This window comes from Mucilaginibacter sp. SMC90 (assembly GCF_022811725.1).
Classification (GTDB): domain Bacteria; phylum Bacteroidota; class Bacteroidia; order Sphingobacteriales; family Sphingobacteriaceae; genus Mucilaginibacter.
On the sequence record NZ_CP094527.1, the window covers coordinates 5,013,444 to 5,071,114 of the forward strand.

The 57,671-nt window shown below is 42.4% G+C and carries 46 protein-coding genes (2 of these 46 cut by a window edge); 24 read left to right on the top strand and 22 right to left on the bottom strand.

Annotated features, from left to right (window positions below; translation table 11 throughout):
- From MTO98_RS20975 to MTO98_RS20990, 4 genes are all read left to right on the top strand, one after another.
- On the top strand, positions 1 to 2,240 hold the 3' portion of the coding sequence (locus MTO98_RS20975; RefSeq protein ID WP_243480942.1) for a TonB-dependent receptor. It extends 823 nt beyond the left edge of the window; the window shows 2,240 of its 3,063 coding nt (coding positions 824-3,063); its start codon lies beyond the left edge, outside the window; its stop codon occupies positions 2,238 to 2,240.
- 16 nt (positions 2,241 to 2,256) lie between these two features.
- Positions 2,257 to 3,945 (top strand): RagB/SusD family nutrient uptake outer membrane protein, encoded by a 1,689-nt coding sequence (locus MTO98_RS20980; RefSeq protein ID WP_243480943.1) that lies wholly within the window; start codon positions 2,257 to 2,259, stop codon positions 3,943 to 3,945.
- Positions 3,946 to 4,093: 148 nt separating this feature from the next.
- Complete coding sequence (locus MTO98_RS20985; protein ID WP_243480944.1) at positions 4,094 to 5,707, top strand: VCBS repeat-containing protein; 1,614 nt, start codon at positions 4,094 to 4,096, stop codon at positions 5,705 to 5,707.
- Positions 5,708 to 5,790: 83 nt separating this feature from the next.
- Entirely contained in the window at positions 5,791 to 6,840 is a 1,050-nt protein-coding gene (locus tag MTO98_RS20990) for a cyanophycinase (RefSeq protein WP_243480945.1), read from the top strand.
- Between the two features lie 205 nt (positions 6,841 to 7,045).
- Here MTO98_RS20990 and MTO98_RS20995 read toward each other — a convergent pair whose 3' ends face one another.
- The 4 genes from MTO98_RS20995 to MTO98_RS21010 all read right to left on the bottom strand — a co-directional run bounded on the left by MTO98_RS20995 (position 7,046) and on the right by MTO98_RS21010 (position 10,982).
- Positions 7,046 to 8,695, bottom strand: coding sequence for a serine hydrolase (locus MTO98_RS20995; RefSeq protein ID WP_243480946.1), 1,650 nt, complete (start codon positions 8,693 to 8,695; stop codon positions 7,046 to 7,048).
- A 237-nt stretch (positions 8,696 to 8,932) separates the two neighbouring features.
- A complete protein-coding gene (locus MTO98_RS21000) occupies positions 8,933 to 9,673 on the bottom strand; it encodes an ABC transporter ATP-binding protein (protein WP_091211328.1) in 741 nt (246 codons plus the stop codon).
- Positions 9,674 to 9,801: 128 nt separating this feature from the next.
- On the bottom strand, positions 9,802 to 10,092 hold the full coding sequence (gene gatC / locus MTO98_RS21005; RefSeq protein WP_243480947.1) for an Asp-tRNA(Asn)/Glu-tRNA(Gln) amidotransferase subunit GatC: 291 nt from the start codon (positions 10,090 to 10,092) through the stop codon (positions 9,802 to 9,804).
- 137 nt (positions 10,093 to 10,229) lie between these two features.
- Complete coding sequence (locus MTO98_RS21010; RefSeq protein ID WP_243480948.1) at positions 10,230 to 10,982, bottom strand: 1-acyl-sn-glycerol-3-phosphate acyltransferase; 753 nt, start codon at positions 10,980 to 10,982, stop codon at positions 10,230 to 10,232.
- Positions 10,983 to 11,022: 40 nt separating this feature from the next.
- On the opposite strand from MTO98_RS21010, the gene trpS reads away from it, so the two are divergent.
- From trpS to MTO98_RS21060, 10 genes are all read left to right on the top strand, one after another.
- Positions 11,023 to 12,018 carry a tryptophan--tRNA ligase gene (gene trpS, locus MTO98_RS21015; protein WP_243480949.1) on the top strand — a complete coding sequence of 332 codons (996 nt, stop codon included), beginning with the start codon at positions 11,023 to 11,025 and terminating at the stop codon, positions 12,016 to 12,018.
- Positions 12,019 to 12,221: 203 nt separating this feature from the next.
- Positions 12,222 to 12,836, top strand: a complete 615-nt coding sequence (locus MTO98_RS21020) for a deoxynucleoside kinase (RefSeq protein ID WP_090524476.1) — start codon at positions 12,222 to 12,224, stop codon at positions 12,834 to 12,836.
- 11 nt (positions 12,837 to 12,847) lie between these two features.
- Positions 12,848 to 13,420, top strand: coding sequence for a hypothetical protein (locus MTO98_RS21025; RefSeq protein WP_243480950.1), 573 nt, complete (start codon positions 12,848 to 12,850; stop codon positions 13,418 to 13,420).
- Between the two features lie 93 nt (positions 13,421 to 13,513).
- Positions 13,514 to 14,248, top strand: coding sequence for a 3-deoxy-manno-octulosonate cytidylyltransferase (gene kdsB / locus MTO98_RS21030; RefSeq protein ID WP_243480951.1), 735 nt, complete (start codon positions 13,514 to 13,516; stop codon positions 14,246 to 14,248).
- A 245-nt stretch (positions 14,249 to 14,493) separates the two neighbouring features.
- The gene (locus MTO98_RS21035) at positions 14,494 to 15,630 is read left to right on the top strand and encodes an FIST signal transduction protein (protein ID WP_243480952.1); all 1,137 of its coding nucleotides are present in this window, start codon (positions 14,494 to 14,496) and stop codon (positions 15,628 to 15,630) included.
- A gap of 3 nt (positions 15,631 to 15,633) precedes the next feature.
- Positions 15,634 to 17,166, top strand: a complete 1,533-nt coding sequence (locus MTO98_RS21040; RefSeq protein ID WP_243480953.1) for an ATP-binding protein — start codon at positions 15,634 to 15,636, stop codon at positions 17,164 to 17,166.
- A 233-nt stretch (positions 17,167 to 17,399) separates the two neighbouring features.
- Complete coding sequence (locus tag MTO98_RS21045; RefSeq protein ID WP_243480954.1) at positions 17,400 to 19,010, top strand: CTP synthase; 1,611 nt, start codon at positions 17,400 to 17,402, stop codon at positions 19,008 to 19,010.
- Between the two features lie 22 nt (positions 19,011 to 19,032).
- Positions 19,033 to 20,871, top strand: coding sequence for a membrane protein insertase YidC (gene yidC / locus MTO98_RS21050; protein ID WP_243480955.1), 1,839 nt, complete (start codon positions 19,033 to 19,035; stop codon positions 20,869 to 20,871).
- 210 nt (positions 20,872 to 21,081) lie between these two features.
- Complete coding sequence (locus MTO98_RS21055; protein WP_243480956.1) at positions 21,082 to 22,446, top strand: exonuclease domain-containing protein; 1,365 nt, start codon at positions 21,082 to 21,084, stop codon at positions 22,444 to 22,446.
- Between the two features lie 160 nt (positions 22,447 to 22,606).
- Complete coding sequence (locus MTO98_RS21060; protein WP_243480957.1) at positions 22,607 to 23,143, top strand: pyridoxamine 5'-phosphate oxidase family protein; 537 nt, start codon at positions 22,607 to 22,609, stop codon at positions 23,141 to 23,143.
- Between the two features lie 86 nt (positions 23,144 to 23,229).
- Here the strand turns inward: MTO98_RS21060 and MTO98_RS21065 are convergent, their stop codons facing one another.
- Positions 23,230 to 25,230 carry a S9 family peptidase gene (locus MTO98_RS21065; RefSeq protein WP_243480958.1) on the bottom strand — a complete coding sequence of 667 codons (2,001 nt, stop codon included), beginning with the start codon at positions 25,228 to 25,230 and terminating at the stop codon, positions 23,230 to 23,232.
- Between the two features lie 33 nt (positions 25,231 to 25,263).
- Positions 25,264 to 27,237 (bottom strand): S9 family peptidase, encoded by a 1,974-nt coding sequence (locus tag MTO98_RS21070; RefSeq protein WP_243480959.1) that lies wholly within the window; start codon positions 27,235 to 27,237, stop codon positions 25,264 to 25,266.
- A 246-nt stretch (positions 27,238 to 27,483) separates the two neighbouring features.
- Here MTO98_RS21070 and MTO98_RS21075 point away from each other — a divergent pair, with 246 nt between their 5' ends.
- The 6 genes from MTO98_RS21075 (at position 27,484) to MTO98_RS21100 (ending at position 34,200) form a co-directional block, all read left to right on the top strand.
- Positions 27,484 to 28,914 carry a B12-binding domain-containing radical SAM protein gene (locus MTO98_RS21075; RefSeq protein ID WP_243480960.1) on the top strand — a complete coding sequence of 477 codons (1,431 nt, stop codon included), beginning with the start codon at positions 27,484 to 27,486 and terminating at the stop codon, positions 28,912 to 28,914.
- Positions 28,915 to 28,998: 84 nt separating this feature from the next.
- Positions 28,999 to 30,147, top strand: a complete 1,149-nt coding sequence (locus MTO98_RS21080) for an exo-alpha-sialidase (RefSeq protein ID WP_243480961.1) — start codon at positions 28,999 to 29,001, stop codon at positions 30,145 to 30,147.
- A 134-nt stretch (positions 30,148 to 30,281) separates the two neighbouring features.
- A complete protein-coding gene (locus MTO98_RS21085; protein ID WP_243480962.1) occupies positions 30,282 to 30,941 on the top strand; it encodes a hypothetical protein in 660 nt (219 codons plus the stop codon).
- A 54-nt stretch (positions 30,942 to 30,995) separates the two neighbouring features.
- On the top strand, positions 30,996 to 31,916 hold the full coding sequence (locus tag MTO98_RS21090) for an ABC transporter ATP-binding protein (RefSeq protein WP_243480963.1): 921 nt from the start codon (positions 30,996 to 30,998) through the stop codon (positions 31,914 to 31,916).
- Positions 31,909 to 33,162: an ABC transporter permease gene (locus tag MTO98_RS21095; protein ID WP_243480964.1), complete on the top strand. Its 1,254-nt coding sequence runs from the start codon at positions 31,909 to 31,911 to the stop codon at positions 33,160 to 33,162. Before MTO98_RS21090 ends, MTO98_RS21095 begins: the two co-directional genes overlap by 8 nt.
- A gap of 111 nt (positions 33,163 to 33,273) precedes the next feature.
- Complete coding sequence (locus MTO98_RS21100) at positions 33,274 to 34,200, top strand: Ppx/GppA phosphatase family protein (protein WP_243480965.1); 927 nt, start codon at positions 33,274 to 33,276, stop codon at positions 34,198 to 34,200.
- A gap of 4 nt (positions 34,201 to 34,204) precedes the next feature.
- Here MTO98_RS21100 and MTO98_RS21105 read toward each other — a convergent pair whose 3' ends face one another.
- The 3 genes from MTO98_RS21105 to MTO98_RS21115 are packed head-to-tail and all read right to left on the bottom strand — an operon-like array spanning position 34,205 to position 36,664.
- Entirely contained in the window at positions 34,205 to 34,525 is a 321-nt protein-coding gene (locus MTO98_RS21105) for a hypothetical protein (RefSeq protein WP_243480966.1), read from the bottom strand.
- Entirely contained in the window at positions 34,522 to 35,919 is a 1,398-nt protein-coding gene (locus MTO98_RS21110) for a radical SAM protein (RefSeq protein ID WP_243480967.1), read from the bottom strand. The genes MTO98_RS21105 and MTO98_RS21110 overlap by 4 nt, the downstream gene beginning before the upstream one ends.
- Positions 35,912 to 36,664 carry a prolipoprotein diacylglyceryl transferase gene (locus MTO98_RS21115; protein WP_243480968.1) on the bottom strand — a complete coding sequence of 251 codons (753 nt, stop codon included), beginning with the start codon at positions 36,662 to 36,664 and terminating at the stop codon, positions 35,912 to 35,914. The genes MTO98_RS21110 and MTO98_RS21115 overlap by 8 nt, the downstream gene beginning before the upstream one ends.
- 125 nt (positions 36,665 to 36,789) lie before the next feature.
- On the opposite strand from MTO98_RS21115, the gene MTO98_RS21120 reads away from it, so the two are divergent.
- From MTO98_RS21120 to MTO98_RS21130, 3 genes are all read left to right on the top strand, one after another.
- Entirely contained in the window at positions 36,790 to 38,775 is a 1,986-nt protein-coding gene (locus MTO98_RS21120; protein WP_243480969.1) for a M1 family metallopeptidase, read from the top strand.
- 453 nt (positions 38,776 to 39,228) lie between these two features.
- Entirely contained in the window at positions 39,229 to 45,603 is a 6,375-nt protein-coding gene (locus MTO98_RS21125) for a LamG-like jellyroll fold domain-containing protein (RefSeq protein ID WP_243480970.1), read from the top strand.
- A 17-nt stretch (positions 45,604 to 45,620) separates the two neighbouring features.
- Complete coding sequence (locus MTO98_RS21130) at positions 45,621 to 45,821, top strand: hypothetical protein (protein WP_243480971.1); 201 nt, start codon at positions 45,621 to 45,623, stop codon at positions 45,819 to 45,821.
- Between the two features lie 128 nt (positions 45,822 to 45,949).
- On the opposite strand, the gene MTO98_RS21135 is transcribed toward MTO98_RS21130, so the two are convergent.
- The 6 genes from MTO98_RS21135 to MTO98_RS21160 all read right to left on the bottom strand — a co-directional run bounded on the left by MTO98_RS21135 (position 45,950) and on the right by MTO98_RS21160 (position 49,746).
- A complete protein-coding gene (locus MTO98_RS21135) occupies positions 45,950 to 46,621 on the bottom strand; it encodes a DUF4136 domain-containing protein (RefSeq protein ID WP_243480972.1) in 672 nt (223 codons plus the stop codon).
- 266 nt (positions 46,622 to 46,887) lie between these two features.
- Positions 46,888 to 47,460 (bottom strand): nucleoside triphosphate pyrophosphatase, encoded by a 573-nt coding sequence (locus MTO98_RS21140; RefSeq protein ID WP_243480973.1) that lies wholly within the window; start codon positions 47,458 to 47,460, stop codon positions 46,888 to 46,890.
- A gap of 123 nt (positions 47,461 to 47,583) precedes the next feature.
- Positions 47,584 to 48,105, bottom strand: a complete 522-nt coding sequence (locus MTO98_RS21145) for an HAD family hydrolase (protein WP_091211302.1) — start codon at positions 48,103 to 48,105, stop codon at positions 47,584 to 47,586.
- Between the two features lie 174 nt (positions 48,106 to 48,279).
- On the bottom strand, positions 48,280 to 48,522 hold the full coding sequence (gene iscX, locus MTO98_RS21150; RefSeq protein ID WP_090524422.1) for a Fe-S cluster assembly protein IscX: 243 nt from the start codon (positions 48,520 to 48,522) through the stop codon (positions 48,280 to 48,282).
- Positions 48,523 to 48,611: 89 nt separating this feature from the next.
- Positions 48,612 to 48,944, bottom strand: a complete 333-nt coding sequence (locus tag MTO98_RS21155) for a 2Fe-2S iron-sulfur cluster-binding protein (protein ID WP_091211301.1) — start codon at positions 48,942 to 48,944, stop codon at positions 48,612 to 48,614.
- 19 nt (positions 48,945 to 48,963) lie between these two features.
- Positions 48,964 to 49,746, bottom strand: coding sequence for a Rossmann-like and DUF2520 domain-containing protein (locus MTO98_RS21160; protein ID WP_243480974.1), 783 nt, complete (start codon positions 49,744 to 49,746; stop codon positions 48,964 to 48,966).
- Between the two features lie 81 nt (positions 49,747 to 49,827).
- On the opposite strand from MTO98_RS21160, the gene MTO98_RS21165 reads away from it, so the two are divergent.
- A complete protein-coding gene (locus MTO98_RS21165) occupies positions 49,828 to 50,748 on the top strand; it encodes an alpha/beta fold hydrolase (RefSeq protein ID WP_243480975.1) in 921 nt (306 codons plus the stop codon).
- Positions 50,749 to 50,892: 144 nt separating this feature from the next.
- Here the strand turns inward: MTO98_RS21165 and MTO98_RS21170 are convergent, their stop codons facing one another.
- From MTO98_RS21170 to ccsA (MTO98_RS21200), 7 genes are all read right to left on the bottom strand, one after another.
- Positions 50,893 to 51,609: a phytanoyl-CoA dioxygenase family protein gene (locus MTO98_RS21170; protein ID WP_243480976.1), complete on the bottom strand. Its 717-nt coding sequence runs from the start codon at positions 51,607 to 51,609 to the stop codon at positions 50,893 to 50,895.
- Between the two features lie 10 nt (positions 51,610 to 51,619).
- Positions 51,620 to 54,082 carry a cytochrome c biogenesis protein CcsA gene (ccsA, locus tag MTO98_RS21175; RefSeq protein ID WP_243480977.1) on the bottom strand — a complete coding sequence of 821 codons (2,463 nt, stop codon included), beginning with the start codon at positions 54,080 to 54,082 and terminating at the stop codon, positions 51,620 to 51,622.
- A 9-nt stretch (positions 54,083 to 54,091) separates the two neighbouring features.
- Entirely contained in the window at positions 54,092 to 54,502 is a 411-nt protein-coding gene (locus MTO98_RS21180; protein ID WP_243480978.1) for a cytochrome c maturation protein CcmE, read from the bottom strand.
- A 352-nt stretch (positions 54,503 to 54,854) separates the two neighbouring features.
- Positions 54,855 to 55,472: a hypothetical protein gene (locus tag MTO98_RS21185; RefSeq protein WP_243480979.1), complete on the bottom strand. Its 618-nt coding sequence runs from the start codon at positions 55,470 to 55,472 to the stop codon at positions 54,855 to 54,857.
- A 116-nt stretch (positions 55,473 to 55,588) separates the two neighbouring features.
- The gene (locus MTO98_RS21190; RefSeq protein ID WP_243480980.1) at positions 55,589 to 57,025 is read right to left on the bottom strand and encodes a Glu/Leu/Phe/Val dehydrogenase; all 1,437 of its coding nucleotides are present in this window, start codon (positions 57,023 to 57,025) and stop codon (positions 55,589 to 55,591) included.
- A gap of 152 nt (positions 57,026 to 57,177) precedes the next feature.
- Positions 57,178 to 57,387 carry a CcmD family protein gene (locus MTO98_RS21195; protein WP_243480981.1) on the bottom strand — a complete coding sequence of 70 codons (210 nt, stop codon included), beginning with the start codon at positions 57,385 to 57,387 and terminating at the stop codon, positions 57,178 to 57,180.
- Position 57,388: 1 nt separating this feature from the next.
- Positions 57,389 to 57,671: the end of a cytochrome c biogenesis protein CcsA gene (gene ccsA / locus MTO98_RS21200; protein ID WP_243480982.1), read on the bottom strand. Its footprint extends 392 nt past the window's final position; the window shows 283 of its 675 coding nt (coding positions 393-675); its start codon lies beyond the right edge, outside the window; its stop codon occupies positions 57,389 to 57,391.

A 57,671-nucleotide genomic window follows, 5' to 3' on the forward strand; every position in this document is an offset into this window, starting at 1 on the left:
GACACCCTGATGGCCATCCTCTACAGGAAATCATTCAAAAAAACCGCCCTATTACTTATCATAACGTAACCCTTGCCGGCGGTACCGACGATATCAAATATTTTGCATCATTAGGATACACCCACCAGGCTGGCATGTGGAGTACAACCTATCTTGACAAATACAATGGTTCGTTAAGTTTAACAGCAAATGCAACTAAAACCACTACAGTATCACTGTCTGTTAACAGTTATGTTGAGGATCAGCATTTCCCATCTCAAAGTGCTGCTACTATTATAGGTCAGGCTCAACGTCAGGCTCCAACTACACCAATCTACTACAGCAATGGGTTGTGGTCTGGTTACATCGGGCAGTCACTTATCGGCGAGATTTACCATAGCGGTTACCAGCTCAATGAAAACACAGCTGTTCTTTCGCAATTCACAATTGATCAAAAACTTCCTATTAAAGGATTGAGTTTAAAAGGCGTTATCAGCTACGATAATGGGCCCGATCCCCTGTTTACCGGGAACATGACCTCGGTTCAACGCATTTACACAACGCCTATTCCTTTTTATAATGTTGATGTTACTACAACTCCATACACCTATAAAGAGGGCGTACAAGGCAACTCAAAAGCTACGTTTACCGAAAACTATAGCCAAAACCATTCATTAACCGTTCAGGGATTGTTATCGTACTCAGGCTCGTTTGGCAAAAGCGACATTACTGCTTTAGGAGTATTTGAAAGCCGCCGCGTAAAATATGAGACATTCGGGGCTACAAAGTTCAACTACAATCTTGATATCGACGAACTAAATTATGGTGGCCCTGCTGCTGCAGACGCTACAAACAGCGGTTACTCCAACGGGCAAAAACAAATTGGCTACGTTTACAGGGTAGGCTATACCTACGACAAAAAATACCTGTTTGAAGCAGCCGGCCGTTACGACGGTAGCTATTTATTTGCTCCGGGCCATCGTTATGGCTTCTTCCCGGCGTTTTCTGCAGGCTGGCGTTTATCTGAAGAGAAATTCATCAAGGATAACTTACTTTGGATTGATAACTTGAAGCTGCGGGCTTCATGGGGACAGTCAGGAGCTTATCCAAGATCAGGAAATGCAATCCTAACCTATCAGTATCTGAGCCCTTATAACCCTTATGCCAACTCGGCTGTTATAAATGGCAGTGCAACACAAGGCATAAGCGAAGCATTACAGGGTAATCCAAACATTACATGGGAAAAAGCTAATAAAACTGATATAGGCTTTGAAGCCACTTTATGGAAAGGCTTGTTGAGCATTGAAGCTGACTATTTTTATGAAAAGCGGTCTAACATGCTTGTGAGTATCGGAAATACACTACCGGGCGAGTACGGTATCGGTACAGGGCTTGTCAATGGTGGTATCATGAGCAACCATGGTGTCGACCTTACTTTACAGAGCTCTCATAGCTTCTCAAAAGATTTGAGGTTAGATGTTACAGGTACCTTTACATTTGCCAGGAATAAGCTATTGCAGGTTTACGAAACCAGTGCAACGGCTAACAATCCTAACAGAAGGCAAACAGGCAGACCAATAAATACCATATTTGGGTACCAGGCGTTGGGCTACTTTAAAGCGTCAGATTTTAATGCAGACGGATCACTCAAAGCAGGCTTACCAGTTCCATCTTTCGGACCAGTTAAACCGGGGGATATCGAATACGCAGATTTAAGCGGACCAGACGGAAAGCCAGATGGTAAGATAGATGCTAATGACCAAACTGTTATAGGGCATCCAAATACACCTGAAATCATCTATGGCCTGGAGCCCAGATTAACCTTTAAAAACTTCGATCTCGATGTTTTGTTCCAGGGTTCGGGTAACAGCGATATTGTTATCAGCAACTATTTTGCGTTTCCTTTTAATGCATCCGGTTCGGCCTCTCAATTGGTGTATGATGACCATTGGACTCCTTCTACCCCTAATGCTTTATATCCAAGGGTTACAGGTACGCCTACGTCAAACAATACACAAACCTCTTCCTGGTTCGTCCGAAACGATTCATATATAAGATTAAAAAGTTTTGAAGTTGGCTATACCTTGTCAAACAAGCTGTTGCGAAATAAAATCCAATCGATAAGGGTTTATCTTGCCGGGCAAAATGTGATCAACTATTTACCACATGTAAAAGAGATCATTGACCCCGAAAATAGCGGCAGTAATACCAATTACTATCAGCAGCGTGTATTTTCATTAGGTTTAAATGCCACATTTTAACTAAAATAAGAAAGCGATGAAACAGATTTTAAAAAAATACAGAGAGCTTTTTTTACTTGCTTTGCTTATTGTAAGTATTAGTGGATGTAAAAAAGATGACTCTTTAAATGTAACACCTAAAGGGTTTCTGACCGATGAGGCCACTTTTAATTCACAAAGTAATGCAGATCTTTTTGTGAATGACATCTATAACCAGCTGCCTGATATTAATAACGACTACCAATTAACAGAACAGTATGCTGATAATAGCTTTTGCGGGGCAGCCTGGGAAAATGGGCAAGCTACTGTAAGGGCTGGTTCTATCGGCCCAAGTAACGTGCCAACAGGCCCGGGTGGCATGTGGGATTGGGAGGCTGATTATACCAAAATACGAAAATGTAATGTGTTTTTGCAGCAGGCTGCTGCAAATAAAGCTAAGTATACCGACGATTGGTACAAGCAACGTGTTGCAGAGGTAACCTATATGAGGGCATACTTTTATTCGTTGTTATTCACAGCTTATGGAGGCGTTCCTATTATTACAAACCCGCTTAATAACCTGGACGGAGGTGACATCTTTGTTGGCCGGGCCACTATTGACGAAACTGTAGCCTTTATCGAAGCAGATTGTGACGCAGCAGCTGCAGTTTTGCCTGCTAAAGCAACCGAAACCGGGCGTGCCACTAAAGGAGCTGCTTTAACTTTAAAAGGTTGGGTTGAGCTTTTTGCAGCCAGCCCTCTGGTAAATACCGGCAATGATGTAACCAAATGGAGTAAAGCTGCTGCTACAAATAAATCTGTGATGGATATGGGCACGTACAGTTTGTTTAATACTACGGCCACATCTTATGCAGATCAGTTTCTGTCGGCAAATAACTGGAATGTGGAAACGATATTTGCTCGCGGCTATGCTACCGGACCCGCTAAAGGCAGCCACCGGGAAGGTTATTTAGGCCCTGTTTATGTGAATGGTGTTCAGCAATCATGGGGAAACCTTGCACCTACCCAGGGCCTGGTTGATGATTATTCAATGGACAATGGCTTACCTATTACCGACGCGGCTTCAGGCTATAATCCTCAAGATCCTTATACGCATCGTGAGCAACGTTTTTACCAGTCTATTTTATACGATGGCGCACCATGGCAGGGCGATATCTTTAAATCGCGCATAGGTGGTAGTAACCAGATAGATCTTGGTTCAACAAGTGATATTACCAATACTGGTTATAATGCCCGCAAAACACTTGACGAAAGCATTACCGGGCAAACCAGTATCAACCTGGCACCAAGCTTTGCAAACTATATCATTTTCCGCTATGCGGAGGTATTGTTAAGTTACGCTGAAGCACAAAACGAAGCCGTAGGACCAGACGCTTCGGTTTACGATGCCGTGAACAAAGTGCGGGCGCGCTCGTCCCTGCCAGCTGTTAAAGCCGGATTAACTAAAGATCAAATGCGGGTTTATATCCATCGCGAACGGCGCATCGAGCTTGCGTTTGAGGATAAGCGATGGTTTGATATCCGCAGATGGCTCATCACAACGGGCACAAACGGTGTACTTACTTCGCCGGAATATGGAATGAAGATTGAAGCCGGCGGGGCAGGATTAACTTACACCCCGGTTAAAATATTTACCAATACCTTCTTCGAGCGGCAAAACTGGATGCCGATACCTCAGACAGAAATTGATAAAAACAAAAAATTAGTGCAAAACCCTGGATATTAAGAAACTAATTCCTAAACCTGAAAATAACCCTGGGCCCCGGCCCGGGGTTATATATTTAAAGAGATATCATAATCTTACAGCGCTGTTTACAGTACAATATTTTCTATTACATTGCAATCGCTCTCATCAATCGCATTTTATAATATTCATGAATAACAAACCTGATAATTACCGTAGTGCAAAAAATCGTAAAGTTGTAATTTGGGGTTTAATTATTTTGGTCATAAGCATCCTGGTAGCGTATTCATTATGGCACATATCTGAAAATAAGCAGGACAACACCGCCACTGATTTTCGTAGCGATTTCCCTATGGCCACCCCGCAAAGCGTTGCCGAGGGAAAAATTTTATCACAACAATATTGCCGCACATGCCATATGCTGCCTGATCCTGCTTTGCTTAACAGGTTCAAGTGGAAAAATGTATTTCCACAAATGGGGCTTCGCATGGGTATTAAAGCTCATAGGGGCGAATCATACGAGGGCACAATCAAGGGCGACGATTTGATTATACCGGATAAACCCGTATTAAATGAAGAGCAATGGCAGGACATTATTGACTATTACATGAACACTGCGCCCCTTGCATTGCCCGCTCAAAACAGACCATTGCCTATAAAAAGAGAACTTCCATTCTTTAATATCCAAAAGCCACTCCAATCATTTGATGGCAAACAGGTGCTGGGGTGCTATGTAAAGATTGATAACACCGTTAAACCCGCCCGGATCTTTGTTGCAAACGGACAGGCAAAAAAACTTTACCTTTTATCAGCCCAGTTAAATATCATAGATTCAGTAGCTACAACCGGCCCTGTAGTAGATATCCTTTTTGACCATGGCAACACTATGATTTGCACCATAGGCAACGAGTTGGGCGCAAACAGCGATAAACTGGGCACCATAACGCCTTTAACAATTACCCCCACCGGTAAAATGCAATTAGCTTCAAAACCTGTTTTTGATAAATTGGGCAGGCCTGTTCAAATATTAGCGGTTGATTTGAACAATGATAACAAAACCGATTATGTTATTTGTGAATTCGGAAGTATAACAGGCGAACTCTGCTGGATGGAAAATTTGGGTAACGGTGCTTTTTCAAAACATGTGATAAGTAATTTACCCGGGGCCATAAAAGCGTATATCGATTATCAGGACAATAAGCTGCCCGGCTTATATGTACTTTTTGCCCAGGGGGAAGAAGGTATTTTCCATTTTACAAATAAAGGTAACGGCAAATTTGAATCGAGGGAAATTTTAAGGTTCCCCCCTATTTACGGATCATCTTATTTTGAAATGGTTGATATGAACCATGACGGCTATAAAGACATAGTTTACACATGCGGCGATAACGGGAATGCCACGCTGGTATTAAAGCCCTATCATGGCGTATACATTTTTTTAAACGATGGGAAAGGCAATTATAAACAACAATATTTTTACCCTATAAACGGGTGCTATAAAGCTATAGCCAAAGATTTTAATGGCGATGGCAACATCGATATCGCGACTATCAGCCTCTTTACCGATGCAAGACAACCGGAAGAAGGCTTTGTATACCTTAAAAACACGGGTAACTTAACCTTCAAACCATATGCTTTCCCTCCCGATACAAAGTTTGAACGCGCAGTAACCCTTGATGCAGGCGATATAAACGGAGATAATAAACCCGATCTTCTGATAGGAAATGCTTTCTTTGATTTTGGGCCTTTCAAGTATAATATTACCGAGCCGCTTTTTTATGTTTTAAAAAACACTTCGAAATGAAAAGCCATTAAATATTATCAGCTTAAATCCTGATTTCGATGGCAGACGAATAATTCATATTTTGTTTAAAATTGAATAGCCTCATGAAATCAACAGCAATACTATTATGGCTTATCGCTTTAGGTTTTACATCATCGGCACAAAACAAAACTGATACTGTCAAGATCGATAAACATATCCCGCATCGTCCGGCATCCATCGGGATCATTGGCGATACCGCTGATGTAAACACCCCGGTTAAAGGCGGTATTGCTATGATAGGAGGCGGTAAAGATGTTGATAATGCTTTTAAATGGATGATCACCCGCAGCGGCGGCGGTGACGTGGTGGTGATCCGCGCCTCGGGTACCGATGCTTACAATTCTTATATCTTTGGATTGGGGAAGGTTAACTCAGTTGAAACGCTCAAAATCGATTCGCGCGAACTGGCAAATAATGATACGGTAGCCAACATTATCCGTAATGCCGAAATGTTGTTCATTGCCGGAGGTGATCAGTCTAACTATATGAAATACTGGCGCGGCACCAAAACGCTTGATGCAATTAATTATCTGCTCAATGTTAAACACGCACCGGTTGGCGGTACCAGCGCGGGCTGCGCTATTTTGGGCGGATTTTATTACAGTGGAGAAGATCGCAGTATTACTGCCGATGAAGCACTCAATGATCCTTACACCCCACTCGTAAAAGTTTACAATAACGACTTTTTACAGGCCCCTTATCTTAAAAACGTAATTATTGATCAGCATTACCTTACCCGTAACAGACAAGGCCGGCATGTTACCTTTTTAAGCCGTATCATTAAAAACTGGAACATTTATGCAAACGGCATAGCCGCCGACGAACGCACTGCTGTTTGTATGGATGAAAATGGGCAGGCAATCATAATCGGCACCAGCAAAGCCTATTTCCTGATTACTGATGCAAAAAAATCGCCCGAAACCTGCGAACCCGGCAAACCTTTAACCTGGAACAGGAAAAACCAGGCTATCCGGGTTTATGAGATCCAGGCTACTCCCGAAGGCAGCGGCAGTTTTGATATCGCTCATTTTAAAAAGGGAAAAGCTACAGGAGGCAAATGGTATTGGTGGTGGGTTGATAATGGCAAGTTAAATCAGCAGGAAATAAAATAAATGAAGCCGTTAAATTCCCCTCTCGAGAGGGGGCGCGAAGGAACAAGCGATGGCAGGGGTGTGTTTGTACGATTGGTTTATCAAAGCATAAACACGCCCCTCCCCCCTCTCAAGAGGGGGAATCACACAACCCCATGCTTTTTACTCCTATGTGCATTCAGTAATATATATAAGGGCAAACGCATGTGATGCGTCTCTACAAAAACTACTTCAGCACAGCCGGTAAAATATAATCCTGCATCATTTTATCAACTTGCGGGTGCGCGTAGGGTGTATTGTAAGCCTCGGCAGTTACAATAACTACCAACGGTTGATCGGTAAAAACAAAGATCTTGTTGCCGCCATTTCCCGAGCAATAGTACGTTTCGTAAACTTTATTGTTTACTGTATAGGTTTTATTCCAGAACAGGTAACCGTAAAACCCCTCGCCCACTACATCCTTGGGCAAAGTGAGGTGTTTGGTAAATGATTCCTTCACCCAGCTTTGCGGCAATACCTGCTTACCATTCCATATGCCGCCATTTTTATATAACTGACCGAATTTGGCGTAATCAAGTGAGCGCATTTGCAGGCCTCCTGCTGTGTTAGGTACATTTTGCGGAGTGTATTGCCAGCGATAGTTACTGATGCCTAACGGTTTAAACAGCTTTTCGGCCGAATATTTATCAAGTCCGCCGGGTACTGATTTATTCAGGATATCTCCTAATACCACAACGCCGGCCGTAAAATAGTTCCATTGTTTGCCTGCGCTTTTATTGCTGTCAGTTTTAAGATCAAGCGTAAATTTAACCCAATCATCGGTAGGGTACATATTTTCCTCGTTACCGGGTGAGTCGCTTTTGTTGTCATCAGCATCAAAAACCGAGCTCATAGTGATCAGGCTTTTCAGGGTTACATTATCTTTTTGAGGCGAGTAGTTACTGAACTTTTTAAGGTCATAAAACTCCTTTAGTGTTTGATCCAAGCTTTTAATGTATCCGTCATGAATAGCAATACCCATCATAGCCGAAGCAAATGTTTTGCCCACTGAGCGCGGATTATGCAGCGAATCACGGGCACTTCCGTTAAAATATTCTTCAATAAGCAGCTTGCCATTTTTGATCACCACCACACCCGTGATCTGCTTGAACCTGTTGCCGGCGATAAGCGCGTTCATGTCCATGATCCTCTTTGCATCGAAGCCTTCTTTTGATACCTGCCAGCCGCTGCCCGGCATTATCGGTTGCAGTTGGGCATCCTTCGGGTCAACTGCCGGTACATTAAAACTTATACTGCCTTGTGCTATTAACTCACCAACTTTTAAATCGGGTACAGCAACATAAGGTCTTACTTCAATCTTCAACTGATGTGTACCGGTTGTCAGCGCATCCTCCCCACCGTGGTTCATAAACCTTCCCCACAAAAAACGCCCCCATGAATCCTCGCCGCGGTTACTGATCAACGGGACAAAAATGGTTGTTTTTGTATTTTTTACGATGGGGAGATTAGCACCCTTTTGCAGGTTTTCCTGGTAAACCTGTTTGTCATCTACGTAAAAAGTAAATTGAAAATTACCCTGGTTTAGCTGCTCAATACTTGCCGATGGTTGTAAGCTATGCAGGTAATTGGTTAACGAATTTGCAAGCAGAAGTCGCATATACAAATTATTGGCAGGTCTGGCCTCATAACCGGTTAGCAAATCGGTGGCTTTCAGGCTTCCAAGCGGGATAGTATCTGCTTCAAAAATCACCTTGCCAATATTGTTTTTTTGAAAAGCCGAAGTAATAGGTTCATGTTCAATAATATTACCCGTTTGTGCATATGTTTTACAGGCTGTTGCAATTATGATAGAGAGTACGAGTAAATAACGTTTCATTTTTACTTGTTTAGATTTCACAAATCTGTATCAATCAACACATTTAAAATAGAACAGGATTAACACGTCCTCCATAAAAGCTTACAGTATGCCGATGGATTGCTGTCTCCAAATTGCTTAAACACCGCAAAAAATACCTTTGATCAGCAAAAGCGATATCGGTTAAAGAAAAATCATGATCTGCTAATAAGGCAAACAAATACTAATAAGGGCCAATTTAGGGCTTGGGGGCGAGACTTAAACCTCTTCTACTCTACGATCAACGGTTTGAACGTTGGTATTAACATAGTCGTTCTCTATCAAACCATCGCGCATACGCACTATCCGATGGGCGTGCAGGGCGATATCTTCTTCGTGGGTTACCAGGATAATAGTGTTGCCTTTAGCGTGGATATCTTCGATAAGGCCCATGATCTCGATAGAGGTTTTGGTATCAAGGTTACCTGTTGGCTCATCGGCCAGAATAATAGATGGATCATTAATAAGCGCTCTCGCAACGGCAACACGTTGTCGCTGTCCACCAGAAAGCTCATTGGGTTTGTGATCCATACGGTGACCGAGGCCTACGTTTTTCAGCGCATTACCGGCACGCTCCATGCGTTTTTCTTTATTGATGCCGGCATATATCAGCGGCAATGCCACATTATCTAATGCGGTATTACGGGGCAAAAGGTTAAAAGTCTGGAATACGAACCCGATCTCCGAGTTTCGTACTTCGGCAAGCTGGCTATCGGTCATGTGGCTTACATCTATCCCGTTAAGGATATACTGACCTTTGGTTGGCGTATCCAAACATCCCAAAATATTCATGAGCGTTGATTTGCCTGAACCTGAAGGGCCCATCAAAGCAACAAATTCCCCTTTGTTAATAGATAACGAAACTGATTTAAGCGCGTGGATCACCTCGGCACCTATTACATATTTACGCCCGATATCTTTTATTGTTATTAACGGTTTGGCAGTATTTGTTGGCTCCATGAATTATTTTTTGTTTTGACTGCACATGGGTACCTAATGTTACAGTGTTAAAGTCGAAAGTCTTAAGTTTTTAGTCGAATTCGTTTTTATGCTTTTCAACTTAACACTTCCGACTACAGACTTTGAACTTACTTCTCAATAACCTTTGCTACCAAAAAGTAATCATCATCATGCTTAGGGGCATTTTTCAAGGCTTCATCGTGGGTAATTTGCTGTTTAACCACATCCTCACGCAGCACATTTGCGCCGGTGGTCATATAAACCAGCGGTTCAACACCTGTTGTATCAACCTCGTTCAGCTTGGCCATAAAATCCAGGATCTTGCTCATATCCTTCATGGTGTCCTGTACTTCGGTCTCGGTAAGTTCAAGGCGGGCCAGGTGGGCTACTTTTTCAACGGTTTCTTTGTCAATGGTCATGCCTGTTGTAATTTTTCTTTATAAAATGGTAAGCCATATTGAGTTAAGCACCAGCGCCAACAAAAGTTAACCGGGCCGTTTCAATGGGTTTATGTACAAATATATTACAAATTCCCGGTCTGCTGCCATATAATTGACTATGCGAAAGTAGACACAGGATCTTCGGAGTTCAAATCCCGGTTTATGATCCCAAATACTTCGTCACGCAAAGCATCGGCATCTTCAATTACCCGGTGAGCGGTTTCAACAGGTTTGTGCACTTTAAATTTACAAACTCCCGGTCTGCTTCCATGCCTGGTACCTGTATCCCAAAGAATCTGCCAGGTATTTGCTGATGATACCGGAATAATAGGTATTTTCAATTCAATGGCCAGCCTGAAAGGGCCATTTTTAAACTGGCAAAGCTGAGGCGGATAATTATCTGAGATACCTCCTTCTGGAAAAATAATGAGAGAAATATCTTCCTGTAGTTTTTCAGATGCTTTTTTAAATGCCCGGAATGATGACATTTTACTATCCCGGTTAACCGGAATATCTATCGTGCGGAAAAAAAGACCGGTAACCAGGCCTTCTTCAAGCTCCTGTTTACCCATAAAGCAGCAATTGCCTTTAACCAGGATACACATTGCCGAAATATCAAGGTTTGAGGTGTGGTTTGGGCAAATGATGTAAGGTTTACTCCAATCAATCGGCTGTTCATAGTCAAACTGATAAAAAATACCCACAAACGCAGAACTAACTAATCCCCAGATCTTTCTAAATAAATTGAGCGTGTGATAGCGCTCGGGTTTACGTGAAAAATAATAGAAAAAAGGCCACAATATAAAGAAGCCCACGGCTACACTCACAACGTAAAAATATACGTGTACTTTTCTCAATATCATTTTCATCGTCACCAAAAATAGAAAAATTCCTTACTTTCGCCACACTATGGAGACTGTTGTTAGTGGTATCCGGTCAACCGGAAACTTACACTTAGGAAATTATTACGGAGCGTTGCAAAACTTTATAAAAATGCAGGATGAATATAACTGCTTTTTCTTTATTGCCGACCTCCATTCGTTAACCACACACCCTACACCTGCCGATTTGCACGGCAACGTAAAACAGGTGCTGATAGAGTATTTAGCCGCAGGTATTGACCCTGAAAAAGCTACGATATATGTGCAGTCGGACGTTCCGGAGGTTACCGAATTGTACCTTTACCTGAACATGAACGCGTATATGGGCGAGCTGGAACGTGCTACATCCTTTAAAGACAAGGTACGCGCCAACCCCGAAAACGTTAACGCCGGCTTGCTAACCTACCCGGTATTAATGGCTGCTGACATTATTATACATAAAGCCGTTAAAGTACCTGTTGGTAAAGACCAGGAGCAGCACCTGGAAATGGCACGCACTTTCGGTAACCGTTTCAACAGGCTATATAATCATGATTATTTCCCCGAACCTTATGCCTTTAGTTTTGGCGACAGTTTGGTGAAAATTCCCGGTTTAGATGGTAAGGGAAAAATGGGCAAATCGGAAGGCGAAGGCAATGCCATATTTTTGAGCGATACCCCCGAGGCTATCCGTAAAAAAGTAACGCGTGCAGTAACAGACAGCGGGCCGACAGTTGAAAACCAGCAAAAACCACAGGAGATCCAAAACCTGTTTGATTTGATGAAAGTGGTATCAACTCCTGATACACTTGCCCACTTTGACGAATTATATAACAAAATGGCTATTCGCTATGGTGATTTGAAGAAACAGCTTGCCGAAGATATGGTACTGGCCACTGCCCCTATCCGTGACAGGATCAACGCTATTGCCAATGATGCCGATTATCTGCGCAAAGTAGCTGAAATGGGTGCAGATAAAGCCCGTGAAAGCGCTTCAAGAACGATAAGAGAAGTTAGAGAGATCATTGGCTTCAGGAAATTTTGATCGGGATTTTCAGAATTTAAGAATTGTCAGAATTTAACCGGAGACTTTTTTAATTCTGTAAATTCTGTAAATTTTAAACAGCGGGTAGTTGGTAGTTCATAGTTCATGGTGTATATTAGTCGGAGTTCATTTCAAAACAGCGAGTGTTCTTCGTCAAAAACATCAGCTATGAACCATGAACTATAACCCATGAACTAAAGAATATGCACTTAGCTATCGTAGGAAATATAGGCGCCGGAAAAACTACCCTCACCGAGATGCTGACCAAAAATTACGGGTGGGACCCATTGTATGAAGCTGTAGATAACAATCCTTATTTAGAGGATTTTTACAGCGACATGAAACGCTGGAGTTTTAACCTGCAAATTTACTTCCTGAACAGTCGTTACCGTCAGATCATTGACATCCAGAAGAGTGGGCACAACATTATCCAGGACCGTACCATTTATGAGGATGCTTATATTTTTGCAGAAAACCTGCATGATATGGGTTTGATGACTACCCGCGATTACGAAAACTACGAATCAATTTTTCAGAATATAACCGAGTTTATTAAACCGCCTGATCTGCTGGTTTATCTTAAAGCTTCGGTACCTACGCTGGTAAGCAATATCCAGCGCCGCGGCCGTGAGTATGAAATTGGCATCCGTTTAGATTACCTGTCAAAACTGAATGAAAAGTATGATAAATGGATCAACAACTATAAATTGGGTAAACTCCTGATCCTTGATAAAGACAATCTTGATTTTGCTAACAATACAGAGGACATGGCTACCATTGTGAACCTGATTGAGAGGGAGATTAACGGGTTGTTTTAAAGGAATAAGGCATGAAGAAATTATTTCTCTTTGCTTTATTGCCTATAATTTTACTCGCCTGTAAGCATCGGGCCAAAAGTTCATCTACCGATAACACGTGGCATGAGGTCGATTTAAAAAGCTTTGAACTATCTCTGCCTCCCAATTGGCATTACCAACAGGATCAGGGGATAGATTCATTTGTGGGTTATATTATCGGGCCGAACGACTCATTGTCCTTCGACTTTAGTTCGATGGGATACGCTAACCATTTAATACAATCGGAACAGGAGTATTTAAAAAGTAATTACTGGCAACGAGAATGTTATTTCTGCAAAAATGGAGTTACCTATAGCCGTACTCCTGATATGGATGCCAAAATAAAAATACATACTCCTACGGTTAAACAAAAAAGCAGGTATCCGGATGCCGATTATGTAGCGGATATGACTTATAAAGACAGCACAGTATATATCCCGATAGAAATCCCAACGGAGATAAAGGCCCATAATATCGACCAGAAATCTGAAGGCGCTTATATTATTAAAACAATCTGGCCTAAAAACCACTTCAAAGGGAATGACCGGTGTCTATTATCAAAATAAATCGTCAAATTTAAATTTTAAATTATCTGGCAATAATTTGTCGAAACCCGACCAGGACTTAGCTTTGCAGATGTTTAAAACCATCGTAATCAAATGAAAATCTTAGGCATTATACCAGCCCGCTACGCATCCTCACGTTTTCCCGGTAAACCATTGGTTGATATCGGCGGTAAAACCATGATCCGGCGTGTGTACGAGCAGGCTAAAAAATGCCGAAGCCTGAACGAGGTTATTGTAGCTACCGATGACGACCGGATCTTTAACCATGTAACTGGCTTTGGCGGCGTGGCAGTAATGACTGGTTCCAATCATCAAAGCGGTACCGACCGTTGTGCCGAGGTAGCCCGCCTGCACCCCGGGTATGATGTCATCATCAATATCCAGGGCGATGAGCCCTTTATTGATCCGGAACAGATCACCAAATTAACAGCCTGCTTTAACGATCCTGATACACAGCTGGCTACCCTTATAAAAAGGATTCTGACCGATCAGGAGCTGCATAATACCAACTCACCCAAGGTAGTGATCAATAAACTATCTGAAGCTATTTATTTTTCACGCGCTACCTTACCCCACATCCGCGGGCAAGAGCCCGAAAATTGGCTCGAATTTCATATTTTCTATAAACACATAGGTATTTACGGCTACCGTGCCGATGTATTACAGCAAATAACATTACTGCCGGTATCACCACTTGAAAAAGCCGAAAGCCTGGAGCAACTCCGCTGGATAGACAATGGTTACCGTATTAAAGTTGCCGAAACCGAGCTGGAAACCCACGCTGTTGATGTACCGGAAGATCTGGAAAAATTAAAATTTGATATATAAGTATTTACCCCCCCTATACTATTCCATACAAATCAGGGAGTTATAACCTTAACATTTCTTATCCGTATAACAGTAGAATGTACCTGATTAAAGGTGTTTTTAACTATTAAACGCGGCTCTACTATTAAAAAGTAAATTATTTACATTAACAACAAACCGTTTAATACATTCGTATTATACCAACTATTACTTTTTAACTACCGGCTTCAAGTATAGCATAGCGGTGTTATTAACCTAAAATTGTTATGAGGATAAGGCAGCATCATTTTGTAAACCAAAATTGGGTAAATTATTTTGCCGACCCGGAATTTAGCGCCGAAAAATGTCAGTTGGTATTAGCCTTTGGTGCGCCAAAACTTATAACCGATCCCGGGATCTACGCTTATCTTAAAGCGGACTATCCTAATGCTAATATTGTATTTTCCTCAACAGCCGGCGAGATCATAGGCAGCGATGTATACGATGATAGCATTGTGGTAACTGCAATTGAATTAGAAAAATCATCAATAGCCTGTACAGCAACACATGTAAATGAACAGGCCAACAGCGCTGAAACCGGAGCTTTTTTAATGGCCCGCTTAGATAAGAAGGGGCTAAACTGTGTATTTATCATATCCGATGGTACTTTCATAAACGGAAGCGAACTGGTTGATGGCTTCAACCAGGATAATCCCGGCAAAGTTCCTGTAACGGGTGGTTTGGCTGGCGACGCAGCACGGTTTAACAGTACGTTTACCAGTCTTGATGCCGTGCCCGCACAAGGCAATGTGATAGCCATAGGATTTTATGGCGATAACCTGCATATTAACCATGGCTCCAGCGGAGGCTGGGAGGAGTTTGGCCCTCAGCGCACAATCACCCGCTCGGATAAAAATGTACTTTTTGAGATAGACGATAAAAGTGCCCTCGATCTTTACAAAGAATATTTGGGCGAGTATGCTAAAGAACTCCCCGGCTCGGCGCTGTTGTTCCCTTTATCGTTAAGCATTGAAGGTTCCGACAAAAAGCTGGTACGAACAATATTAAGCGTTAATGAGGATGAAAAATCAATGACCTTTGCCGGCAACTTGCCCGAAGGCAGCAAAGTACGCTTGATGAAAGCCAATTTTGAAAAACTGATAAGTGCTTCATCCTCTGCAGCTACCGATGCCATGACCAGCCCCGAACATGCCGACCTGGCCATATTAATTAGCTGCGTTGGCCGAAAACTGGTACTTAATGAGCGTACCGACGAAGAATTAATGGCAGCTAAGTATGTTTTCGGCAACAAAACTTCTATGGCCGGTTTTTATTCTTATGGAGAATTATCGCCGCTTAATAAAGGATCAAACTGTGAGCTGCATAACCAAACCATGACTATCACCACCTTTACCGAACGCTAATTTATGGAGTATCATCATTTATTAGATAAGCAGATAAAGAAAATACTTCCGGAGCAATACTTGGAAGATGAAGCCATTTTGCGTTTTTTAGGTGCAGTAAATAACAGTTTCAAAAATTTTGAAAAGTCGATAAAACTGGCAGATCATGCTTTTAATGTAAGCGAGCGTGAGTATGTTACCGTTACTGATGATTTAAGACTGCAAAACGAGATCAAACAGCGTTCTATCTCGCAATTAAAAGAAGCTATAAGGGCGCTTAACCCCGATGCGGAATTAAATATTTCCGACTCTGACGATGACCTGATCCATATCATCAGCTTTTTACACGAACGGATTGCCAAAGCTAAAGAACTGGAAATTGCACTGATCCACTCAAAAGATATAGCTGAAAAGGCGGCGATGGCTAAGGCGCAATTTCTGAGTATCATGAGCCACGAAATCCGCACGCCCATGAATGCGGTTATTGGCTTCACGCACCTGCTTATCCACCAGGACCCTAAGCCCGAACAAATGGAGTTTCTGAATTTCCTGAAGTTTTCGGCCGAAAATCTGTTGGTACTTATCAATGACATTTTAGATTTCAGCAAAATAGAGGCTGGAGGAGTTGAATTTGAGCATGTTGACTTTAGCCTCACCGATCTGATCAAAAACATACGCCTTGCGCTGCTGCAAAAAGCAAATGAAAAAAACATCCAGATAAAACTGATGATGGACCAGGACTTACCCAACGCCATCATCGGCGACCCTGTGCGTTTAGGTCAGATCCTTACCAACCTGATGAGCAACGCCGTTAAATTTACCCATAAAGGTAAGGTAACGGTGACGGCCTCGTTAATCAGTAATACAGCTGATTCATCAACAATAGATTTTGAAATAGCCGATACCGGTATAGGCATAACGCCCGATAAGATCGATCATATTTTTGAAAGTTTTAGTCAGGCCAGTTCTGATACAACCCGTAAATACGGCGGTACGGGCCTCGGCCTTACTATTACCAAGCGCCTGCTGCAATTGCTTGGCAGCGACATAACTGTTGAAAGCGAATACGGGAAGGGATCGGTATTTAACTTTAGCCTTACCTTCAAAAACAGCAAGAAACAATTGAGCAGTACGGCCGATGGCGATGAATTTTATCGTTTAAAAAGCCTTAAAGGCACAAGGCTGTTGATTGCCGAAGATAACCAGATCAATGTGATACTGGCCAAACAATTCATGAAGCAATGGGAGGTTGAATGCGATGTGGCCGAAAATGGTGAAATTGCTTTAATGCTGGTACAAACCCACGATTATGATATGATTTTGATGGACCTGCAGATGCCCGAAATGGATGGCTATCAGGCTACCCGGGCTATCCGCAGTTTACCAGGCAACAAGTACAAGAACCTGCCTATCATAGCACTCACCGCATCTGCCATGCTCGATATCCAGGATATGGCATTTACCGTTGGCATGAACGATTATGTGAGTAAGCCATTTAACCCTAATGAGCTGCACCGCAAAATTGATCTGTACAGCAGGCAGAAAGAAAGTGTTTAAAACCCCCATCCCAAAGTTGTTATTTCAGCCACTCAGATAAATATCCTGTACAAGCTACAAGTTGATTAAAGTTTTACAAAAGTCTCTATAAAAACAACTTACCAACAAAACCCTTTTAACAGTTTCCTTTTTTAAAAACAGATGTGCTGAAGCCTGAAAATTTTCGTACTTTTGTATCCCGTACAGAAACAATTGGTCGCGGTATAAAAGCCCGGTCATTTTCAAAAAAAATCATGACTAAATATATTTTTGTTACGGGCGGTGTTACCTCATCGTTAGGAAAAGGTATAATCTCTGCTTCTTTAGCCAAACTCCTTCAATCGCGCGGTTACCGCGTAACCATCCAAAAGTTCGATCCCTATATCAACATCGATCCGGGAACGCTTAACCCTTATGAACACGGCGAATGCTACGTTACCGAAGATGGTGCAGAAACAGATCTTGACCTTGGCCACTACGAGCGTTTTCTGAACACCCCTACTTCAAAAGCTAACAACATCACCACCGGCCGCATCTACCAAAATGTAATAAACAAAGAACGCGAAGGTGCTTTTTTAGGAAAAACTGTACAGGTAGTGCCTCACATTACCGATGAAATAAAAAGAAACTTCCGCATATTGGGCGAAAACGGCGAATTTGACATCGTGATCACTGAGCTTGGCGGTACAGTTGGCGATATAGAATCGTTACCATATATTGAGGCCGTAAGGCAGTTCCGCTGGGAAATCGGCTCCAACAATTCCCTGGTTATCCACCTTACTTTAGTGCCATTCCTTGCAGCAGCAGGCGAGTTGAAAACCAAACCCACACAGCACTCGGTAAAAATGCTGCTTGAATACGGCATACAGCCGGATGTTTTGGTTTGCCGTACCGAGCATCACCTTACCAACGATATCCGTAAAAAAATAGCACAGTTCTGTAATGTAAATATCAATGCAGTTATTGAATCAATTGACGCACCAAGTATTTATGACGTGCCGTTGCTGATGCTTAAAGAACAGCTTGACAAAACGGTGTTGACCAAATTAAAACTTCCGCATAAAAACGAGCCGAGTCTTGAAAACTGGAAAGATTTTCTTGGCCGCCTCAAAAACCCAACTGCCGATGTACGCATTGCATTGGTTGGTAAATATGTTGAGCTACCGGATGCCTACAAATCAATCACCGAAGCTTTTATACATGCCGGTGCTAAACAGGAATGTAAAGTACGCGTTGAATACATCCCGTCAGAACAATTAACACCTGAAAACGCTGTTGAAAAGTTAAAGGGAGTACACGGTGTACTGGTTGCCCCTGGCTTTGGCGAACGTGGCTTTGAAGGTAAAATTCAGGCTATCCGTCATGTACGCGAAAATAATATTCCTTTCTTTGGCATCTGTTTAGGTATGCAATGTGCTGTGGTTGAATTTGGCCGCCACGTTTTAGGCCTTGAAGATGCCAACAGTACCGAAATGAATCCTGAAACACCTCACCCGGTAATCGGCATGATGGAAGATCAGAAAAATATCACCTTAAAAGGTGGCACTATGCGTTTGGGAGCTTATCCCTGCGATATCAAAAAAGGCACCAAAGCAGCTGCCATCTACGGCAAAAACCATATTTCGGAAAGGCACCGCCATCGTTATGAGTTTAATAATGACTACCTTAAACAATATGAAGCAGCCGGCCTTACCCCATCTGGCATAAATCCTGACAATGGCCTGGTGGAGATTGTTGAGTTAAAAAACCACCCGTTTTTTGTTGGTTCGCAATTTCATCCTGAATTAAAATCAACAGTTGCTAATCCGCACCCACTTTTTATTAACTTTGTCGCCGCTTCGCTGGCTTATGCCCGCAAAAAATAAGTAATTGTACGATAATTAGATAATGGATAAAAATACGTTTACAGGATTATTCCTGATCATGGCGATCATTGCCGGCTCGATATACTTTTTAAAGCCATCAGAAGCCGACCTTAAAAAAGAGCGCGAAGTGCAGCACCAGGATTCGCTGAAGAAAGCTGGTGTAGCAGCAGCTGCGGCAGTTAAAACCACCGCAAAGTTTGATACCGCCAAAACAGCCAAAGTTGATTCGGCTTTATTAAAAATGCCTTTTGGTGCCGCATCGGTTGGTAAAGAAGAGTTTGTTACTATCGAGAATAAAGAGTTGCTTATTAAATTAAGCACCCAGGGTGGTAAAGTGGCATCTGTTGAATTAAAGAACTACAAAACTTTTGATAAAAAGCCTTTGATACTTTTCAGCGGCGACAATAACCAGTTCGGTTTAAAATTTGCTGCCGGTGTTGCCAATATCAACACCAACAATTATTATTTTACGCCAAGCGCCAAAGCACTTAACATAGCCGAGAAAGATTCGGGCTCGGTTACCCTGCGTTTAAGCTACAGCCCTACTCAGTACATTGATTATGTGTACAGCTTAAAAGGAGACGGCTTTAAACTTGGCCTTACCATTAAGCCTACTGGCCTTGATGGTGTTATTGCCAATAGCAGTTCATTTAACCTTAACTGGGCTACCACCCTGCACAAACAGGAGAAGGACATTAAAATGGAGCGCCAGTACTCTACAGTATACTATTACAATACCGATGGCGATGTTGACTACCTGAGCGAAGCCAAAGATGACCAGAAAAGCATCAGCGATAAAAAGATGGCCTGGGTTGCGTTCAAACAGCATTTCTTTTCAAACGTACTGATTGCCAAAGGCGGCATTGCTAAAACTGATATAGCCGTTGCTACAGATGTTAATGATACTACCAATGTAAAACAAATGAAAGCCGATCTGTCGCTTACCCGCAGCACGGATGGTTCTTTGCCTTTAGAGTTTTACTTTGGCCCTAACCGTTTTAACACCCTTAAAGATCAGGGACATGATCTTGATAAATTGGTTAACCTTGGCTGGGGACCGTTAAAATACATCAACCGTTTTGCGGTATTGCCGGTATTTAACTTCCTTAACAAGTTTAACTGGAATTACGGCTTGATCATCCTGGTGTTAACTGTATTGCTTAAACTGGTATTATCACCACTTACTTACAAATCATACCTTTCAATGGCTAAGATGCGTGTGCTGAAGCCCGAAATGGATGAGATCAAAGCTAAAGTTGGTGAGGATAACCCTACTTTATTACAACAGGAATACCTTAAACTGTATAAAAAGGCGGGGGTTAACCCATTGGGCGGTTGTTTACCATTAGTGATCCAAATGCCGATAGTAATTGCATTCTTTCGTTTTTTCCCAAGCTTATTTGAGTTAAGGGGCGAAAGTTTCCTGTGGATGCATGACCTTTCAACTTATGATTCGGTTATCAAATTTGCACCTATCGCGTTTCTTGGAGGTATTAACCACATCAGCTTAATGTGTTTACTGATGACCATTTCAACGTTGATCTATACTTATTTCAACAACCAGATCTCGGGTGCTACAGGTCAAATGAAATACATTGGTTACATCACTCCGCTGGTGTTCCTTTTCACATTGAACAGCTACCCCGCAGGTTTGAACTATTATTACTTTTTGGCCAACATGTTCACCTTCTTACAGCAATACCTGATCAAATTCATGGTTGATGATAAGAAGATCCATGCCCAGATCCAGGAAAACAAAAAGAAACCTGAAGATACCAAAAAGAAGAAATCAGGCTTTGGTGCCCGCATGGAAGAAATGATGCGTCAGCAACAGCAGATCCAGGCTAAAAAGAAACCGTAAGGTTTTAGCCGGAAGTTTGATGTCCGGAAGATACTGAAGCCCCTGGGAATTATATTCCCGGGGGCTTTTGCATTAACGCTTAGCTTCAATTCGCCAATCAATACCAATTCCTCCCAAACTAAAAACTTTCGGACCGCCGACTTTCGGACTTTCCGACTTTTTCAAATCAAACTAATATAATTAGCAAAATTATATTACATTTGAAATATCATGTATGCAATTGTCGATATAGAAACTACCGGAGGACATGCCAGCGCAAATGGCATTACCGAAATTGCTATATGCATACATGACGGTAAAAAAGTTGTGAAGCGATTTGAAACACTCGTTAATCCACAGCGTGACATTCCCATTTATATCAGTGCCTTAACTGGTATTACCAACGAGATGGTAAGGGACGCCCCTCCTTTTGAGGATGTGGCTGCAGATATTTATCACCTCATTCACGGAAAGATCTTTGTTGCTCATAATGTAAATTTTGATTTTTCTTTTGTAAGATATCACCTTGCAGCCGCCGGGTACGATCTGCAAACTAACAAGCTATGCACGGTGAGGCTTGGCCGAAAAATACTACCCGGACTGCCTTCATACAGCCTGGGCCGGCTGTGCAAACACCTTGGCATTGATAACCAAAGCCGTCACCGGGCTATGGGCGATGCTGAAGCTACTGCCGAGTTGTTTACGTTATTACTAAACAGCGACACGGATAACCACATTAAGCAGTCGCTTAAGCAAGGTTCAAAAGACCAAGTGCTCCCTCCCAATCTATCTAAAAAGGATATAGACAAGTTGCCTTATACTCCGGGTGTATATTACTTTCATGACCAAAAGGGGAAAGTGATATATGTAGGCAAGGCTAAAAACCTCAAAAAAAGGGTAAGCAGCCATTTTACAGGCAATAACCCCGGTTTTCAGCGGCAGGAGTTTCTGCGCAATATCCACCAGATAAGCCATCAGGTTTGCGGCACCGAACTCATTGCTTTTGTGCTGGAAGCCATTGAAATCAAACGCCTTTGGCCTAAGTACAATCGGTCGTTAAAACGCTTTGAAAATGCTTTCTGTCTTTACGCTTTTGAAGACCAGCGCGGCTACATCAGGCTGGCGGTTGATAAATACCGAAAATACAGCGACCCAATATATACCTGCAATTCTTTGCTTGATGGCTACAATCTGCTTAACAAACTCATAGAAACGTTTGATCTGTGCCCTAAGCTTTGCTTTATTCAAAAAAACAATGAGCTATGCACCAGTGCAGCCGGAAGCGCATGCGCCTGTGAAGGCGTTGAACCTACAGAAAGTTATAATAAAAAGGTAAATAATGCTATTGACCAGCTTAAGCAGGCTTTACCAACTTATGCCATAAGGGATGAAGGTCGTACTGGTGATGAGCACAGCTGTATTTTGGTTGAGAAAGGTCAGTTTTATGGTATGGGCTATATCTCCCATTATTTTGATGCCGATAATGTTCAGCAACTTAAAACCTATCTCACACCCTACCCTGGGAATGATTACATCAAAAATATTGTAGCTACCTACGCTTCCAAATATCCGGACAGGATGGTGGTGTTTGGGTAGTTATTAGTATCAACTTACGAAGTTTTAAAAACTTCGTAAGTTTGGTTCAATCCACAAACACCACTTCTAAATAAATAATTATCTATTAAGTTAAATAACTTCACACAATTAAGATTTTGATTGGTTACTCTTATATCATTTACCAATCAAAAACTTAACAATGGATAGTATCAATCAACAACAGCCTGAGGATAATATGAAGGACCTTAACGGCCCGGAAGCACTGGCTAAGATCAAAGAACTTGCAGAAAGTGCGAAAAGCTGTTTTTTTCTAAGCAACCTCAAAACAGGTGTACCGGCCTCTGTACGACCAATGTCTGCACAGAAAATTGATGATGAGGGCAACTTCTGGTTCCTGAGTGCTAATGACAGTCATAAAAACAACGAGTTAACCAAAGACCCATTTGTTCATCTTCTTTTCCAGGGATCAGGATATTCCGATTTCCTGAACCTTTACGGAATTGCAACTATTACCGAAGACAAAGAAAAGATCAAGGAATTATGGGAGCCAATATTAAAAGTTTGGTTTACCGAAGGCATTGATGACCCGCGCATAAGCGTTATCAAGGTTGAACCTACCGAAGGCTATTATTGGGATAACAAACATGGTAATGCCATAGCTTTTGTTAAGCGACTTGCAGGGGCTGCAATCGGCAAAACCATTGATGATTCTGTTGAAGGAAAGCTAACTGTTTAAGATAAGAATTTTCAGAACCATTAAATTGGAGAATGAAAAAATCGGCTTAGTTGTAATCACCTAAGCCGATTTTACATTTTACTTCGTTAAAAAGTTGCCCCTTTGGGCGGCTGGGTGCCTAAATATTTATCAAACCATTCAATATATCGCTGCAGCCTGTCAACCTGGTAACTGGGTACCGTAATACCATGATACTGGCCGGGATAAAGTACCATTTGCGTTGGTACGCCTTGGGATCTCAGCGCTTCGTACATCTGTTCGCTACCGCCTGTTGGCACATTAAAATCCTTTAAACCCGACATAAATTGAGTTGGTGTTTTTATCTTATCAGCATGAAAAAACGGGTACGACAATTTGATATACTTATCGGCATTTTTCCACGGCGCCCCCAATTCATTATCGTATTGCATTACCCATTGATCTGACCCGTAGATAGATAATTGCAAGGCACTACCCGCTCCGCTGGATGCTGCTTTAAAGCGGGGATCGGTTGCTATGGTATAATCGGTAAGAATGCCCCCATAGCTCCAGCCACCAATGCCTAAGCGGTCCTTATCGGCAACTCCAAGCTTAACCAATTCATCCACAGCGCCAAGTAAATCTTTTACTTCCTTATTACCCCAGTCTGCATAAATAGCTTTGGTGTAGTCAATCCCCCTACCGGTACTTCCACGATAATTTACCGCTGCTACAGCGTAACCCGCACAAGCCAGCGTTTGTCTGATATCATCAAACTCAAACTCATCCTGATCGGTAGGGCCGCCATGAATGTAAAGGATGAACGGCATTTTTTTAGTAACAACGCTATCCGGTGTATATAAAATACCAGAAACCAGCGTACCATCGCTACTAAACGACTGGAAACCTTTCACATAGGCCAACTTAACCTCGCTAAGCCATTTTTCCTGATGGAAAGTCAACCGCCTAATCCTGGCATTTTCAATAGCAACCAATTCATTAGGCATATAGGGTGTTGTCATCCTCCCTACCCATACTCCTAATGAATGACCTGCAATGTCAGAAAAACTACATTCATTACCTTTATATACCAATATAGATTTGCGGGTAAGCAAATTGTACCTGTTTATATAGCGGATCCTGTCACTGCTTACCACGTATTCAACATCTTTACTGTCCTTGCTCCAGGCTATGTTACTTACAGGCCTGTCCAGTTGGTCGGTTAACGGGTGATTGTTTTTGCCGTCGGCATCCATCAGGTACAAAACATCGTGCTGATAAATAAAATAGTCAGCATCGCTTGTAGAGCGTAGGTATGCGATATGTTTACCATCAGGGCTCCATATTGGGTTAATATCATGACCGGTAAAAGTAGTAAGCTGCTTAGGTTCTGCATCCGGCTTAGCCTCTATCGTAAAAATATCCGTATTTTCATTCCGGTCAGGATCAACTGTATGATTACTTACATAAACAATGGTTTTTCCGTCGGGGCTCCATTGCGGCGAGCTGTCATCCATCTCACCGCTGGTTAAGGTATCTATCTTTTTAGTATTAACATCATATACATATAAATGCGAATGCAGGTGTTGCAGGTATCCTTCAATGTCCTGCTTAAAACGATAACGATCTATTCTGATTGGCGGGGTAGTTTTAGGTGCCTCTTTTCCTTTATTTTCAGGATCTTTGATAATTAATGCCAGCTTCTTACTATCCGGCGACCAAACGTACTCTTCAATCTCACCTTTAATATCCGTTAGCTTGTGCCCTTCGCCTCCGCGCCTGTCCATTAACCAAACCTGACCACCATTTTTTGAGTCTTTTTCAGACAGGTAAGAAATAAATTTTCCGTCAGGCGTCCATTTCGGGGTAGATGCGGGCTCATCACCATAGGTAAGCTGTATGGATTGCTTACCGTCAAAACTCTGCATCCATAAATGCGATACACGTTTATCCTTGGCCGTATCCACTTCAGATAATTCATAAACTATCCATTTACCATCCGGTGATAACTGTGGAGCCATCAGCGTTGGCTGTTTATACAGATCGGCAGGCTTAAGCGGTTTTTTTATAGTTTGAGCTAATGCTGGTTTGAAAACCAGTGCGGCCAAAATCAACAGAACATATTTCATAGATACAATGCAAAATCCTTTTGGGGTATAAATTTATTTCTTCAAATACTTATCGTACCAATCCACATAGCGCTGCAACCTGTCAACCTGGTAACTTGGCTTGGTAAGACCATGAAACTGATTAGGGTATAATATCAATTCGGTTGGAATGCCTTGCGTACGTAATGCTTCATACATCTGCTCGCTGCCGATAGTTGGTACGTTAAAATCCCTTAAACCAGACATAAACAGCACCGGAGTCTTTATCTTATCAGCATGAAAAAAAGGATACGAAATCTGGATCCACTTATCGGCATTTTTCCATGGTACTCCTATTTCATTTTCATATTGTAATACATACTGATCGCTGCCGTAAACCGAAAGCTGTAATGCACTCCCCGCGCCGCTGGCTGCTGCTTTAAAACGGGTATCAGATGCTATAGTGTAATCTGTAAGAATACCGCCGTAACTCCAGCCGCCGATGCCCAGCTTATCGGGATTAGCGATGCCTAATTTTTCAAGTTGATCAACAGCACCAAGCAGGTCTTTTACCTCTTTGTTTCCCCAATCGGCATAAATTGCTTTACAATAATCAAGGCCGCGGCCGTTGCTTCCACGGTAGTTTACTGCGGCTACCGCATAACCGGCTGCAGCCAGTGTTTGACGGGTTGCGTCAAAACCAAACTCGTCTTGCCCCACCGGGCCGCCGTGAATAAACAAGATCAATGGATATTTTTTATTAGGAACGCTATCGGGCGTTAAAACTATGCCCGACACCTTTGTACCATCGGCACTTGTTGATTCAAAACCCTGGGCGTAGGCCAATTGTACCGTGTTTAGCCAGGCGTCATGATGAAAGGTTAAACGGCGCAGCTTTTTATCCTCTAAGGCAAATAATTCGGCAGGCGTGTACGGATCAGTCTTTTGTACAACCCAGTTACCCGAAATATTGGTTGCTATATCGTTAAAAACATAGTCGCCCTTATTTATCGTAGTTACTTTTCCGCTATTGATATTGATATTGGCCAGGTAACGAGTACGGTCGTCAGTTACTATAAACACGATATTTTTACTGTCTTTAGTCCAGGTTTGCGCACCCGCCGGGCGATCAAGCTGCAACGTAAGCGGTTTATTATTCTGCCCGACGACGTCCATAACGCAAACCACGTTTTGATCATACATAATATAATCGGCATCGCCTGTTGAACGCAGGTATGAGATATACCTGCCGTCGGGGCTCCACTGCGGGTTAGCATCTTTTCCCTTCCAGGTAGTGAGCTGCAGCATGCTGGCCCCGGCCCGAGCATCAATGGTAAAAATGTCAGTATTTTGATTCCTGTCCGGGTCAGCACTTCGGTTACTTACAAATGCAATAGTTTTACTATCAGGCGACCATACCGGCGAACTTTCATCTTTATCACCCCGGGTAAGCGTGTCAAGCTTTTTTGAAGTTACATCAATTAAATACAGATGGCTATGCAAATGCTGAAGATAACCTACAATATCCTGTTTAAAATGATAACGATCAATAACGATGGGTTTGGGAGTTTTAGGTTCGTCCTTGCCTTTGTTTTCGGGGTCGCCTATCACCATTACCAAACGCTTGCTATCTGGGCTCCATGCATAATCGCTTAAGTCGCCTTTAATGTTAGTTAGCTTTACACCTTCGCCTCCACGACGATCTATCAGCCAAACTTGTGAACCTGTTTTTGAATCACGTGAGGAAAGAAATGACAGATATTTCCCATCCGGGCTCCAACGAGGTGAGGAAGCCGGTTCATCACCGTGCGTTAATTGCATAGACTCTTTACCATCAAAACTCTGCATCCACAAATGAGATACACGGCGGTCTTTAGCGGTATCAACATCTGATACGCTGTAAGCAACCCACTTACCATCGGGCGATAATTGCGGATCGCTCACGGCTGGCATCCGGTACACATCTGCAGGTTTTAGCGACTTTTTTTGTTGGGCAGATACATTAAAAACAACTGAAAGCGTGGTTATTAGAAGTAATGCTCGCTTCATAAATGATGTATTTGATAGAGCTTGTAATTTAGTAAAAGAACCTTGATTTTTAGGGTAAAAGGATTGCCATGGTTTTGTTATAAAATTTTGGCAGGTTTTAGCCTTCTGCAGCAACCCCATAGTTGTAATGTTAATATTACTCTCTAAATAATTCAGCACCTCCTATCCAACTACTAAAATATCCATTTTAAAATATAAAATTTATTTATAACTTTGAAATACAAAGTACTTTTAAAATAAAAAATCATGAAAGTAAAAATGATCTTGCCTGCCTTGACCGAAGCCGAAAGTCCATTTTGGCGCCCGATAAAATACTCACTCTTTCCGCCTCTCGGCCTGGCTACACTTGCTGCTTATCTCTCATCCGACGACGAAATTGACCTGCAGGATCAGCATGTAGAAACACTCAAACTCGATGACCATCCTCATCTCGTCATCATACAAGTTTATATAACCAATGCCTATCGCGCTTATAAGATAGCTGACCACTACCGGGCAAAAGGTTCATATGTGATTTTGGGAGGGCTACATGTAACATCTCTGCCGTTGGAAGCAGCGCCCCACGCCGATAGTATCTTTATCGGCCCGGGTGAAGATACTTTTCCTAAATTTTTGGCAGATTTTAAAAATGGACATCCACAAAAAATATACCGGTCAACAACCCGCACACTTGAACGGGTACCTCCAATTCGCCGTGATCTTATCAAGAGGCATCTGTATCTTGTCCCTAACTCAATAGTAGTAACACGTGGTTGTCCTCACCATTGCAGTTTTTGCTACAAGGACGCCTTTTTTGAAGGAGGCCGCACTTTTTATACGCAGGAAGTAGATGACGCCCTTTCAGAAATTGATCGTTTACCAGGTAAACACCTTTACTTTCTGGACGACCATTTACTTGGTAACACCAAATTTGCTTCAGCACTTTTTAGTGGCATGAAGGGCATGAACCGCGTTTTTCAAGGTGCTGCCACCGTCGACTCGATACTGCGTGGTAACTTGATTGAGCAGGCAGCCGAGGCCGGGCTGCGCAGTTTGTTTGTTGGCTTTGAAACCATTTCCCCGCAAAATCTTAGGCAAAGCAACAAAAAACAAAATCTTGAAAAAGATTATATTAAAGCTGTTGACCGCCTGCATAGCCTCGGGATTATGATTAATGGCAGCTTCGTTTTCGGTTTGGATGATGACGATAAGGACGTGTTTAAGCGCACAGTGGACTGGGGTGTAAAGCACGCCATTACCACTTCAACCTATCATGTGCTTACGCCTTATCCAGGAACTGAACTATTTAAAAACATGGAGCGACAGGGCCGGCTGTTAACTAAAAATTGGGATTTGTATGATACCCGGAAAGTTGTATATCAAACAATAGGTTTAACCTCGCAGGAACTGGAGGACGGTTATTGGTGGGCTTACAAGGAGTTTTATAAATGGAATAATATTTTCAAGGCCAGCATGCACCACGAATCAACCCGACATAAATTGAAACACTTTTTTTATGCCGGCGGATGGAAAAAATTTGAACCGGTATGGAATTTTCTGATAAAAACTAAAAGTCTTAACAATACACTTCCAGCGCTGGAAACCGTGTTAGCTAAAATAAACTTTGGCAAAAACAAGCGAACTCCGGGTGAAACAGTACCTACAGAATTACCGGCATTATCGATAAATCAACAGTAAAAACGTTCTTTTTCATGAACAAGATTTAACAAGCAAACCTTAACTCCATTTTCACTAACCGGATAAATTGTGTTAATTAGGATCATGTCTGCAAAACTCAAGCTACTTTTTGCTATCAGTCTTTTTCTATCTGCTGTTAATAGTAATGCGCAAACTGTTCCCATCAGCAACAACTACCAAACCGAAACTGGCGTACCCAAGCTAAATATTGAGCGATCAATGGTCTACTCGCCCGATAAAGAATGGCTGTATAATCATCATGCGTCCATTATTCATTTTAAAGACCGCTTTGTGGCTATCTGGAGCGATGGGATGACAGATGAGGATTCGCCGGGGCAAAGAGTTGTTTATGCCATTTCTAAAGATTTTAAACACTGGTCGCCACTGAAAGTATTAGCATCTCCCGGCAAAATCAATGATACGCTTACCGTACTTACTGCCGCCGGGTTTTATCAATATAAAGGGACTTTAGTAGCCTATTATGGCGACTACGACAAACACCGTCAAAACACTCACTTATGGGCTAAAACCAGTACCGACGGCGAACATTGGAGCGAACCGCTTGATATGCACTTACCTGTTGTGCCTAACCATGGCCCGGAAATGACAAACAGCGGGAGATTGATCATTAGCGGTAATTTCACATTCCCTTATACAGACGATCCTCGCGGGCTTTCGGGCTGGAAGCTGAGCAGCTTTTATCCGGATTCGCTTTATCAGCAGGATAACCCGGCTATGTTTTATGCCCCGGCGGCAAAATCAGGCTTGCCGCCACTTTGCGAAGGTTCATTTTTTCAGACAGATGATAATGTACTGCACATGCTTTTAAGGGTAACCGGCAAAGGCTGGAAAGGCCACTTATGGTTAACCGAAAGCAAAGATAATGGCGGCAGTTGGTCGCGGCCGGCAGAGGCTCCTTTTTCGGATAACGACAGTAAATTCCACTTTGGCAGGTTACCGGATAAACGTTTTTATTACGTAGGCATCCCGGATACCCTGCACCATTATGACCGTAACCCGTTGGTACTCTCCCTATCAAAAGATGGTAAAAGCTTTGATAAAAACTATATTATAACTAACGAATTGTATCATCTTAAGAAAGAAGGTTTATGGAAAGGCGGACAATATGGTTATCCCCATACCATTATTTATAAGGGCTATATGTACGTGATTATTTCAAGACAAAAAGAGGCCATTGAAACATTGAGGTTTAGCCTGAGGCAACTGAAATAAACTATCACCAGTTTTATAACAAACGGTGTATTTTGTATCAAAACAATCACGCCGTTTTTTTATTACAATAAACAGTGTTGCCTTATTACCTTTAGGCTAATTGTAATATTTAATAATTTAAACCTATCCTGCTTATGAAACCTACGCGTGATACCGCTTACCTCACCATTGCTGCTTGTGCTATTAGTATGTTGGCTCTGATACTCCTATACGCCATGCAAACTATTTCGTTTACAGTGCCAGATGTAGTAAGACCTTTGCTTTCATTTATGCCCGTTGTTTCTTTTGCATGGCTGATGATATTTGTGATAGGTATTTTAAAATATACTACCGAAAAACCTTTTATAGTTAACCTGTTCATTATTTATATGATCTACAGCGTAGTATCAGGTTTAGTAAACACGGCGATTGCCACTTTTCAAATCAATAGAGAATCATTAATAATATTTTACCAGATACATGGAGCTATCAACTTCCTGATAATAATATGCCTTGTGATTATGGCCTCGTTGTTACGCCCTACGGTGTTCAAGTTGCCAATATTGCTTTTTGCGCTGAGCGAACTATTTATCATACTCTTTTACACGGCTGTGCCGATGATACTACCCCTTATCGGAACATCCAGTTATATTCTCTATTTCCGCTACATAGGGCTCATATACCTGATTGTTCCGTCAACCGGAATTTATATTGCAATAACAGCTCTAAATATGCTTAATAGTCAGCAGTGGCAAAAACCATTTTACGAAATGGACAAACCCGACTGGCCGCCATATGATAAACCGGGCCTGTAACTTTTTTTGCTTAACTTTATCTAACAAGCAAAAAATCTACATAAACCTTGATAAATGCTAAGCATCCGCAACATTGTTAAACAGTACGCCGGTCACCGGGCTTTAAGCGATGTAAGTTTAGAAGTTGAAAGCGGGCAGATCTTCGGCCTGCTTGGCCCTAATGGTGCCGGCAAAACTTCGCTTATCCGTATTGTTAACCAAATCACTGCACCAGATTCGGGCGAGATCTATTTCAATGGTCAAAAGCTCAACCAGTCACATATCGACCGCATCGGTTACCTCCCCGAAGAGCGCGGCCTGTACAAAAAAATGGAGATAGGTGAGCAAATGATCTACCTGGCCCGTTTAAAAGGCTTAAGCCGTGCTGAAGCTCAAAAACGCCTTAAGTTCTGGTTCGAAAAATTGGAAATGGAAACCTGGTGGAAAAAGAAGATAGAAGAACTATCAAAGGGTATGCAGCAAAAAGCTCAATTTGTGGCAACTGTTTTACACGAACCCGATCTGATAATTTTAGACGAGCCTTTTAGCGGATTTGACCCAGTGAACGCCGAACAGATCAAAGACGAGATCCTGGAGTTGAATAAAAAGGGCGCAACCATCCTGTTCTCCACCCACCGCATGGAATCTGTCGAGGAACTCTGCGACGCCATAGCGCTTATCAATAAATCGCACAAAATATTGGATGGTAAGGTTAAACACATTCGCAATTCCTACCGTAACGACACTTATTTTATTGAATATGCAGGTGAACAAATTGTACTTGATGGTACCCAGCCGTTTGAACTGGTAAATGAGACTGGTGGTGATGACGGCAGTCATACTATCAAAATAAAACTGACCAACGGATATGACTCTAATGATGTGTTACAATACCTGATCCCCAAAGTACGGGTAAACATGCTGCAGGAAGTTATTCCGAGCATGCATGAGATCTTCATTGAAAAAGTTAACCTAAACTCTACCAACCATGAATAAAGTACTACTCATTATACAGCGCGAGTATCTTACCCGTGTGCGTAAAAAATCGTTCATCATCATGATTTTCGTGGTGCCGCTGCTGATATTTATCATGGGCGTGGTTATAAAAATGGTTGCCGAGAACAGCGATAAATTATCCAGCTTACAAACAGTTAATGTTATTGATAAAAGCGGCGATTTCGTAAATAAGTTTCATGATGTTACTAATGTAAAATTCACATATGCTCTTACCGATCTTAAGTCATCAAAACAACTGCTGAAGGACAGTGAGGGAATCTCTATTTTATATATTCCTGTAAATTATATGCAGAAAGATTCGGTACAGATCTTTTCGAAAAAGAAAGCGTCTATCCCCCTTTCTGAAGAAATTGAGAAACAGATCAGTGATATCGCTTTTTCAAACAACCTTGTTAAGCATCATATCGATACTGCACTTCTGAGTAACATTAAAAGAGCCAATATATCGGTAAATGCTATTGAAATTTCAGATAAAGGAGATAAAAGTGCTAACATTGGCGCTAACATTTTAATTGGAATCGCCTGTGCTATAATTATTTACATATCGTTGTTTATATATGGCGGACAGGTAATGCGCGGTGTTATTGAAGAAAAAACCAGCCGCATTATTGAGGTAGTGATATCATCGGTAAAACCATTTCAACTCATGCTGGGCAAGATCATCGGTGTTGGCCTGGTGGGATTAACTCAGTTCAGCGCCTGGATAATTTTATCCATCATATCTACCAAAATTGCGGGACACTCTTTAAACTCGCCAACAAGCCCTATGGTAAGTGCACTTGCAGTACTGCAAACTATTCCCTTTGGGTATATAATGTGCTGTTTTATATTTTATTTTTTAAGCGGTTACCTTTTATATGCTGCACTTTTTGCGGCTGTAGGCTCGGCAGTTGACAGCGAAACAGAAACCCAGCAGTTTATGTTTCCCATTACTCTTCCATTGCTGTTCACTTATTTTTTATCAGTATCAGTGTTGTTTCGCGCACCGGATAGTCCGTTGGCGGTATGGCTTTCCATCATTCCGTTTACAGCACCGGTAGCCATGATGGTTCGTCTCCCGTTTGATCCGCCTGGTTGGCAGGTTGCGTTGTCGATGTGTATGATGGTGATCGGTTTTCTGTTTACCACCTATGTTGCTGCGCGGATCTATCGTGTGGGTATATTGATGTACGGTAAAAAAGCAAGCTATAAAGAATTGGCGAAGTGGTTTTTTTATAAAGAATAGGTAAGCTAAAAGCAACTCAAGCGTTTTTGCTTTAGATTCTGGGCTTTCCGCTTAACAAAGCTTTTTGCTTTAAGCCTTCAGCTTTAGGCTCAAAAGGTTTATTTTAGCCATATGAGTAAACGCGTTGCTGTAATGGATTTGGGTACCAATACTTTTCATTTACTAATTGTAGAAGGTGATATCCATAATTATCATGAAATTGTGCACATTACTGAAGCCGTTAAGTTAGGCGAAGGGGGCATTAACAAAGGTCATATTTTACCCGAGGCCTTTCAGCGCGGCGTAAATACCATGCAACGCTTTCATGAACTCATTAAAGCCAATAACGCTACCGATGTAAGGGCTATAGCTACCTCGGCCTTGCGAAGTGCTTCAAACGGTAAAGATTTTATTAAAGAGGTTGAAGCCCAAACGGGAATCGCTATCGAGATCATTAACGGAGAGCAGGAAGCGGACTTTATTTATAATGGCGTAAAATTAAGCGGATGCCTGTCGGCCAAAAACTCACTTATTATGGATATTGGCGGCGGCAGTGTGGAATTTATTTTAGGCAATACCGATAACATTATCTGGAAACAAAGCTTTGAAGTGGGTGCAGCCCGGCTAATGGACCGGTTTCACCATACTGACCCCATCCCTCCGGCATCCATCGAAGCCCTTAACTTATACCTGGAAGACAGCCTGAACGACCTGTTTATCGCCACTGCCGATGCCGAAATTGACACCCTCGTTGGTTCATCAGGCTCATTCGAAACCTTTGCAGGGTTGATAGAAACCGAAAAAGCTAAACCCTTTGACTTAAAGAGTATTCAGCACTATGATTTTGATGAGGAAGATTTATTAACTATCACCAATAAGCTCATCTTTTCAAGCCATAAAGAGCGTGCCGGCAATCCGGGCATTATCCCCGTACGGGTAGATATGATCGTAGCTGCCTCCCTTGTTACACGTTTTATTATGCATGCTTTGGATATTCATAAAGTGAGCATGTGTACTAATTCATTAAAAGAAGGGGTTTTAGCGGGAATGTTGGCGTAGACTATTAAAGTCCGCTGAAATTCAGCATACCTACACATGTCGAAAAACCGATAATTAAAACCATAATAGCGCTTAATAGCCACACCCAGCTTCTATTTATAATAGCAAATATTATACAGGCAAAAAACTGGATGCCAATAAAAAACATATCAAAAATAACCCCGCCATCTTTATTCGTAATTGCACAAATAATGGTGTAAACAGCAAGTACTAACAAATTGTATCCCACTATTTTCATTGCAGGAGACTTTTTATTTTCATTGCCAGGGAATTTGTCCTGATTTTCATTGCGCACATTTTGGGGTGTGTTATTGTCGTCCATCATACAAAAATTTCTCCTCTCAATTGCTCCAGGTATTCCCGTTTATCATCCCTGTAAAAAATATTCATGGTTTCAAAAGGGATGATCTGCATGTCTTTATTTACGATATGCACGCATGATTTTTTAATAGCGCGCACATCAAAGTTTTGCGCGTCGATAAATTGCATAATGATCACCCTGAACAGGTTATCATAGCTTAAACCTGGTGCATCAATTTCCGGCAAACAGCACAGCAGCGAATGTAAATGCTCTTTAGCCTTATCAACCGAATTACCGGTACTGAACATATTGAGTAAATGCCCCTTCAAACGTTCGTCGTTTTCATAAACAATGGTATTCTTTGAATTATCCAACAGGTCATCGGGATTGATCATCCGCGTTAGCGGGATCACCTCACCCCCCAATTTAAGGGCATACCCCATCACCAGGGCATCCGGGTTACAAGGCACCGGGATCAGGTCGTTTTTATTAAAAATATTAGTTTGCTCCAGTATAGCGCTGCGCACTTCGGTTAACGTGTACCTATCGGTTTGTTCATTAAAGTTCTCTAAACGCCCGGCTTGTTGCGTAGGCTGGAAAGTTACCCCGCGTACGCAGGGCTGCTTCAGCGCGTATTCTATTATCGTCCCCAACTCATCCGTATTTAAGCCTTTTTGCAAAGTAACCACCAGCGTTGTTGACAGATTGTATTTGTTAAGATTTTCGATGGCTTTTTGCCTTACCTCGCGCAAATCTTCGCCTCGTAGCTGCTCCAATGCTTCTTTCTTAAATGAATCAAATTGCAGGTAGATCTCAAAATCGGGCATGTAAGTTGCCAGGCGCTTTACAAAATTCTCATCCTTGGCTATGCGAATGCCATTGGTATTCACCATCAGGTGTTTAATAGGCTTTGTTTTGGCAATATCCAGGATCTCGAAAAACTGGGGATGTACGGTAGGTTCTCCCCCGCTGATCTGTACTACGTCGGGCTGCCCTTCATTGGCCACTACAACATCCAGCATTTGTTCAATCTCGGCTAATGTGCGGTGCCTGCCATACGTTGGTGATGACATGGCGTAACATGTTGGGCAGCTTAAATTACAACGGTCTGTTACTTCCACAACTGTAAGACACGAGTGCTGTTCATGATCCTGGCAAAGGCCGCAATCATAAGGGCAGCCATAATGCGTTTTGGCGTTGAATTTAAGCGGCATTTCGCTTCGCTTGGCATAATTACGACAGTTTTTATAGTATTCCACGTCAGTGGCGATCAATACCTTTTCAAACCCATGTTGACGGCAGTTTTTAAGCATGTAAACCTTTTCATCCTCAAAAACAATCTTAGCATCAACCCTGCGTAAACAAGTTGAACAAATACTTAGCGTAAAATCATAATAAATATACGGGCGTTCAGGCATGGTTTATAAGCAGTTTTTTAGGAGATAAAAATACTTTATAATAATACAAAATACCCGCGATAGAAACTAACTGAATTACCGACAAGCCAAAACTGAAAAAATAATCGGGCTTAATAAATTCAACCAGGAGCCTGAAAACAAGATAGCTTGACATAAATACTTTAAATTTTGCGCCATCAGCAAAACTGCGCTTACGTTCAATGAGTTTCAGGGCGATCCAGAGCATCAGCCAGAATACTATTTCATAAAGATTAGTAGGATGCCTGCGGATGCCATCACCAAAATTTATGGCCCATGGCAGATTGGAAGCTATACCGTAAGTCCCGTCTTCCAACCCGGCTAAGAAACAACCGGTACGGCCGATGATCATTGCCAAAATAAGCGGATAAACCATCAAATCGCCCGATGAAACCTTTACACCCAGCTGCTTTTTGGTAAGTTCAACCCCTATCAACCCACCAAGCATGCCGCCCACAATTGTTTTATTACCCATAAAATAGAGAATATTGAAATGAGAGAGTAGTAGTGTCGGGTTTTCAAAGATCCCCACCAGATGCGAACCGGTAAATGCACCTGCGGCGGCCCCGATAAAAATAATAAGCCGATGGTCGGTACTGATCTTATCAGCGGTGTGTTTACGTAACCAGGCATAATACTGGTACCCCAAAAAGTACGAGAGTGTCTCGCAAATAAAATGTACGGGAATAGAGGAGTTGCCTAAAGGTATATTTACAGGGAAGTGCAAGTTTAGCTTTTATAGGTACTAAAATAGTTTTTTTATGACGCCTTTAAGTAAATATCTACCTTAAGTTATCCCATAAATCAAATTTTCCGGGCATCCTTTGTATATTGGGCGCTTAATTACACAGCATGAAATTAAGATTTATCGGCATTGGTTTATTGTCGGTTTTAGCATTTAGCGCGTCGGCGCAAAAAAGAAAACTCAACCCTAACGATACCTCATCAAACTATAATCCGGCAGAGGCATTTTCGCCTATGTTCTATACCGAAAAAGGTAACGATTTCCATTCGGCTAACGGTGCTCCCGGAGCGAGGTACTGGCAAAACCGTGCCGATTATAACCTGAAAGTTACCCTTGATACTGTAAGCAAAACCATCAGCGGTACCGAGGAGATCAACTATACCAATAACAGTCCGGATAACTTGCCTTATCTATGGCTGCAGCTTGACCAAAACACCTATAAACAGGATGCCCGCTCCAACTTTTTCACCGACCATTCGCCGGCTGCCAACCAGCATACAAGTGGCTACCAGATAGAATCTGTATCGGTTGATTATGGCGATGTGGTTAAAGCGGTGCCATTTGTAGTTACCGACGCCCGAATGCAGGTGCGCCTTACGCGTCCGCTGCAAAAAGGGAATATAAAGTTACGCATCAAATATCATTATACTATTCCTGGCGATTTTGGGGCCCGTACCGACTATTGCGATACCAAAAATGGCAAGATCTATGAAATTGCCCAATGGTTTCCGCGGATGTGCGTTTATGACGACAGCCATGGCTGGGACACACTTCCGTTTTTAGGCAGTGGTGAGTTTTATTTAGATTATGGTGATATCGATTACCAGGTAACCGTGCCATGGGATATGATCGTTGCCGGATCGGGCGAATTGCTTAACCCAAAAGAAGTGTTGACCGCTACACAAGCAGCCCGCCTGGACCAGGCCCGCAACAGTGATAAAACCATCATGATCCGTGATTTGGCCGAGGTAAATGATCCGGCCAGCCGCCCGGTTAACAAGGGCACACTTACCTGGCACTTTAAAATGCTTAACACCCGCGATGTTGCCTTTGGTGCATCAAAAGCTTACATATGGGATGCTGCAAGGGTTAATCTCCCCGGCGGTAAAAAATCATTGGCGATGAGCGTTTATCCTGCCGAAAGTTATGGCAATGACGCCTGGGGCCGGGCTACCGAATACCTCAAAAAATCAATAGAATATTTTTCGGAAAAATGGTTTGTGTACCCTTATCCTGTTGCTATTAACGAGGCAGGTATTGCAGGGGGAATGGAATACCCCGGCATTGTATTTGACGGCATTACAGATAAAGGCAGTGTACTTTACTGGGTAACGGCACACGAGATAGGCCATAACTGGTTTCCGATGATTGTGGGTTCAAACGAGCGCCGTTATGCATGGATGGATGAAGGCTTGAACACCTTTATCGACATTTATGCGTCTGATGCATTCAATAAAGGTGAATATGCGCCCAAACGCGACAGTGAATATGCGCCCGGCGGTGGCAATCCTGCCGATGAGATCATCCCTTCACTGCTTGACCCGCAATCGCCAAGTATCATGACGGCTCCTGATGCCATCCCTGAAAAATATCGTCATCCCCTTACTTATTATAAGCCGGCATTTGGACTGGTATTGCTGCGCGAACAGATTTTGGGGAAAGACAGGTTTGACTATGCCTTTAAAAACTACATTAACCAATGGGCTTATAAACACCCGCAACCCGATGACTTTTTCCGCTCGATGGAGAACGGCGCGGGCGAAGACCTTTCCTGGTTTTGGAAAGGCTGGTTTTACAATAACTGGCTGGTTGATATAGCCCTAATTGACGCAAAATATGCCGGAAAGGACGCATCAAAAGGCATCACCATCAACGTAGTGAACAAAGAGCAATTGCCGATGCCATTTACTGTTGAAGTAAAATTTAAAGATGGCAGCAAAAAACGCTTTTACCTGCCGGTAGAAACCTGGCTTCAATCCAGTAAAATCACTTACACATTGCCTACAACACAGGAAGCCGAATCAGTAACCGTTGATCCTGATGCCACCCTGCCCGATCTTAACCGCGGCAACAACATCCAAAAAGTTAAATAAAGTAAACTATATCAGGTATTTCCGTTATTCAAGATGGAAATACCTGGTGTAATTTCAAAAACATCTTCATTTTCTTACCGTCAAAAAGTACCATATCTTAATGGTACAATCACTGTTATTCATGATAATGCTTCTGTAGCTTTTAAAAAAAGAAGAAAACTCACTCCAAACAGGAATATTTAAGATTTTTTTTTGATTTCCCCATTATAAGCTATCTGCGCCTATAAGTTAACAACATGCTTATTGATTAAAACGTTGGTGGAAATTATTCCCCACTATGGGCAAATAATAATTATTAATTAACCACAGTTTAATTTTCATTTTTTCAATAAAATCTTAAATCTATGCAGCCATTTACAACGTAAGTGCCTTATTGAGTGAAATATTGTAGTTTCATGCCAATTTTATTGAATTAGCATCATTATTGCAATTTGCTTCCTAAAACCTATTAGTTTGAAAACACAATTACTCCGAGTTTTGTTTGCCGGGTACCTGCTATGCCTGTTTAACACCGTTACGGCCCAGGAGGTACAATTTACTGCTGCAAACCAGTTTTATTATAATCCTTATGACGATGGCAACATCGGTAGCGTTGGGTATGTACAAGGAGCAGCAAATAAAACTATTCAACTCACTTCAACTACAAGTACATCATTCAATAACACCATAGCATTAACTTCTATTAACGGCGTTAATCAAAAAAACAACATATACGGTTCAATTATCGCTCCCACCCTCGACAGGAATCTTAATAATTACGACTACGAATGGACTTTTCTGTACAAAAACAACTCGTCCACATCGCCCATTGAACCTTATGACAATAGTTTAAGAGCAGGACCTGTAAGCAATGGGGATGCGGCATGGCAATATTGGTTAAGTGCCAGTACCTATGACCAAACATCTCAAACTATCCAGGGGTTTTATATTACACATGTAGGGTCAAACATGATCCTCCGTTACAGAAACAATCAAAATGATATTCGGGATTTAATTACATTTCCTATCACCAACAATGTAATCTGGACGATAAAAGTACAAAGGTTAAACACAGGCAAATGGCAGGTTTGGGCTAATCCCGTTTCAGGCTCAAACACAGAGGCTACTACGCTCATCAATACTACACAAACATTAAGCAGCTCCAATACTTACGCTTACACCATATTTGCTACAACTGATCTAAGACCCAGTGGTAATAATTTTTATTGGGACAACGTAAAATTATATACACGCAGAATGAGCGTTACAAGTGTGAGTTCTACTGCCAACGGTATCACCCAGCCTTCATTTTACGCTGGCCAAACAAACGTAGTTACTTCGGGCATTCAAATAAACACAAGGGGTACCTATACATTTGCAGACATAAACTTCGGCATTACCCCTTCAGGCAGTACTAACATTAATGCATTTTTTACTAACGGGCGTTTATATAAATCAATAGACGATACCTACACCACTACCGGCGATAATTCATTGCTGGCAACAGTAAATATAAACAGCCCCACCATGCAGTCTGCATCTATTAATTCAGGTTCAGGCGATCCAAATTACAGCTCAGGAAATGCCGACGGCTCCTTAACCCGTGTGGCCGACTATTTTTTAGTGGTGGACGTGCTTTCATCTTTAAATTATGGGAACCCGCCTCCATACAATACTTATACACAAACCGGCGCGGTTCAAATCAGAACAACCGATTATACCAACCCTACTTATAACGGATATACAAATAATTCAACAACGGGCAATAACATTGTATCGTTCACTAATGTGGCTCCGCCTACAGCCGCCGCAGTATCACGTTGCGGTGCCGGGCAGGTAACGCTAACAGCATCAGGCGGGTCGCCGTCAGGTGGCACTTACAAGTGGTATACCGCTGCAACCGGCGGAACCGCTGTAGCTACCGGTACTTCTTATTCACCATCAATAGTAACCACCACTACATTTTATGTAACTTATAACTCGGGTGGCAGCGAAAGCAGCCGGATAGCAGTAACCGCTACTATTAACCCGGTAGTAAGTTCGCCCTTAAGTAATGCTGCAATTTCATATTCATTCAGCAACAATACAAAAGATGTTTCCGGGAATCAAAATGATGGGATACCGCAGGGCTCGCCTTCTTTAACTACAGACAGGTATGGATTTGCCAATAGCGCATACAGCTTTAACGGCACTTCTCAGTGGATGACATCAACAACGCAAATTGCCGGTCCGCAAACTTTTACCATAAGCATGTGGTTTAAAACCACAACAACATCTGGCGGAAAGCTGATAAGCTTTAGCGACGGACAAAGTGTTGCTGCGTCAGGCGGATATGACCGTCACCTTTATATGACCAACAGCGGCCAGTTAATATTTGGCGTTTACAATGGAGCCACACGCACAGTGGCCTCCCCTTTAAGTTACAACGATGGCAACTGGCACCATGTGGTTGTTACCTTCGGAACAACATCGGGCATAGTAATGTATGTAGATAATAGTTCTGTTAGTACTTTAGCCTACTACGCGGCCGAAACAAGAAGCGGTTACTGGAAAATAGGTTTCGATGATCTGGGCGGTTCATGGCCATCAGTTCCAACAAGCAAGTACTTTTCAGGCACAATTGACGATGTAGCAGTGTACAACACAGAGCTATCATCGTCGGCAGTATCCGCTTTAAATGATGTAAACCAGATAGGTAGCTACACAGCCGTTTGCGCAGGAAGCCCTATCAGCATTTATGCCCCAACAATTACCGGTGCCACCTATAGCTGGACAAGCCCCGGAGGCGGCACCGCTTCAGGTAATCCTGGTGTATTTTCAAGCGCAACAGCAGGTGCATATACCTTAACTGTAACAGGCGGCCCTGGCGGCTGTTCGTCGGTTGCTACTTATACTCCAACGGTAACCAGCATACCGGGCAATTCTTTTACGGCAACATCGCCGGTTGCGGTTGCTACAGGGAGTTCTACCGTTACCCTTACCAGTACTTATGATGCTTCTGCAACTTATACATTGTCATTTGACGGTGGTGTAGCAACGGGTACTACACAAACCTCATACAACGTTATCTGGGCTACAACAGGCACTAAAACGGTGAGCCTTACGGTTAGTAAGGGTTCATGCTCAAGCACGACTACCCAAACCGTAGTGGTTGGCATAGCCGGGCCGGTTGTAAGCGGCACTACACTGTGCGGTGCCGGTACTGCAACGCTTTCAGTAACAGGTGCAACTCCAGGCGTTACCTATAACTGGTATATAAATAACACAACAACAACCGCTTTACAAAGCAGTACTTCAACAAGTTATACGCCGTTTGTTGGCGGAACTACCACTTTTTATGTTTCTTCAACAGCAGGCACGGTAACCAGCGTGCGTACACCGGTTACGGTTACAGTAAATCCAAAAGCATCATCCTCTATCAACAGCCCGATGCTGAGCTATCCATTTGAAAATGGCAGTTTAACTGATTGGTCGGGTTTAACCAACACCGGTACATTACAGGGTACAACCCTGCCTACAACTGTTGCCGACAGGAACGGTTTGGCCAATGGGGCCTATAGCTTTAACGGAACTAACGCAAGCCCTCAATACATATCAACCACTACACAATACGTTCCGCTGGTATTTAGCTATAGCATTTGGTTTAAAACAACTGTTGCGGGCGGGAAGCTTATAGGTATAGGCGGTAATCAAACAGGCAGTAACGCCACTCAAGACCGCAACCTGTACATGAATGATGCGGGCCTGCTTTATTATGGCGTATACAACAACGGTGTAGTAACTATCAATACTACCAAAGCCTATAATGACGGCTTATGGCACCATGTTATTGTTACCAATGGCCCAACCAACGGCATGCGTATTTATGTGGATGGAACATTACAGGCATCAACCAACACTTATACTGTTCCACAACAAATTAATGAGTTTTGGCGTATAGGGGGCGATAACCTTCAAGGCTGGCCAAGCCGCCCGGCAAATGATTACTTTGTTGGCGTGCTTGACGACGTAGCTATTTACAACCACGAGCTTTCGGCTACTGAAGCCGCATCAAATGATATGAACCTGTATAAGTTCTCGGCGGGGTATTGTGCAAATAATCCGTTAATTATAACAGCACAAACTATGACAGGCGCTACTTACAGCTGGGTTGACAATGCCAATACCAGCCTTACAGGCAGCGGCAACCCGGTTACTTTCAGCAAGGCTACTACTACAAATTATACCCTTACTACAACTGTAAATGGTTGTACTCAAAATACGGCCATAGTAACCCCAACAATGCAAACCTATACCTGGACGGGTGCAGCCGGTACTACCGCGGTTGGTACGGATAACAACTGGACAAATACTTCAACAGGCATAGCCGGTCAGGCACCTAAATTGGATGGTACCGAAGCAATTATCATCGGCACCGCTTCAACAGGTTTCTACCCGGTTTTAACAGCCAATAAAAGCGCTTACACACTTACTGTCAACAGCGGCGCTAAACTTGATCTCGGCGGCTTTACTTTAAATGTTGGCTGTAATATATTTAATAGTGCAGGCGGCATTTTAACAATGGGCACAGGTGCTAATTTCAATGCTTCCGGTATTACCTGGAACGGCGCATCACCAAATACCAATCAGTCATTTACCGGTTCAGGCACGGCAAACTCGTCGCAGTTAGGTAACATGACGGTGAGCAACACAGCCACCGGCGGCAATGTAACTGTAACTACAGGCAAGCTTGATCTGTATAACGTACTAACCATGAGCAGCGGCAATCTTATTGTTAGTTCGCCGGCTACTGTTACATTGAAAAGCCTGGCAACGCAATCGGCTACGGTAGCTGCAATTCCTTCGGGCTTAAGTATTACGGGTAATTTCAGTGTTGAAAGGTACATTGCCGGCGGTGCGTCAAAAAGGGGCTATCGCCTGTTAACCTCACCGGTTAACAATGGGTCAGGTATTTTCACTGTTAATTATTTTAAAAACTCAGCATATGTAACGGGGACAACAACAACCTCGGGCGGCTTTGATCTTTCGCCAAATGCTAACAACCCAACCATATACTTTTTCAGGGAAAACCTTGCTTCATCAAATTCAAGCTTCACCAGCGGAAACTACAGAGGGCTCAACAATTTAAATGGTGCCCCAAATTATACATTTGACGGCGAAACAGGCACATTCACTTTGCCAGTAGGTAATGCATTCCTCTTCTTTTTCAGAGGAGACCGCGCCGTTGCCGATATAGCAACAGAAACCGTTGCATCCTATATACCAACAGGTACCACTTTTACTACTACAGGCACCTTAAATACCGGCAATATAACAGTTAAACACTGGTACAATCAATCTTCAACCCTGATGTACAGTAATACTACAGGTAGTAAGGTTTCGGGCTATAACTTAGTTGGCAATCCTTATGCAAGTACTATTAATATTGAAAAGTTTAACAGGCAATCGGCACAAGCTAAATCATCAATTTATGGAGGTGGCTTCCCTGATGAATCAGCTGCAACATTAAGCAGTCCGCTTAAAATATGGGTTTACAATCCAACAACCAAACAATATTCAACCTACGAGCAAAAGAAAACCACAATCGCGTCGGCAGATACTGTATCAACCTTAAATCCGGGCATATCAAGTGATGGTTTTGCAAGTAATATGATAGCAACCGGACAAGGGTTTTATGTAAGGGCAACAGCAACCGGGCAATCGCTAACTTTCAGAGAGTCGGCAAAAACAAATGTGCAGCCAAGCAACAGTTCGTTGAATGCCATTTTAAGCGCGCCGGACAGGCCTGTTTTAGCATCCACGTCAAAAATGGCGAGTTTTGCAACAATGCAGCCTCAATCGGATGCCAGTGATGCAGAGCCAAGGTTACGTTTCAGGCTCATAAAAGACACCCTTAATGTCGATGCAGTAGTAATTGCGCTTGATAAAGATATCAGCCCGCTGTTTCAAATTGAAAAAGATGCTGAGGACCTTGGCGGCAGCGGCGCTTTGGTTAGCCTGTCGGTATTTTCGGCCGATAGTGTTAAAGCAACTATTCACCGCCGTCCTTTTCCGCATAAGCAGCAAGAAGTAATTCCTTTATTTGCTGATGCCACGGCATCAGGCCCATATCAGTTAAAACTATCCGACTTGACAGACCTTCCGGATATTTATGAAGTTTGGTTAAAAGATAGCTTTACCAAAGATTCGCTGGACATTAAAAACAACCGTCTATATAACTTCACCATTGATAAAGGAAATGCAGCCACATTTGGTAAAGATCGTTTTTCTATAGTTCTGCGCCAGAATCCGGCACTGGCTTTGCAGTTGCTTGATTTCAATGCTGCTAAAATTGCGGCGGGTGCCCAAACAAAATGGACCGTAAAAAACGAAGCTAACTATACTACTTTCACTGTACAAAAAAGCACCGATAACGGAACTACATGGCAAAAGATTGATGTAATTCAATCAAATAACCTGGGCAGCTATGAATACACAGACATTAATCCTGCCAAAGGGCTTAACAAATATCGCCTGCAACTTACCGATCTTAATAACGACATCACTTTTTCGAAAGATGCATCGCTGATGTATGCCAACACCAATAATACTATAGGAAACAACTGGTTAACTGTTTATCCCAATCCAACAGCCGAGAGCATCAATATAAAGATTGCCCAGCCAAACGCTTCGTCAGATTATAATATTCAGCTAACTAACAGTAGTGGTATGCTATTAAAAACCGTAAATATTACCCAACTTTACTGGAAAAATAATATTAGTAACTTTGTACCCGGAACTTATATAATTAAAGTTATTGATAATAAAACCAAGCAGTTAGTTGGGGTTAGTAAATTTGTAAAATTATAATAAAAGATATTGTGAGCATGGTTAAGAAAATATTTGTAACTACCCTGATATTTGTAATAACAGCACTAAGTTGCTTTGCCCAGTTAGAGGATCCCTGTGATCCGACTGATAATGACGCGTTTTGCCCACTCGATACCTGGGTAATTGTGTTAGCAGTTGCAGCATTCCTATTTGCTGCTACCCATTTATACCGTAAACAAAAACCTTTACAGGCATAAACCAAATGGAGTTTATACTATAGCATAAACATAACTATCAACGGATTTGCGCCGCAAACAAAAATCCCTTCAGGTTTAGCGCCCGAAGGGATTTTTGCATTAGTTCAATAAATTGATCAGCAAATTTCTTATGCTTTTTTCATTGGTACCTGAGGCTGTTGTTGTACCTGGTTAAGTTCCAACTGTTCAATAATGCCGCTAACAACTTTTGGCAACTCTTTTACAGTTCTTTGCGGATTGTGCAACTCACCAACACCGAAGCCACGCCATACCAATTTACGTGATCTGGCATCCATAATGTCGATAATCAAGGTACCCTCTTTGTAAGGTACCCGGGCATAACCACCGCCGCCATAGCCGTAACCATATCCATAAGGATACCCCCAGCCCCAACCGCCGCCGTAAAATCCACGATAGCCCCAGCCACCGCCCCAACCCCAGCCAAAACCCAAACCGAAGCCCGGATAGCCGCCATAGTAGGCAGGATAAAACTCAGTTTTCATGCCCCTGCCGGTAATTGTAGTATAACTTACCATCAGATCAGGGTTGCTTTCCCTGAATTTCAAACCTTTGTTTTCCAATGCTGAAATTGCTGCATCCTTAACTCTTTCATCAGCCACTTCCTTTTTCAAAACTGCGCCGGCTTTATTGGTCATGGTTGCAGGAGGTAGCCAGGCAAATGTGCGGTAAGCGGATAAATCGGTTTTGTTACGGGCAGCGGTGTAATAATTGTAACTGCTGCAAGCAGACAAGGCGGCCACCAGCAAAAACACCAGCCTTGTATTAATAGTTTTTCTCATGACAAATTACTCCCTTTATTTGAAATATTAGACTGCGCAGGAAACAAAGGTTTAATTTAAATAATTATTTATTTAAATATGCCGGTAAAACCCGCTTTATCAAAAAGTATCGATATTTAGCTAAAATGTTACGACGATTAAATTGTTAAAAACATTAACCAGTGCGGGTACGGAGAAGTTCAGTATACCGAAAAAACTCGCGGGTGTAAGTATGATTGATTTAGCAATGCGCGGAAAAACAGTTTGTACTTGCCCGACCAGGAAAATTATTTACCTAAGTTTACCAGCTGTGCATAAACCTTTTCGGTAGGCAAACCAACAACGTTTGTGTAGGAGCCTTCAATCCGTTCGATACCTATCAGGCCAATCAGCTCCTGGATGCCATAAGACCCGGCCTTATCAAGCGGCTGATATTTATCTACATAATTGATGATCTCGGCATCCGACAGCTTGCGGAAAAACACTTCGGTAAGATCAAAAAAATTGTTGTAACGCCCTTTATACAGCAAACATACACCGGTAATTACCTGGTGCACCCTACCCGATAGCCTTTGCAGCATTTCAATAGCATGTTCGCGGGTTTCGGGCTTACCCAGTATAAGACCATCGATGCAAACTATGGTATCGGCAGTGAGCACTACCTCATTCCCTATTGTTTCGTCAAACGCTTCAGCCTTTTTTCGGGCTATATGTAAAGCAACCTCCGGTGGGGTTAAGCCTTCCGGAAACGACTCATCAACATCTTTAAGTACAACCCTGAAATCAATATCCATAAGCCGGAGCAGTTCCTGGCGCCTTGGCGATTTTGATGCGAGAATTACGGGAGGGATGTTGAGCATGTTGAATTGTTATTTTTTCATGTCATTGCGAGCGATAGCCTGGCAATCGCATGCTATACAGGGCGGAGCTGCAAAGTTCGCGATTGCTTCGTACCTCGCAATGACATATCTATTATTGTAAAACTACCAGCTATATGCTTGCTTGCTCATCCATTTGTCCTGAACCTTGAGCACTTTTTCGATGATATCACGAGCACAGCCTTTGCCACCGCCATAAGGCGATACATAGGCACTAACCGCTTTGATCTCTTCAACGGCATCGGCAGGGCAAACAGGTAAACCTGCAAGTTTCATTACTTCCAGGTCTGGGATATCATCGCCCATGTATAATACATTGGTAGCAATGATACTTTTTTCTTCAAGGTAGATCTTAAACCTTTGCGATTTGGTATGCGTCCCCATATAAACATCCTGAATCCCCAGGCTGTTTAAGCGGTACATAGCACTTTTTGAGCGGCTGCCAGATATGGCACAAACATTATAACCACATTTAACAGCTAACTGCAGCGCATAACCATCTTTAATGTTAAAAGCACGACTTTGTTCTCCCGACTCCGTTACAAAAACAGACCCATCGGTTAAAACACCGTCCACATCAAAAATGAGGGTAGTAATATCTTTTAATTTATTCAGGAACGATTCCATTATTTTTTTGTTTTCACCGATAACTGATTGGTTTCACCGATCTTTTTTGTCGGAATTCCATTGATCATTATGGTGATTTAACTTTTTCCTTCTGCCTGCAGAATTGCTAAAAACTATGCCAACTATTAAAGCTACAGCTTAACTGCAAACCAACAGCTCAAAACTGCAATTGAACTATTGATTATCGCGCCACTCGTATACCCAGGCCGACTGGATCTGTTCCAGGTGGCCTTCGTTTGATTCGGCACGGGTACCTGCAAAATTAGGCAGGCTCAATACCCACTCCAACAGTTCGGTAAAACGGATGCGGTATATTTTTGATTCGTCAAAATCGTCACCAAACTTTTCATAAAGTTCAATGGCAATATCTTCATAATCATTCCAATGAATTGGCAAAGCAAATTTGTTGTCGCTCATTTTTATTGATTTTTCGTACTAACTGGGGTTACACTAATACGCTGTAAGTTATACGTTTTATTTATGTTTTAAACGGATCGATGCAAATATTAGTGGCCTAAAAACTGCGACTGATCAGGCAATGTGACTTCGATGTCACCATCAACAATCACACACTGACAACCCAGGCGCGAGTTGATACGCGGGTTAACAGCCCTGTCAATAAAATCCTCTTCCTTATCCGATATTTCCTGGATGTTATCCATCCCCTTGTTTACGTAAACGTGACATGTGCTGCATCCGCAAACACCACCACAATTGTGCTGTAGTTCGATGCCATTCTCCAGGCATACGTCTAATACAGATTCTCCTTCGGCAATTGGCAACTCAACACTTTCGTGCCCTTTTTCCTCGAAATTGACCTTTATTTTATAAATGTTCATTTAAGCAAAAGTAACAAAATTACTCGTGTGCCGTAAGCCCTTTATTGTTTTTGATAATACCCTGACTTAATAAAGTATAAACTTCCTGTAACATAGGCATATCGCTTAACAACTGCATATGAGCAACCATAGTACCTTCATCATTTCGTACAGCCGGGCCGGTCTGCACATTGCGGGGCTCCTGCTCAAGTACCTTTTGGGCTGTTTCCAAAATCAGCGGACGCAGCAGGTCAAACTCCATTTGATTTTGCGCCAGCAGGTCCTGGGCAACGCTATATAAATAGTTAGGAAAATTACAGGCGAATACCGCTGCCAGATGCAATATTTTGCGCTGGGCCGAATCAACCGCGTATACATTATTGCTGATAGTAAAAGCGAGCTGCTTTAACTGGGCAAGGATATTATCGTTGGCCCCTTCAAGACAGAGCGGGACAGATCTGAAATTAACCTCTCTTATCTTGCTAAAAGTTTGAAGAGGGTAAAATACACCGGCATTGGGAGTTAAATTAAGCAAAGTGTTCAAATCGGTTGCTCCTGATGTATGTACTATTAACTTTTCATGAATTGCCAAGGCCTTAACAACAGCAGCTATTGCATCGTCCTTAACCGAAACAACAAATAATCCGGTATCGGGATTAACTTGGTCAAGGTTATCAATAGCTTCAGCACCGACGTGGTAAGCCAGCAAGGCCGCATGCTGCACATTGCGGCTATAAACCTGAACAATGCGGTGACCAGCATTTTTAAACGCCGCCGCCATATGTGTAGCAACGTTGCCGGAGCCTATTATGGTTATGTTCATATAATCTTTACAATGAATAAATTATTTAACTAACTGTAGTATAATTATTTCTGTATTTTAGAAACCAACATCTACTACCGCATGAAAATACTTAAAGTAAGCATCATAATTGTGATATTTCTTGTCGGGGCCGCGTCATTAATCCTTTATGGCTTCTATAAATACAATGATAAAGAAACCAAAACCTTAACCGATGCCAACCGCAAAAATATCCCCGGAAGTTTTATCAAATTAAGCCAGGGCATAACCCACTACCAGCTTGAAGGACCGGATAGTGCTGAAACTGTTATACTTGTTCATGGTTTTAGCGTACCTTATTATATATGGGATCCTACGTATGATTTTTTGATAAAAAAAGGTTACCGGGTGTTGCGATACGATATGTACGGCCGTGGCTATTCAGACAGGCCCGATGTACCTTACACCCAGGACCTTTACAACACACAACTGCTTGATCTTATTAACCAGCTTAAATTAACCGGGAAAATAAATTTGGCCGGTGTATCATTTGGTGGCGCGGTAATAACAAACTTTGCCTGCAGCCATCCCGATATTATAAATAAAGTTATTCTTGTTGACCCGGTGTATGAACAAAAAAAGCCTGTAGCGCCCCAATATTTCACCCTGTATAATGAAGCCGTAAACTCTGACGAACGGGCCAACGGGCAATTAACCGATTTTCTTTATCCGAAGAAACATCCTGAATGGATAAAACGCTATTTGCCGCAAATGAAATTTAAAGGGTTCAGAAATGCATTGGTTTCAACCTTGTACAACTATAATCAAAACGGCCGCCAAAGCAATGCCTGTTTAAATAATGTCGGGAAAAATGTACTGCTGATATGGGGCAAAGCCGACAAAACTTTACCAACACGTTTTGCCGACTCTATCCGCAGCGTTTTAAAAGTTGATTTTTTCCCGGTTGATGGCGCGGCACATTTACCGATAATTGAAAAGGCTGATACGGTGAATGCTAAGATCCTGTCGTTTTTGAAGGGATAAACTCAATTTATCCAAAGCGTCATCGCGAGGCACGAAGCAATCCCCAATTAGCAGAGCGGCTCTGTATAGTGCGCGATTGCTTCGTACCTTATAATGACATGGTAGAGATGTGGTATCGCCTTTATAGCAATCAGATTACATCACTTACAAAAAGTTCTTCTCCGCCCAATCAATCCCTTCCGCCAGCTCAGCCCTGCTGAATTCAATATGTACTACCCTCCTCTTTTTATTATTGGTAGTACGATTTGACGCGTGCATGAGCAATGGCCTCATGATCATGATCCCGCCAATTGGTACGCTGCAACTCACCTCGGTTTCCTGTTGCCAGTCGATATTTTCAGGGCGATAAATTTCTTTAAGCTGTGAACCGGGTAATACTTTCAACGCGCCGTTTTCTTCATCGGTATCATCCAGATGAATGCGAATGGTGAAGTTATCCTGCAGGATATTTATTGGCGGCTGCACTGCAAACTGATTTTGTTTAACCGTCCAGGGGCCGTAGCCTGCTATGTCAATTTTGCTATCCACAGAAATGGTCAGGTCCTGGTGCCAGGCCACAAACCAGTTGGATGATCCGGGCTTATCGAAATAAATAGATTTAACAACAAAATAACCGCCGCCAAAAATATTGGAGATAACACTTTTCAGCCTGTCATTGAATAAAAGAGGAGCAACATCCGGAACAGCTTTCAGAAACTGCCTTATAGCAAACACATCATCAGTTTTACGGAATAGCGGGCCTGACCTATCGGCAGATTCAATGACCTTGATAATGGCACCAACTTCGGCACCGGTATACATATCCTCTACTACGGTAAATCCGTCATGAGCTATATTAAACCGGTGCCCGGTTAAATCCATCTAACAGAAATTAAACTGTTTTAAGTTCTTTATTACGCCTTTGGATAGAAAGCAGGAAGCCGATCACCATAATGATAGTACCACTCCAGAAGAAATTGATATATGGGAAGCTGATAGCGCGCATTACAATCCATGGGCGTTTATTTTGAGGCTGCTGATAAACAGTGATCTCCACCTTTTTATTTTCAGGGTTGATCCTCGAAAAACGTAGTTTTAAACCGGCATCATCAACCTTACGGGCAAAGTCAAACACATTCCCTCCCCTGATCATAAATACAGGCTCGGCAGTATACACTTTACCATCATGAGCATGAACCTCGATGTTTGCACCGATAGCTACGTCATTGGCAGTAAGTGGTATATTTTGAACTGTAGCCTGTTTGTTTAATGATTTAACCAGCATAAAGCCATCGCGGTACCTTATGGTATCACCGATAGCAACTTCATGAGCTACAGGCTCGTCATAGTTTTTATCATCGTTACCTTCATCGTGCCCAGCTTCGCCCTGCATTGCAAAACCTTCGCTTGGGATGGCGGTAACGTGGGTATACAAGTCATTTAACAGATAATGCTTGGTATCGGGCGATGAAGACATTCCCGCATCGCGGCTGGCCTGTACTTTTGGCTTAAGCACAAAGTTTTCTACCACTTTACCATTGGCGTCAAACTTTTTATAATCAACCCTGTAAAAATGGTATGGTGATGATATCGAATCGCCAAGGTAGGTAACTGTATAATCGCCCATTTTTACCGGGGTATTTTTGTAGATCATGATATTTTCGCGGGCATTACCGGCTTTAGCATCAAAACCCTGTACGTTAACAACGCCACTCGCATTTTCAGATACTACCTTACTTGTACCGGCAGCTATTACTGCGCCAACCATCAGCAAGCCAAAACCCAAATGCGCCACAGCCGAACCGGCAAGCTTAAACTTACCTTTAAAGGCATCGACCAAAACTTTGGCATTGGCAATAACCGAGTAGATGGAGCCGCACATTACCAGGTTGAAAACGAAACTAAGTCGATAAACTCCTGTTACGTAAACAATAAGCGCTGTTATCAATATCGAAAACAGGAAATATACCCCTGTAGTAATAAAAAATCTGGTAATATCGGTCTTTTTATATTTCAGGAATTGCGTGAAGCCGGTAAGTAAAGTCACCACAAATGCAAACGACGACTGTATCACGTTATAATGCTTAACAGCATCGGCCGGAGGTGCTATCTTGGTGCCAAACATGGCGTTCCATACCGGTACCGATGTTACCACAATAAGGTGAAAACACGATAACCCTAAAAATACCGAACCTACAAACATCCAAAACTCACGTGAGTAGGTTTCTTCGTCTTTTTTGGTGATAGGTAATTCCTTCCATCGCCATACCAATATATAAATAGATAAAGCAAGGAATATCAATATCCCGATCACCAACTGCCAAAACATCCCCAGGTCGGTAAAAGCGTGTACCGAACTTTCGCCCAAAATACCGCTCCTTGAAAGGAATGACGTGTACCATACCAGTACAAAACTTAGCAGTACCAGCAGTGTAGCAGTAAAATATGAGTGACCAGTATTTTTAAATACGATAAGCACGTGCAAAGCTGCAACTATAGTTAACCATGGAAAGATCGAGCCGTTCTCAACCGGATCCCAGGCCCAGAAACCACCAAAATTCAGTGACTCGTATGCCCAGAATGAACCCATGATCACACCTGTACCCAAAATCATGGAGCCAAACAAAGCGTATGATATAGCGGGTTGTACCCATTCTTTATAACGTTTTTGCCAAAGCCCCGCAACCGCATACGCAAACGGAACAATTATTGAAGCGAAACCCAGGAACAATGTAGGCGGGTGAATGACCATCCAGTAATTTTGTAGTGAAGGGTTCATGCCTTGCCCATCTTTTATGAAGTCCAGATAGTTAGGCTGTGAAAATATTGGTGCTTCAATACCCGAGTTACGTAACAACAGGAATGGCGAACTGCCTATCCGCTGACCGAAAATATCGATACCCAGAACCATAGTGCCCAATATAACCTGCGACAGGGCTACAACCGTCATTACCGGGCGTTCCCATGATTTTGCCTTTGCTATAAGTATATTCCCTAAAACCGCCTGCCAAAAAGCCCAAAGCAAAAAGCCTCCTTCCTGCCCGTTCCAGAAACCGGATACCAGGTAATAAACAGGCAATGAGCGCGAGGTATAAGCCCAGGCGTAGTGATATTCGAAATAATGATTGTAAAGTACATAGAACAGGCAGGTGCCCATTCCTAAAATAGAGATGGAGTTCACGTAAAAACCTAAACGGCCTAAACGCTGCCAGCTGCTGTTAGCCTTGCCGGCATCATCGGTAGTAGCAAAATAGTAACTTATAAATGACAGCAGGGCTGCACCAAACGAAAGAACAATAAAAAACTGGCCGATTTGTCCCGGTAAAAGGTGTTCGCCCTTAAAAACTGTATTCATCAAAAATGATTAAATGCTGGCTTGCTTAGCCTTTACTTCTGTAACTTCTAACTTATCCTGGGTATATTTTGATGGACATTTCATCAGGATCTTTGAGGCATGAAACTCTTTGCCAACCATTTGGCCGGTAACAACCAATTGCTCCGAACGCTCAAAATCGTCGGGCTTAGTACTATTGATAATCACCTTACGCTCCTCGCCTTTATTATCTTTCATGTAAAACGAAAAATAATTGGCATCCTTGGTGGCGTCATAAACCATTTCCTTACCCTTGCTAAAATGACCTATTACATGCAGTTCGCTGCTGGTTTGCTGTGCCTCGGCAAAGGAAGCATAGGTGCTTGAGCTTGAATAAACACTAATGATAACCGCTATAGCTATAGCGATAACAACAAGACCGAAAATTGCACTTTTTTTCATCCGCGGTTTATATAATTAAAATAACGATTTGCAAAAATACAAAACATGCAGCGAAATATGTTTATTACAAGACATATGTATTATTTAGAATCATTATTGATAGATAGATCAAGGAGTACGTCATTGCGAGGTACGAAGCAATCCCCTACTTGCAGAGCGGCTCTGCATAGTTCGCGATTGCTTCGTACCTCGCAATGACGTGTGGGTGAAAATTGCCTCGTACCATGATATAGTTTTATTAAATCCCCCCTTTTTGCAATATAAAGGGCGATACCTGCGGCCCGGGCTCTTCGCTCATACAGCACAAGGCCTTAATCACAGGCCGGTATCCGCTACTATCCCCATCGCGGAATTATTGGTTTTGCAACTCTTTATATAAGGCATTCAGATCTATCTTAAAGTTATTCATTTTAAGAGTTTGGGCAATTTTTATCAACAGGTCCTTGTTTTCTTCCAAAGTTTCACCTTTTGTAACCGGCGAATTGAGGTTAAGTGCCTGCCCAAAACAAAGCGTACTTAAATTGATTTGCTGCAAAACGGAATTGTTATCTGCAGGCATTTTATAATACCAAAGCAGAAACAGCTTTCCGTTGAGCGTAATGAAGTTCTTTTCTATATCCGAAATTTTAAGTTTCGCTTCGCCTGTAATATAATCAAGTTCATATTGCATGTACCCTTGCAATTCGGCATGTTGCCGGGCCGAGGAGGTGTCAGTTTGACTGAATGCGCTATTACTAATAAGAACAAACTGCACCAGGTGCTTATCTACCTGTACCAAATTGGGACTACTCATTGGTTTAATATCCTTTGTAACAATATCAAGTGTAAAGGAGCGGCTATCGCTGTTGTAAACCTGCTTCGCACCAAATTTAGCTTCCATAAGGGCGGGAGTGAATTTCTCTGCCATTTGTGCGTTTAGGGCCGAAAAACAAAAGAGAAGGAAGGCAATTACCAGTATTTTTTTCATCATGTGATAAGCTGATCTAAGATGACATTAATTTTCAGCTTTACAAACAGCTCCAAACAAAAACGAGGTGAGCTTTTTCAAACCCACCTCGTTATATATTAAAACTATTAAATCCTTAATTACGGCCAGATGCCCAAATTCTGGTACGACACCGCTATCTTATTAATAGCACCAACCATAGCTGCGTTACGCAGCGTTCCGATCTCAGGGTTGTTTTTGTAGATCTCTCTGATCTCGTGGTATGAGCGGATCATGGTATCTTCCAAACCTGAGTTTACCAGCTCAAGTTCCGATGCTCCTTTAATAATGGTTGAACGTTGAATTGGAGTTAAAGCTACTCCGGTAATGCCTTCAACCATATTTACCAGGTTAAGGTTGGAGTTTTCTTCAAACCTGCGGTTCATCCTGCCGAAAGCTACGTGGCTCAGGTTCTTTAACCATTCAAAATATGACACGGTTACACCGCCTGCGTTGGCAAACATATCAGGTACGATCATGCCGCCATTGGCATAAAATATCGCTTCGGCTTCAGGTGAGGTTGGGCCGTTAGCACCCTCAACAATGATCTTAGCCTGTATATTGCGGATGTTTGCTTCTGTAATTTGATTTTCGAGGGCGGCAGGCACCAGGATATCACATGGCTGCTCAAGGCCTTCCATGGTATTGGTAAACTCTTGAATTGCTGCAGCGTAACCTAAAATAGAACCGGTAGCCTTACGATGCTGAAATACAGCCTCAATATCTAAACCGTTCTCATTATAAATAGCGCCTTCAAACTCACAAAGCCCAACAATGATCGCGCCCATTTCCGACAGAAACTTAGCCGAATAATAACCTACGTTACCAAGGCCCTGTACAATTACCCTTTTACCCGATAAGCCTGGCAGTAAGCCGATCTTTTGCATATCCTCGCCAACGCTTACACATTCGCGGGTAGCAATGGCCACACCACGACCGGTAGCTTCCCTCCTGCCGGCAATACCGTGCAGCGCAATAGGCTTGCCGGTTACAGCGCCCATAGCATCCAGCTGACCGGGGTTCATGGTAGCATAAGTATCAGCAATCCAGCTCATTTCGCGCTCGCCCGATCCATAATCAGGTGCAGGTACGTCAATGCTTGGGCCAATAAAGTTCTTTTTAATGAGCTCAACTGTGTAACGGCGGGTGATGTTTTCCAGCTCGCTTACGGTGTAGTTTTTGGGGTTTATTTTAATACCGCCCTTGGCACCGCCAAACGGAACATTAACTATGGCGCATTTGTAGGTCATGAGTGCGGCAAGAGCCATCACCTCATCCTCGTTCACCATTTCGCTGTAGCGGATGCCGCCTTTAGTTGGCGATTGGTGGTGCGAGTGCTCAACGCGCCAGGCATCAATTACCTCGAAACCGTTGCCCCTGCGGATAGGGAAACGGAAGCGGTAAACACTGTTACATGATTTAATTTGATCAAGCAGGCCGGCATCATGTTTGGTGAATTGGGCAGCGTGATCGAAGTTTTTACACACGTCACTAAAGAAGTGTGTTTCTTGGTCGGCAATCAAAATATTCGTAGCCATAACTATTGTATAAATATTAATCTCTTAAAAAAGTGAGCAAATTTGGTACAATTTTTATCAATATTGCAAATATTTCTTAGTTAGTGTGCCTTATACACTACCCAACACCGCCGTTAAAAATATGTTTAAATTGTTTAAACATATTTTTTGAACTACTTTTCGTTTTCGACTTTTTTTAATCTGCGGTCTATAGTGAACAGATATACGGCCAGTCCAACAAAAATTATGGAAATAGTTGCTACAACTACGTAAATTTTTCCCGACTGGCGCAAAGCATCGGCCATTTCAACTTGTTGCCCCTGCTGTGCAAAAACAGCGGTACAAAACGTAAGCAGTAACAATAAAAGCGTTAATTTCTTCATCTCAATTTATAGCGTTCTTCTTATTCTCAATTAAACGGATGCGGTAACGGATGGTTGCTATCCAAAGGGCAATAAAGCTCCAGCCCAGCATGGCCGGGTAAAAGGCTATCTTCATACCGTTATCCAGGTCGTATTTACCAAATGCAGGGTTACCGCCGCTGCCGGGGTGCAATGAATCTGTTAAACGGGGTAAAACAAATATCAGCACAATCATAATGGGGAAAGCGAAGATGTTGTAGATAGCCGAGATCTTGGCCCGCTTCTGTTCCTCATCAATTGAGTTA

Coding starts and splice junctions, on each gene's coding strand:
- MTO98_RS20990 (WP_243480945.1), top strand. CDS start 5,791: ATGAAATCAACAGCAATACTATTATGGCTTATCGCTTTAGGTTTTACA.
- MTO98_RS21075 (WP_243480960.1), top strand. CDS start 27,484: ATGAAAGTAAAAATGATCTTGCCTGCCTTGACCGAAGCCGAAAGTCCA.
- kdsB (WP_243480951.1), top strand. CDS start 13,514: ATGAAAATCTTAGGCATTATACCAGCCCGCTACGCATCCTCACGTTTT.
- gatC (WP_243480947.1), bottom strand. CDS start 10,092: ATGACCATTGACAAAGAAACCGTTGAAAAAGTAGCCCACCTGGCCCGC.
- MTO98_RS20995 (WP_243480946.1), bottom strand. CDS start 8,695: ATGAAACGTTATTTACTCGTACTCTCTATCATAATTGCAACAGCCTGT.
- MTO98_RS21070 (WP_243480959.1), bottom strand. CDS start 27,237: ATGAAGCGAGCATTACTTCTAATAACCACGCTTTCAGTTGTTTTTAAT.
- MTO98_RS21010 (WP_243480948.1), bottom strand. CDS start 10,982: ATGAAAATGATATTGAGAAAAGTACACGTATATTTTTACGTTGTGAGT.
- MTO98_RS21170 (WP_243480976.1), bottom strand. CDS start 51,609: ATGGATTTAACCGGGCACCGGTTTAATATAGCTCATGACGGATTTACC.
- MTO98_RS21140 (WP_243480973.1), bottom strand. CDS start 47,460: ATGCTCAACATCCCTCCCGTAATTCTCGCATCAAAATCGCCAAGGCGC.
- yidC (WP_243480955.1), top strand. CDS start 19,033: ATGGATAAAAATACGTTTACAGGATTATTCCTGATCATGGCGATCATT.
- MTO98_RS21065 (WP_243480958.1), bottom strand. CDS start 25,230: ATGAAATATGTTCTGTTGATTTTGGCCGCACTGGTTTTCAAACCAGCA.
- MTO98_RS21155 (WP_091211301.1), bottom strand. CDS start 48,944: ATGAACATTTATAAAATAAAGGTCAATTTCGAGGAAAAAGGGCACGAA.
- MTO98_RS21130 (WP_243480971.1), top strand. CDS start 45,621: ATGGTTAAGAAAATATTTGTAACTACCCTGATATTTGTAATAACAGCA.
- MTO98_RS21035 (WP_243480952.1), top strand. CDS start 14,494: ATGAGGATAAGGCAGCATCATTTTGTAAACCAAAATTGGGTAAATTAT.
- MTO98_RS21180 (WP_243480978.1), bottom strand. CDS start 54,502: ATGAAAAAAAGTGCAATTTTCGGTCTTGTTGTTATCGCTATAGCTATA.
- MTO98_RS21145 (WP_091211302.1), bottom strand. CDS start 48,105: ATGGAATCGTTCCTGAATAAATTAAAAGATATTACTACCCTCATTTTT.
- MTO98_RS21195 (WP_243480981.1), bottom strand. CDS start 57,387: ATGAAGAAATTAACGCTTTTATTGTTACTGCTTACGTTTTGTACCGCT.
- MTO98_RS21040 (WP_243480953.1), top strand. CDS start 15,634: ATGGAGTATCATCATTTATTAGATAAGCAGATAAAGAAAATACTTCCG.
- MTO98_RS21105 (WP_243480966.1), bottom strand. CDS start 34,525: ATGATGGACGACAATAACACACCCCAAAATGTGCGCAATGAAAATCAG.
- MTO98_RS20980 (WP_243480943.1), top strand. CDS start 2,257: ATGAAACAGATTTTAAAAAAATACAGAGAGCTTTTTTTACTTGCTTTG.
- trpS (WP_243480949.1), top strand. CDS start 11,023: ATGGAGACTGTTGTTAGTGGTATCCGGTCAACCGGAAACTTACACTTA.
- MTO98_RS21110 (WP_243480967.1), bottom strand. CDS start 35,919: ATGCCTGAACGCCCGTATATTTATTATGATTTTACGCTAAGTATTTGT.
- iscX (WP_090524422.1), bottom strand. CDS start 48,522: ATGAGCGACAACAAATTTGCTTTGCCAATTCATTGGAATGATTATGAA.
- MTO98_RS21120 (WP_243480969.1), top strand. CDS start 36,790: ATGAAATTAAGATTTATCGGCATTGGTTTATTGTCGGTTTTAGCATTT.
- MTO98_RS21090 (WP_243480963.1), top strand. CDS start 30,996: ATGCTAAGCATCCGCAACATTGTTAAACAGTACGCCGGTCACCGGGCT.
- MTO98_RS21085 (WP_243480962.1), top strand. CDS start 30,282: ATGAAACCTACGCGTGATACCGCTTACCTCACCATTGCTGCTTGTGCT.
- MTO98_RS21135 (WP_243480972.1), bottom strand. CDS start 46,621: ATGAGAAAAACTATTAATACAAGGCTGGTGTTTTTGCTGGTGGCCGCC.
- MTO98_RS21100 (WP_243480965.1), top strand. CDS start 33,274: ATGAGTAAACGCGTTGCTGTAATGGATTTGGGTACCAATACTTTTCAT.
- MTO98_RS21000 (WP_091211328.1), bottom strand. CDS start 9,673: ATGGAGCCAACAAATACTGCCAAACCGTTAATAACAATAAAAGATATC.
- MTO98_RS21095 (WP_243480964.1), top strand. CDS start 31,909: ATGAATAAAGTACTACTCATTATACAGCGCGAGTATCTTACCCGTGTG.
- MTO98_RS21060 (WP_243480957.1), top strand. CDS start 22,607: ATGGATAGTATCAATCAACAACAGCCTGAGGATAATATGAAGGACCTT.
- MTO98_RS21165 (WP_243480975.1), top strand. CDS start 49,828: ATGAAAATACTTAAAGTAAGCATCATAATTGTGATATTTCTTGTCGGG.
- MTO98_RS21080 (WP_243480961.1), top strand. CDS start 28,999: ATGTCTGCAAAACTCAAGCTACTTTTTGCTATCAGTCTTTTTCTATCT.
- ccsA (WP_243480977.1), bottom strand. CDS start 54,082: ATGAATACAGTTTTTAAGGGCGAACACCTTTTACCGGGACAAATCGGC.
- MTO98_RS21190 (WP_243480980.1), bottom strand. CDS start 57,025: ATGGCTACGAATATTTTGATTGCCGACCAAGAAACACACTTCTTTAGT.
- MTO98_RS21055 (WP_243480956.1), top strand. CDS start 21,082: ATGTATGCAATTGTCGATATAGAAACTACCGGAGGACATGCCAGCGCA.
- MTO98_RS21020 (WP_090524476.1), top strand. CDS start 12,222: ATGCACTTAGCTATCGTAGGAAATATAGGCGCCGGAAAAACTACCCTC.
- MTO98_RS20985 (WP_243480944.1), top strand. CDS start 4,094: ATGAATAACAAACCTGATAATTACCGTAGTGCAAAAAATCGTAAAGTT.
- MTO98_RS21160 (WP_243480974.1), bottom strand. CDS start 49,746: ATGAACATAACCATAATAGGCTCCGGCAACGTTGCTACACATATGGCG.
- MTO98_RS21025 (WP_243480950.1), top strand. CDS start 12,848: ATGAAGAAATTATTTCTCTTTGCTTTATTGCCTATAATTTTACTCGCC.
- MTO98_RS21185 (WP_243480979.1), bottom strand. CDS start 55,472: ATGATGAAAAAAATACTGGTAATTGCCTTCCTTCTCTTTTGTTTTTCG.
- MTO98_RS21045 (WP_243480954.1), top strand. CDS start 17,400: ATGACTAAATATATTTTTGTTACGGGCGGTGTTACCTCATCGTTAGGA.